The organism is Acinetobacter sp. AOR34_HL (assembly GCF_027854795.1).
Classification (GTDB): domain Bacteria; phylum Pseudomonadota; class Gammaproteobacteria; order Pseudomonadales; family Moraxellaceae; genus Acinetobacter; species Acinetobacter junii.
On the sequence record NZ_JAKTID010000057.1, the window covers coordinates 1 to 57,671 of the forward strand.

Here is a 57,671-nt window from a genome sequence, read left to right on the forward strand (position 1 = left end):
TTGACGGATCGGTGGTGTTTGCCTGACCAAAAATAGCTAACTAAGTCCATATGTTGACTATATGGTTTATCTAAAACAGTATCATCAATACTGACTATAAGTTTGTTATTATCAATATGTTGAATTGATTCTTGATATAGGTCGTGAGGTGTGTAATCTTCACGCTCTAGAAAGCGATTTACACTATCATGCGAGATATTATAAGTCTCGGCAAGTTGTGTGCAGCTAATAGAGTTCGGTTCTGTCATGAGAAAGCCCATATAAATGGGTAGAGTACAAGTTGCTGTAGAAGCATGTTTAATTCGTCTGATCACAGATACTTTATAAAGTATTTTAGTACTTTTTTGAATCCGTCAATGCGTAAGTCCTAATAATTTAAAAAAATGAAAAAAAATTATAGCAAAAAAAATTGACCAAACTGACAGAGCAGATTGGTCAATATGACTGAATTAATTTGGTTTATGCAAATTGACGAATCATTTTGCGAACATTTGTCTTAGCTTCAATCACTGTCATGAAGGTATAAGCACCAATGAACTTACGGCTAATAAACATAAATTCTTTAGGAGGTACTGAGAAATAACGAGAAGCCATAGACTGAGCAGCTTGTTGCATTACACGACTATGTAATTGGCTTTTTTTCCAATCATAACGATCTTGTTCATCCATCACACCAGCAGGCATATCAGGATTGTTGCTTGGGTTACTAAAAGCTTCGGTCGCAATTAAAAACACATCCGCCATACCTGGTTTTACACTTTCAGGCATCGAATCAAAAAATTCATAACCTGTCATCGCTTTAACCATAGCAGTTTTGTCATGATCATATCCTGCATGGATAAGATTACGTGCGACAGAAAGTAGATTGTCATCAAATTGGCGAATTGCACCAAAGTCGAGCAATACAATCTTATCCTTTACATCATCACCATTGCCTAAGCGGACAAGGTAATTACCAAAATTAGGATCAGTTTGCATCTCACCCCATTCGAACAGCTCACGTACTGCAATTTCTAGTGAAGCTTCACCAAGTTGATTACGGCGCTCTTGAGGTAAAGAAAGCATAACAGGGCTGTTGATAGGTACTCCACGCTCAAATGTCATACACAGAACTTTGTCAGCACAGAACTCATCAACAATTTGTGGAACAATATAACGCGGGTCATCTTTCAAGCGTTCTGCGAAACGTCGAGTTGTCGCTGCCTCAATGTCATAATTCACTTCACGGTGCATCATTTCACGAACTTCATCAAACCACTGGTCGAACTCACGTGTTTGAGGAACCATTCGTGTGAGTTTCAGCATGTTTTTGAAAAGATTCATGTCAGAATCAATCGCTTCTGCAACACCAGGGTATTGAATCTTCAATACAACTTCTAAACCATCAGATTTACGAATTGCACGGTGAACTTGTGCCAATGATGCAGTACCGATTGGCTCATGATCAATCGTTAGATCATTGAGTTTCGAACCTAGTTGCTCATGTAGGTGCGCTTTGATTGCAGGCCATGCTAAAGCAACAGTTTGATTATTCAGCGTATTGAGTGCTTGAGTGATTTCTTCTGGTAAGAAATGTTCACCATATAAGGCCATCATTTGTCCAATTTTAACAATTGAACCTTTTAATTTTCCAATTTCAGAGACCAAATAATGGGCTTGATCAGCCATCGCTTTTTTACGTTTCTTCTCTTTTTCTTCCTCACTAGAAAACATAGAGGTAGCACTTGCAGTTGCCCAACGAGTTCCAGCAAGTAAAGAAGCTTTTGCAATAGATAAGCGACGATCCACAGACGAGGTTTTTAGATTCTTGAGCTTATCGTTCTGATCTGACATGAAAGAAAAATCCTATGCTGAAATCGGAGGGGGAGGAAAGCCGAGAGTTAAATTGTAGTGGATATTACAGCGTTTGAACGTATTAAAATAGTTCAATCGCTTGAATTATCAGTCTAAATTTGTGATTTAAGTCAACAATATCTAAATAGCCTAAGCAAATTGGAGATCGCTTAAGTCAGCTATTTATACATATGTACTAAATTTTAAACTGAATTTTAAGGGCTGATTTACGCATTAGAGCTGCTCGGTTTGTATGTATATGCTTAATCAACATACGTTTGACAATACTATGATGAAAACCTAAAGCATGAGCTTTCACGATAATAATACTGGGTAATGTGAAGAAAAAGTACTTGGTGTCGTCTAAAGTCGCATTCTCGAAAATACCTTCTTCAACCAAAGTATCACGGAGAAATTGCTTTTCAGCTTGAACGGTAGAAGAAGATTCATCATCCCAGTAGCTTTGACGCATCGCCATCAGATTATTATGTTTATAACTCATGAAGTTTTTGCGCCTTTCTCAATTGCATTCAGTCTTTATATAAGGTTTGAAAAATAATTATCAAGAACACTATTCAAAATAGCCTAAGCAAATTGAAAATATTTTTTTAAAAATGCTACACTTGTCAAACTTAAGAATCATCGAAATAACCCAGATATCAAATGACACCAGCTTGTAAGTTATTGGAAAAAAATAAAATAGCATTCTCGATTCATGAATATGAACATGATGCTAACGCGAAGAGTTTTGGTTTAGAAGCTGCTGAAAAACTCAATTTACGTGTAGAAGAAGTCTTCAAAACATTAATGGTCACAGATGAAAAAAACTATTTTATTGCGATCTTACCTGTAAACCATCAACTCAATTTAAAAAAAGTTGCAGCAGCGGTGGGATGTAAGAAATTACAAATGGCAAATCCTAAAGATGCTGAACGTTTGACTGGTTATTTAGTTGGTGGAATTAGTCCATTAGGGCAGAAGAAACGTCTAAAAACCGTCATTGATGCGACGGCGCAGACATTTAATAAAATATATGTCAGTGGTGGGAAAAGAGGGCTGGATATTGGTTTAGATCCTAATGATCTAGCAAAGTTATTAAATGCAACTTTCTCTGATCTATTGGATAGTTAGGGACTTTATCTGACACCTATAGCTTATGCTTTAATACTTTAATCTACTAAAACAATAAAATTTCAGATTTTCATTAGAATATATAATAATGAGAATTATTATCTTTTGTATCCATAATCTTCTATTTCTTTATTTTATCTATATTAATCAATGTCTTGAATAATAAACTGCTAGGAAAATATTGTAATTGCTATTATAAATGATAATTATTATCATTAGTTTAATCTTATATGCAGTCGTTGCTGTATTTGAGAAGTGTTTTGAGCTCAAACATTCGAAAAAAAACTAACTCTCTCTTTATAGAGGATACCGACAGATGCAATCACTTGCCAATCGGTTGGCGATACAACATTTCGTCAACGCATATACGCAAGAAACTGGCAAAGGTCACTTGCTTAATAAAACACAGCAAAGTCCGAAACAACAAGCGTTTAGCCAAGGTTTGACGTTGTTATCTATTCCGATTAATTCAATTCATGCTCAATGTGATTTCCCATTATCTTATGTCAGCCGTGTTGGTAGACATCGGTTAGCTAATCTTCCTCAAATCGTAATTTCAGGTCAGCCAAAATCATTCAGTCCAGTTGCAATCGTTGGGTTATTACTTGAAGAACTAGTTTCTGAATCATCTTTACCTTTGGATGCTGCTTCTTTACTAGAAAAGTGGATTCAAAGCCGTGATGCATTGCAACAGTTTTTAATACAACGTGAAGCTGATTTTGATGACTTGGTTAAAGCTGGTCAAAGCTTTATTGAAACTGAACAGGCACTGATTTTGGGGCATAGCATGCACCCAGCGCCGAAAAGTAGAACAGGTTTTGTGCATGAGGATTGGCTAAAGTTTTCACCTGAACACAAAGGTAAGACACAACTTCACTACTGGCTAGTGCACCAAGATTACATTGCGGAAGGTAGTGCGACTGATGAACCTATTTCAGCGCAATTAAAAACAGCATTACAGTGGTATTTATCTGAAAATGATCTCAATCTAGTTAAAACCCATAGCGAATATAAATTACTCCCATTGCATCCTTGGCAAGCTCGTTATTTACAGGGTAAAGCTTGGTTTGAACGATTGAAGCAAACAGGGCAATTGATTGATTTAGGTTTACGTGGCTGGCAATTCTCTCCAACAACATCCATTCGTACATTGGCAAGCTTCAACGCTCCGTGGATGGTGAAGCCATCTCTTTCTGTGATGATTACCAATTCTATTCGAGTGAATTTAGCCAAAGAATGTCATCGTGGTGAATTAACACATCGTCTGTGGCACAGTGAGTTTGGTCAGAATATTCTAAAAAAATGTCCAAGTCTAAAGGCAGTCAATGACCCAGCTTGGATCGCCTTGAAAATTGATGATGAAGTGATTAATGAAAGTATCTGCATTTTTAGAGATCAGCCTTTCCATCCTCAACAGCAAGTCACTTGTATAGCATCCTTGTGTCAGGATCATCCAAGCAAATCTTTAAATCGTTTTAACGCATTATTTGCCAAGATTTCAAAAGCTCATCCTGAGATGGATTTTTCAGAGATTACTTTAGATTGGTTTACTCGTTTCCTCGAAGTCAGTTTGCAACCCTTGATGTATGTATACCATCGTTTCGGAATGGCATTTGAATCACATCAGCAAAATGTGTTGTTGGAACTGGAAAATCATTTCCCAAAAACTTTATGGCTGCGTGATAACCAAGGTTTTTATTATATTGAAGAGTTTGCGACTGAAATTCTACAAGCGCTACCTGAACTGAAAGAAAAAGCCTTTGCGGTAGGTCCGAAAGATTTTGTTGATGAGCGTTTTAGTTATTATTTCTTCGGCAATACTTTGTTCGGGATTATTAATGCCATCGGTGCGACGGGCTATATCACTGAAGATGAATTGTTAGCGCATTTAACTGAATTTTTAGAAGAACAATTACAACAATATCCTGATAGCACCTTATTGCAAGGATTACTGTTCAATTCAACTCTGCCTTATAAGGGTAACTTGCTGACACGTTTGCATGAGTTAGACGAATTGATCGCGCCTGTCGAAAATCAGTCTGTTTACGTGCAACTGCCAAATCCACTGCGTATTTCACAGAAGGATGTCAGTTATGCTTGATTTTATTGGCATTGGTCTAGGACCTTTTAATTTAAGTCTTGCTAGTTTGCTACAAAACAAAAGCTCACTCGATTACGTGTTTTTTGAGCAAAAGGCGCAATTCGATTGGCATGCAGGTATGCAACTACCTAATACGGTATTGCAAGTACCGTTTATGGCTGATTTGGTCTCGATGGTTGATCCAACCAGTCCATTTAGCTTTTTGAATTATCTACGTCATCAGCAACGCTTATATAAGTTTTATTTTCTAGAGCAGCCACATATTCCGCGTTGTGAATACAACCATTATTGCCAATGGGTTGCAGAACAACTTGATTGTATCGAATACCAATCTCGTGTCTTGAGGATTGAACCCCAAACGATAGGTTTTAAAGTAGTCGTTGAATCAAATGGTGTTCAGCAAAGTTATGTATGCCGTCATTTAGTGATTGGAAGTGGTAATGTGCCATATTTGCCTGAATGTTTGGCAAAGATTCAGAAAGTCCGTCCGCAACAATGTCTGCATTCAGCACAGTATATGACGCATGCAGATACAGATTTACATGGCGATGTTGTTGTACTAGGTTCGGGGCAATCCGCAGCTGAAGTGTTTATCGACTTGTTTGACGAACAGCAAGATACCGACAATCATCAGTTTGATTTGCATTGGTTTACCCGTTCTCAAGGTTTCTTCCCAATGGAGTATGCGCCATTAGGTTTGGAACATTTTAGTCCAGATTATGCTCAACATTTTTATGATTTGACTGCGCAGCAGAAGGAACAGCAGTTAAAACAACAAGCCTTGTTATACAAGGGGATTAGTGCAAAAACCATTCGGGAAATTTATCAAAGGCTTTATCACCGTAGCATTGCAGGTCAAAGCATACAGACACATTTGCATAGTCAATGTGATTTAAAAGATGCGGAAGTATTGGATACACAAAAAATCCGACTGCATTTCGAACATCGTGCTACAGCTCAGTCTTTTCATCTCGACTGTGATTTTCTTGTAGCCGCAACGGGTTATTTCACACCTGATTTTGGTTTTATGCAGTTGCTCAAGCCATACATCGAGTTTGATCATAAACAGCGTTGGCAGATTACAGAAGACTATCGAGTTGTACACAGGTTGAATGGTCATATCTTTGTTCAAAATCAAGAAATGCATAGTCATGGTGTCGGCACGCCTGATTTAGGTCTTGGTGCTTATCGTGCAGCAACGATCATTAATCAACTGCTTGCTGAGCCTCTTTATGAATTACGCAATCGAGCGCAGACATTCCAACACTTTAATCTCTCTCAAAATCCAAAAATTTGTATGTCAGACGACAAAGCACAATCAAAAGAGTGCGTTTGTGAAAATTCTGCCAATAAAAACAATTCAATTTTCAAGAAAACAGAACAGAACGTGATGACGGCGCATCCTAATCGTCGTGGTGCTAATACACGGACACAAACTGCTTCTGTACATTCAACTTATGAGAAACTGATATGAACTTTGCAACTTTAAAAATTAATCAGCAGCAATGGCGTGCCGCAGGGCAACGTCTTATTGAAATGGCGATTGCAGAGTTTCTATATGAAGAAATTATTGAAGTTAAAGCATTGTCAGCAGGGCATTATCGCTTAGATTTAGGCAATCGTCAGTATGAATTTCAAGGACATCAATATCTACTCGGACATTGGAATATTCAGGAAGCTTCTGTACGTGATGTGACTCATAGTCAGGAAAATGATCAGCCTGCTTGGAACTTACATGAGTTTATTGTCGCAATGTCTGACAGTTCTAATGTAAAGCCATTTACCAAAGCATATTTGATCAAAGAAATGAACAATACTTGGCTGGCAGAAGCACATTTGTTCAATGAAACGCGTTTGCCAAGCACAGCGGTTTTGACTGAGCCTCATTACAAAGTTGAAGGCATGCTACGAGGTCATCCTTGGCTCATCATGAGTAAGGGGCGTATGGGTTTTGGTTATGATGATTATCTTAGCTCAGCGCCAGAACTTTCTCCTGAAGTTAAAGTGTTGTGGTTAGCTGTACATCGTGATTTAGCAGAGTATCGAAGCACTGAAGATTGGAGTGCATGTGGTTTATATCAACATGAATTTGATGCCAATGAACTACAGCAATTCATCAATATTCTCCAAGAAAAAAATCTAGACCCACAAAATTATTTTTTGATTCCCGTACATGCATGGCAATGGCACCAATGGCTCGTGCCAACTTATGCCAATGAAATTGTTGATCAGAAAATTATTGAACTGAATATCAGTCAAGATAGTTATGTGCCAATGCAGTCCATTCGCACATTATGCAATACATCAAATCTACAACGTCATTACATTAAACTGCCAGTCAGTATTTTTAATACTGCTGTTTATCGTGGATTACCCTCAAAACGTAATCTTGCCGCTCCAGCAGTGACCGCATGGTTAAAACAGATTCATCAACAAGATCAAGACTTACAAAATACAGGTGTGATTTTTTTGGGTGAGGTTGCAACTTTAACCATTCACCAGCCATGTTTTGACCGCATTGACGGCGCACCATATCAATTTAAAGAACTATTCGGTTGTTTGTGGCGTGAAAGTGTTGATCGCTATGTTGATTCATCACAACAAGTTCTCTCTCAAGCAGCTCTATTACATCGTGATATTTCTGGTCAATCGATCCTGAGCGTGCTGATCAAAGCATCAGGATTAAGTCCTTTAGCTTGGTTAGCTCAATTTGCTCAAGTGTGCATGAGTCCATTGTTACTTTGCTTGTATCGCTATGGTTTGGCATTTTCACCACACGGCGAAAACACGATGTTGGTACATGAAAATGGTGTGCCGAAAGCCATGGTATTAAAAGACTTCATTGACGACATTAATTTAGTGGATGAGGATTTTCCTGAGTTAACCCAGTTACCATCTGAAGCAGACTTATTACTCCGTCACGAAGCGACCGATCTAAGCCATTTTATCTTCACTGGTCTGTTCATGGTGCATTACCGTTATATCTGTAATGTGTTCTTGCAAGACTATCCTGAATATTCTGAGCTTGATTTTTGGCAGACCATTTCCAACACGATTGTTGAGTTTAACCAAAAACATCCAGAACTGGCTGAACGTGCTGATAAATTCGCCATGCTGCGCCCAAGTTACACCAAAATTTGTTTAAACCGTGTACGTCTATTTACCACAAGTTATAACGATGAAGCAGAACGTCCTGTTCCTGTCTTCCTTGATCCTATTGCAAATCCAGTTAGCCCAGAAACATTGAAAACATGGGCAGAACAACCTCGCCAAGCAAAAGCGGGCTAATTTTATTCGTCATTTTATAGGTTCGATATGAAAACAATCTCTCAGCAATTACCAGATTATTTTGAATACTTTGAAGATGGTACACAGTACTACTTACGCCAAGTGCAATATCCTCAGGATATTCCTTTATTACATCAATGGATGCATGAGCCACATGTAATTCCTCAGTGGCAGTTAAATAAATCGGAACTAGAGTTACAAGTTTACTTCGACAAAATGTTAGCAGATGACCATCACCGCTTATTAATCGTCGGAATTGATGGCAAAGATGTGGGCTATACCGAAATTTATGAAGGTAAACGAGATCGTTTAGGCCGTTATTACGATGGTGATGACAATGATCTCGGTTGGCATCTCCTGTTTGGTGACAAATCTGTGTTTGGCAAAGGCTTCTTGCGACCAACCATTCGGTTACTCAGTTTTTACATTTTTGAACATTCGAAAGCTAAAAAAATTGTGGGTGAGCCAGATCATACCGTTAAACCATATGCAGCAGTAGTGGCAGAGCTTTGTTATGAAAGCCAACGTTTAATACCGATGCCTGAAAAAACAGCGATGTTGTACTACTGCTTCAGAGAAACTTTCTATAACAAGTTTGGGGATTATTACCAAACATCACAACAACAGCTAGCAGATCAGCCAGCCAAACTCCTGAGTGTTACATGAGCTTATATATCAATGAAATGCATATCTTAGACATGCGCTTTGCGGCGAATGTCTCTGTTGCAGAATTTGAACAATGGTTAGCACGGATTCAGCACTATTTCGAAAATAAGCAAAATTTCGTGTTGATCATGCAAACCGATGTAAATACTGAATTTCCTGAAGAATATAGAGCAATCCAAGGCAAATGGTATAAGCAATATAAACAAGATTTTTACCAATATTGCTTGGGTTTTGCTCGTATTGCTCAAGATGAAGAAGATCGTATTCGATTGGATACACCAGCTCTGCACAAAGCTTGGCATGTTCCATATTTTGTAAGCGTAGATAAAGCTGAAGTCACACAATGGGCTTTGCAGAGGTATTTATGAATCAAAATTCATTAAATATTCAGAAAGTCTCAGCCTTGAGCCTGAGTGTCGTGGTGGTTTTATATCTCGCACATGCCTTACCACTGTATTTTTATAATGTGGCCTTACCTGCGATTCTGCGTCATCAAGGCGTAGATTTACGTTGGATTGGCATGTTGTCGCTGCTCTATATTCCTTGGGCATTCAAGTTTTTTTGGGCACCACTAATTGATCGTTTTTATTTCAAAAAACTCGGTAAACGTAAAACTTGGCTTTTGTTTACGCAAATAGCTTTGGTGTTGGGGGTCGTTGCTTTGGCACTTACCCAATTCGATTACGGTCTTGGTGTATTTGTTATTGTCGGTTTATGGATTTCAACTTTTGCTGCAACTCAAGATATTGCCATTGATGGTTATACCGTTGAAACTTTTACTGAGTCTGAATACCGTCTTGGCAGTATGGCGCAAAGTATGGGGGTTGCGCTAGGTAGTATGGTTGGTGGAGCAGCAACTTTATGGCTGTATGAGCTTTATGGTTGGCAAACTGCACTGATTTCCTTAGCCGCTATGACAGCATTGACGATGTTGGCTATTTTCCAGATTAAAGAAAAATCAAATGTAGAGAAAATCTCAAAACAGCCGCCAAGTCTGATCCGTGCATTTAAACGTCCAGAAATGTTATGGGCATTAGCCTTGATTGTATGTTATCGAATTGTCGAAGCACCAGCTATGGCGATGCTGAATCCGATGCTGATTGATCAGAAATGGTCGTTGTCACAAATCGGCGTGCTGATGTCTGTAATAGGTGCAGGGATTGGATTATTAGCCGCTGTTTCAGCTGCATTTTTATTAAAAAAAATAGCCGCAACACAATTGCTGATCTGGGCTGGTTGGGCACGCAGTTTGGTTTACGCCTTGTTGGGTGTTGCAGTTTTACTCAGTTGGTTGAATCAATGGCATTTACTTCTTGGTGGCTTTGTCATTGTCATTCTTGCCATCCGCTATATCGCAATGACAGCCTTATATGCACATTTCATGCAGACCAGCTCCAAAGAACAAGCTGGTACTGATTTTACGATTTTAGTTTGCTTCGAACTATTGGTTTATTTCATTGGCGGTGCAGTCTCAGGTTTCTTAGCCAAAGCATTTGGTTATGGAAACTTCTATCTCATTCTCGCAGTTTCATCTGTTTTAAGCGTGTTGCTTAGTCAACTGCTTATTCGCAAAGCAAAACAAACGCAACAACTCATCTAGGGGTCATTTATGAAAGTTCGTTCACTTTCGACATCATTAACACTGCTCAGCTTGGCGATCAGTACGCAACTTTATGCTCAAAATGTCGAGCAGACTTCAACCGTAAATCAAAGTGCAACGGTTGAGGCTGAGAAGCCAACTCAACTGGCACCAATTGTTATGACAGCAACTCGCTCAGCTCAAAGTATCGCTGAGATTGCGGGAACTGTTTACAGTATTAGCCAAGAAGACATTGCAAAACAAGCTGCTGCTGGTAAAAGTACCGCCGATATTTTAGGACTGTTGGTTCCATCTTTAACACCAAGTTCAGGTACGACCAGTAACTATGGGATGACCATGCGTGGTCGTACAGTGCAATATATGATTGATGGTGTTCCGCAAACGGGATCACGCGATAGTTCACGCCAATTAAATAGCATTAGCCCAGACATGATCGAACGTGTTGAAGTCGTGTCAGGTGCAAGTAGTATTTATGGTGCAGGTGCTACAGGTGGTATCATCAATATCATCACCAAAAGAGGTTCGGGTGATGGTGTAAATTTTGAAACCAAACTCGGCGTTACTTCTGGTGATAATTTCAAAAGTGATGCTTTAGCTTATGAAGCGTTTCAGTCTGCATCATTTAACCAAGGGGATTGGAGTGGTTTCTTAGGTGCTAGCTATACACAACGCGGTGAAATTCAAGATAGTCGCGGTGATCGTGTAGGTCCAGAAGTTGCACAAACAGATCGTCAAGATACTGAAACTGTAGATGTGAATGGTCGTTTAAGCTGGCAGTTGGCAGATAAGCAAAAATTAAGTATCGGTGCGCAATACTATAATGATGAGCAGGACAGTGAATATGGCGCTGATTATGGTCCAGGCTTATCTGTTTTACTTCGAGGCGCAAAACCTAGTCAAAAAGCGGTGAAAGGTTTAGAGCTTGATACTCAACCACGTACTAAGCGTAGTGCAGTAAATGCACAATATGAAAATCAGGATTTTCTTGGTCAGACTTTAAATGCAGAGGCCTATTTTCGTACTGAAAAAGGGCGATTCTTCCCAAGTGCAAATGCTTTAGCACATGCATCCATTCCAGGTGGAAGAACATTTATTGTTACCCAATCAGAAACAGATATTGATGTTTTTGGTGCTCGTTTAGCACTTCAAAGTAAGCTCAATCTGGCAGAACGTGCATTAAATCTAACTTATGGTGTGGATTACGATAAGGAAAATGGCAAACAAACAGCACAACTTTATGATCTAAATACTTTTATGAGTAGTAATGGTCTTAAGTTTAAGCCTTTAAATAATTATGCTTTTGGTCCTGAGGTAGATACTGAAAAGCTTGGTTTCTTCTTACAAAGTCAATTTGAAGCAACTGATCGCTTAAATCTACAAGCAGGTATTCGTCATGAGCGCATCGATAGTGATGTTAAAGACTCAGTTCCATATTCTGAAGCAATGGTTGCCGATTTCGTTCCAACATACCAAGCTAAAACCTTAAAAGGTGGTTCAGTTAAGCATGATGCAACACTTTTCAATGTGGGCGCACTTTATCATTTAACTGATGCACAACAGGTGTTCGCAAATTTCTCGCAAGGTGCAAATTTACCTGATGTACAACGTATGCTAAGAGATGTCCCTGCAAACTTTGTCGTAAGTAACCAAACAATTGATCCAATCAAAGTAAATAGTTTTGAGCTGGGCTGGCGTCTACAAGATGATGCGTTAAGCACAGGGATCACTGCGTTTTATAACAAATCTGATAAATCATTGAAATTTGGTCCTCCAAGTTTTGCAATTGAAGTTATTGATACAGATGAACGTGTGTATGGTGTTGAAGGTAATATCAAATATACCGTTTCAGATGATTGGAATGTAGGTGGGACTTTAGCTTATACACGTGGTCAGTTCAAAAACTCAAATGGTAAATGGCAAGAGTTAGATGCAATTCGTGTAGCACCTTTGAAAGCAACGGTTTATTCAGACTGGCAATTCAATGATGGTTTAGGTTTACGAGTACAAGCTTTGGCTATTGATGGTACGGATGAAGCACGTAAAGATGCGATTGCGAATGGTAGTACTCGTCCACCAGCAGAAATCAAAGGTTTTGCAGTGATGGATGTGATTGCCAATGCAAAATCAGGTCCAGGAACTTTAGGTTTTGGTGTATATAACGTGTGGAATACGGACTATAAGTCTGTTTATAGCCAAGCAGTTTCAACGGTTTACGGCGATATTTCGAGCTTGGCTGCTCAAGGTCGTACCTATGGTTTGAGCTATACTCTCAAGTACTAATCTTATCCAAAAGGCATCTTTTAGATGCCTTTTCTTTTGATGAATTCCATGATGAACAATCATTTAAAATTTTTAGCTTTGGCTGCGTTAATCAATGGAACGTGTTTTTCCATGATTCTTCCTTTACTGGCACCTTTGACTCGACAGCTACATTTATCCGAATTCCAAGGTGGAGTGATCGTTTCAGCAGGAGCGATCTGTATGGCTATCGCGTCAATATGGGTTGCTAAGAATAAAAGTAATCAATCTCCAGAAAATCTAGTGAATTATGGCTTTATGGGAATGACCATAACATGGGCGCTTTTTACTTTAATACTGGCTTTAGGTTTAGAGGCATTTTTGCCTTCAGTGTTGATTTTCATTTTGTTGGTTTTAAGTCGTGCTTCGACTGGCATTTTTATGGCAATGCCACAAATCGGTCTACAAAGTTATGTCATGACAGAATCAGCTGAAACAACGACTCGTAGCAAGAATATGGCATTGTTTGGTGCGATGAACAGCTTTGGTATGATTGTCGGACCTTTGGCGACTTCGTTGTTATTGTATGGTGGACTATTATTTCCAATGTGGTTCGCGGTTGCTTTACTGGCATTAGTCAGTTTGGCACTCAGTATGTTTTTTAAGAAAAAGAGTGATATACGGTCAGATGCAGATAAGACATCAGAACAAAGTTCAAATACAGTTTTGAATCAGCAAAATATTATCAAGCAAAGTTTAATTTGGTTGGCTTTAGGTTTTTCTACTTATGTTGCAATCGTGACATTAAACATGACTGCTGGATTTTATATCCAAGATAAATTCTTTCTGAGTAGTCAGCAAAGCGCAGTCTATTTCTCTCAATGTATGGTTGTTGTTGGTATCTGTCTGGTGGTGACACAGTTGCTGATCGTAAAAGTGATTAAGCTGCAACTACATAGTCTTGTATTAATCGGCATTTTGACCATGTGCTTTGGGTTGCTACTATCTCTTTATGCACAAAGTATTGTGGTATTTCAAGCCAGTTATATTTTCTATGGTATTTCAGTCGCTTGCTTATTACCTGCATTTACAACAGGGGCAGCACAAGCAGTTACACAAGATTCACAAGTTAAAATGGCAGGATATTGCACTGCAACTCAAGCTTTTGGCTTGATTTTTGGTCCTCTAGTTAGCACTTATTTATATCAATTTGATCAAAATCTACCTTTCTATTTTTTATTCGCTTTAATGATATTGGTTGGGATATGTATAGGGTGGGTTTTAGTCAAAAAGGGAGAAGAAGTGAGTTCTTTTGTCGAAGATTAAACGCTTAGTGTGATTAAAAATCATTCATATATTCTTTTAAAAAGCAAGGAAACTTACATAACTACATCTTAGGACGTAAACATAGATGGTTGTTTGGTTGTTTATTAATCAAATTTATTTCATTTATTTAACGGTCGAAATTTAAGCTCATTTCTGAGTTAGCCTATTAGAAGTAAAACAATATAAGAGGAGTAAAGATGTTGATTTTTCATGATTTTCCTGTTCAAGGGGCACTTTTTGATATGGATGGAACATTGTTTGATACAGAGCGATTACGCTTCGAAACATTGAAACAAGCATCAGAAGAGCTTATTGGACAGGAATTTTCAGATGAATATTTAATGCAGTGCTTAGGTCTGAGCGCAAAAACTGCGGAGCAACTTGCAAAGAAATTTTATGGAGAAGATGTTCCATATCAAGCAATTAGAAAACGTGCTGATGAGCTTGAGTTGGAATCCGTGCGTCACAATGGTGTTCCAATCAAAAAAGGTTTAATTCAAGTTTTAGAGCGCTTACGCAAATCAGGTTTAAGAATGGCAGTTGCGACATCTAGTCGACGTGCGATAGCAGAAGAATACTTAATTAATGCCAACGTTTATAAATTTTTTGATCTGTTAGTGTGTGGGGATGAAGTTGAAAAGGGAAAACCTCATCCAGAAATCTTTATTACCGCTGCGCAAAAACTAAATTTACAACCAAGTCAGTGTTTGATGTTTGAAGATTCAGAAAATGGAATCTGTTCAGCTCATGATGCGGGCGGCATTACAATTTTATTTAAAGATATTAAAGAACCAAATGATCGAATGTTAGCGAAAGCAAATTTTTATTATCAGGATCTGTATGAATATTTAAATGCTTTAGATCAGTACATTCCTGAAATGGATATGCCACAACTACAAGAACCATTTCCGCAAAGTTTGAATCAATTAACCGTTGGGATTCATGGTTTTGGTGCAATTGGCGGTGGGTATATTGCTCAAATCCTTTCGCATTGGGATGGATATACGCGTCCAAAACGTATTTTGGCTTCCACTCGAAATAAATTGTATTTGAAATCAGTGAACAGTTTTGGTAGCTACAGTATTCGATATGGGCAATCATCTTTTGATGAACGAATTGATAACTTGACCGTTATTGATGCTGATAATGACAAACAGATGCTTGAAATGTACGCGCAATCTAGTCTTATAGCGTTATGTTTGCCTGAGCATGCGATAGCATCTGAATCAAAAATAATTGCCAAAGGTTTATTGGCTCGTTTCATGTCACAAGATTTGAATAATCATGAACCAATCACTTTCCTAATTATTTTAAACAAGGTCTGTGCAAAATATTTGGTGCTCAAACATATTCGTGAAGCTTTGCTTGAGATCACGGATGAAGATGTTGCTGAGCATATTCTAAGTGAGCATTATTTCTGTGATACGGTGGTCAATCGTATGGTCTCAAAATTGAGTGATCAGGCTTTGTATCGCCAACTCAATATTAAGCATCGTTTATTTAAACAGTATCAAGCTGATTTAAATGAAGAAACGATTGAGTTATCAGATGAAACTGCATTAACTGAAAAACAGGAACGTCAGCTCAGCCAATCATTAGTGGAAATGCGCGAACAGTTCCAAGCGGGGCAGTTTTTACAAAATATGGATTTAATTTTATTCCATAGCGAAACAGATATGCCGATCTATGTTGAAAATCGAAGTCCGCTATTAAATAAAATGCGTCAAATGATCTTGGTTGATCAAATCTCAGATATTCAAATCATTAAAAATCGTCTTTGGAATGGCTGTCATGCCATGATCGCTTGGCAGGCGAGTCTTATTGATCATGAAATGATTGGAATTGCTTTAGCTGATCAGAAGATCAAGAAATTTGCTGAGCAATTGGTGGGTGAAGTGAAATCAGGATTGGTAAATCTTGTTCCGAATCAAGCTAAACAACTTGATCGTATGGCTGAAAGTTTCATGAACTCATGCCGTTCTGCTTATAAAGATCCATGTGAGCGTGTTGCTCGTGATCCATTGAGAAAATTGGGTTACAACGAACGCGTACTCGGCAGTATTGAAAATCATATCGTGCAACAATTGCCATATAAGTACTTATTACAAGGTGCTGTTTCGGGTTATGTGTATGCGGTTAAGCTTTTAGAAATTCCTGTTGATGAAGTGATTACGCATTTACAAAACGCTATTGAGCAAATGGATATTACTGAGCATGAAAAGAAAGATTTGTTTGAGTTGATTTATACATCAATCTCAGCTGAATTAAAGATTTCAGAGCTAGGGCAATCTTTTCGTGTTAAAAATGCCGAGTTTGAAACAGCTTAAATGATTTTTAAAATTATTTAATCTTGCCAGTAAATTATGTTTGAATAACACAACTGTCAGAGCGTTATTGTCGTTGTGTTATTACAAACATCTATTCAACTCGTAAAAACTGAAATTCGCGACTATCCAGAATGGCATCATGGTCGTACAGATTATGCTTTGTGGTATATCGAAATTGATCAACCAGAGTTAGTTGAATATTTAGATGCGATCAAAACACATTTCTCAGATTTCCTTATTAGGTCGAATCAACGTCAGTATCACATTACGTTATTCGTGTGCGGTTTTCTAAATACCCATCTTTCTCCATACAATGATGATTTTTCACATGAACAATTCTTACAACATCTAAAATCTATCAATCAATTACAACTTGAACCCTTTGAATTAGAACTCACAACGATCGATAGTTTTAGTAGTGCTTTATTTATTCAAATCATCGATCGAGAAAAAATTTTAGAAAAAATCCGTTCTCAGCTTGCACTTGTCTCGAATGAAATAGCGGCACTGCAATATTGTCCACATATTACGATTGGACTTTATAGCGATGCGTGGAGTAGTGATCTTGTTTTAGAGAGAATAAAAAGCTTTGAAGCCAAAAGGATTAAAATTCAAGTGAATCAATTAACTTTCGGTTATTATAAGGCTCAGATTTTACAAGGATTACTGTATCCTTATCATCAAATGGTATTAGGTTAATATGTTGCAATTAATTTTGGGTGGTGCACGTTCGGGTAAGAGCCGATTGGCTGAAAATATAGCTCAGCAGCGTGGAATCCCTGTGATTTATGTCGCCACGGCGCAAGCTTTAGATGATGAAATGCAGCAAAGAATTCAACATCATCAACAACAAAGACCTAAGCAATGGCAACTTTGTGAAGAGCCTATTTTTCTGGCAGATCAATTATTAAAACTAGATCAAGAACATCAAATCATTTTGGTTGATTGCCTTACCTTATGGTTGACCAATCTATTGTTAGCTGAAGATCAAGATTTGCAGCAGCAACAGACAGAAAAGTTATTAGAAATATTACCCAAACTTAAATCTGAAATTATTTTAGTCAGTAATGAAACTGGGCTAGGTGTCGTGCCGATGGGTGAAATTAGCCGTCGATTTGTGGATGAAGCTGGTCGATTGCACCAAGCATTAGGGCAGCTTGCTCATAAAGTGATGTTTTGTGTTGCAGGCTTTCCAATGATTTTAAAAGATGAGAATTAACATGACTGAACAAAATGCTTGGTACACAGAATCGGCACAACAAATTGATTTGGAAGCAAAACATCTAGCCGAACAACGACAACAACAACTCACTAAACCAACAGGGGCTTTAGGAGAGTTAGAACAGCTTGCGATTCAGTTAGCAAGTTTACAGGGTACAGTTCATCCCCAAATTCAAAAACCTTGGATCACGATTTTCGCAGGTGACCATGGTGTAGTTGAAGAAAATATCTCAGCTTATCCTCAAGCCGTGACACGTCAAATGCTTCAAAATTTCGCGTCTGGCGGTGCAGCAATTAGTGTTATTGCAAGACATCATCAGGCACGGTTACAAGTGATTGACTGTGGAACGGTAGGCGATCCCTATGATTATGTCGGTGTAGAGCGACATTGTATTCGTGCAGGAACAGCCAATTTTGCTCAACATGTTGCAATGACTGAACAAGAATGTTTTGCTGCATTAGCATTAGGTAAAACTAGTGTGGAGCTAGCTCAGTCAGAACAGGCTGATATTTTTATCGCTGGTGAAATGGGGATTGGCAATACTTGTTCCGCTTCAGCTATCGCATGTTTGTTGTTGAATGAAGATGCAGCACAACTGACAGGTGTCGGAACAGGAATTAATAATCAACAATTACAACATAAAATTGTAGTCATCAATCAGGCAATTGAACTCCACCAATCTAGTGTTAAGAATGATGCTTTGAAAATTCTAGCTGCCGTGGGTGGTTTAGAGATTGCTGCCATGACAGGAGCATATTTACGTTGTGCTCAAATTGGTTTGCCTATTGTGGTGGATGGTTTTATTAGTTCCGTTGCAGCATTATGTGCTGTTCGCATACAGCCAAGTTGTCGTGACTGGATGCTATTTGGACATCAATCAGCAGAATATGGTCATGTTCGTATTCTTAAAGAATTAAAAGCGCAGCCAATTCTAAAAATGAATCTAAGATTGGGTGAAGGAAGTGGTGCAGGCGCAGCATTGTCAGTGCTGCAATTGGCATGTGTTTTACATAATCAAATGGCAACCTTTGCCGAAGCTGCAGTAACAGGAGATAAAGTTGCGCCTTGATCTACTGCGACATGGTGAAACAACTTTAAGCCATACTTTACGTGGGCATACTGATGATGAACTAACAGAAAATGGTTGGTTGCAGATGCAATCAACCATACAGCAATATGTCGCTGGAGGTACTAATTGGGATGTTATTTTTAGTTCACCTTTACAGCGTTGTCATGCCTTTGCAATCAATTTAGCAGAGCGACTCGAAACACCTCTGCAATTAAATATGCATATCAAAGAAATGTATTTTGGTGATTGGGAAGGTATTTCGACTCAAAGCATTTATGAAAATGAGCCCGAGTTATTGGCAAATTTTTGGCAATTTCCAACAAAATATCATGCACCAAATGGTGAGTCTTTAGAACAATTTTTACAGCGTGTTCAAGTTGGCTTTGATGAAATCCACACTCAAATGAAAATACATCAATGGAATAGAGCATTAGTTGTTACGCATGGTGGTGTGATTAAATTACTCACTTGTTTAGCACGACATAAACATCTCAATGATTTATTAAAAAAGTCTGCTGAGCTTGGGCAACTGTATTCAGTAAAAATGTATAAAAACGATAGTCTCAGTTTTGAGGAAATCAAAGAATGACACCATTTTGGATCGCTTTGCAATTCTTGACTGTTTTACCCATCGAACTAAAACAGATACCAACTGCAAAGCAAAATGGTCAATCTGTACTTTTTTATCCACTTGTAGGCTTGCTAATAGGATTAACCCTATTTGGACTTTCAATTCTTCTCGTAAAACTACCGATTATTCTTGCTGCAACCATTATTTTAGTGATTTGGATTTGGCTTACGGGTGGACTTCATTTAGATGGTCTAGCGGATACAGCAGATGCTTGGGTAGGTGGTTTTGGTGATCGGGAACGGACCTTAAAAATCATGAAAGACCCAAGTTGTGGTCCTATTGGTGTTCTAAGTTTAGTTATTGTTTGCTTACTTAAATTTTCCGCTTTATATGTCTTGCTTCAACAACAGCTCTCTGCTTTTTTAATCTTAATTCCCATGCTGGGTCGCATTGTTCCTTTATTTTTATTTCTCACAACACGATATGTTCGAGAAAATGGATTAGGGCGTTCAATGACTGATTCTATTCCTAAAACTGTAGGATGGATGGTCTTTGTCATTACATTGGCATTGCTTTGTGCATTTAAATTAATTGGATTAGTTGCTTTATTCAGCTTTTTCTTAATATTAGTTTACTTAAGAATTTTGTTTATTAAGCGAATCGGTGGTATCACGGGCGATACTGTGGGTGCGACAATTGAGTTAAGTGAGACGGGTTTAATATTAACTTTTGTGATTGCTTTCTTTTATATCTAAGTGAATTTTTATAGGATTGATCCTTCTCAGAAAAGAAGGATCAATTCCGTTTTAACGTTTTCGAATTGCCAATACACTTCCCAAGATAACTAATACTGTAATCAGTCCCGCAATTGTTGCCAACAGAATGTTTCTAAGCGTTTTATCGATCGGTAACCATGTCCACTTATGCAAATATGCAAAACTAAAGCCCTCTATAGCATCTTGCTGATTTACTTGCGCTGCAATGACACCACTACTTGGCTCTATATAAAGTCTAAGCTGGTCATTTAAGTTTGTTTCAACCTTAATCACAGGTAAACGTTTATTGATAAAACCATATTCACCGCCAAAACGAGTTACCCACGAACTTTGAGTAAAATGCTCTAAAGGGAAGTTTAAATAATACGCTGCCAAATATTTGCTCTGCTCAAGAGGATTCAATTTTCTAGCATGTTTTGCATCAATTAACTCAATCGCTGGTGCAGCATTTTTTGCATGATGATGATGATCATGTTCTTTCGCTGTGGTCATGCTCCCTTGTAACTGAGGTTTTCCAGTCAATTGAATCATCCAGCCTGCATGAGCTTGATTCTGATCAAAAGCGATCGGTACAAGATTGAGTCGCTGAATTGGGCGTTGAACTGCCAATTGCCATGCTTAAGGGTTTAAATCTTGCGTATGGAAGATGGGCTGAATATTTACAAGTTCAGGTTTTTTATGCCAAACATGATAAAAACCACTAAACACCCATAACAAGATAAAAACACTTAAACTGATGCCCAGATAACGATGAAAAAATCGAATAGGCTTTTTACCTAAACGATGATTTTTACGGATGATTTTTACGATTGTGAATTTTGAAGAACAACCCGATTCCTATTAAGGTCAAAGCAAGAATGCCAATTAAAGCAATTTGCATCAAGAAACTTTGTCCTGTCCCCGGTTGATCTCCCCAAGTCCATTTTGCTCAACCAAGTGACGAACAATCGATGGCTTTTGTAGGGTAATAAAAGGATTGGAAAACAATTGTTGCCACGAAATACGTGCTTTATCTGCTAAGGGATGATTTTTAGGAAGCAAGGCGAGAAAGTCTTCATCAAACAAAGGCACAAACTCTAAGCCTTCGGTCAGTTCTGGTTCAAAACAAATGCCTAACTCAAAGATACCATCTTGAACTTTTTCGATAATGGTTTCATTTGGAATATCATGAATCGAAAAATTAAGGTTTGGATGCTCAGATAAAAAAGAATGAATCACATCAGGCAAGATCGCATGGGTAAAAAAGGGCATTGAGGCGATACTGAGTGTGCCGCGATTTAATTTAAAGCGTTGTTTAACGTCATTTTCCATTTCATCCCAATTTGCCAATAGTTTTTTTGCGTAGGGAATGAGAGATTTGCCTTCTTGAGTCAGTTCAACACGACGTGTATTTCGATTAAACAACTTACCGCCGAGTTCATTTTCTAAACTTTTTATACTTAGACTTAAAGCAGATTGACTTAAGTGCAGTTCCAGCGAAGCATTGGCATAATTTAAAGTACGCGCAAGTGCTAAAAATGCCTTTAGCTGCTTAAGAGTCATCGCTTTTCCTAAGTAAATTATTGAATAGATCTAATTTATCGTAAAAATAAGCTGAATGTTATTTTAGAAATTAATTTTGAAAGAAAAGTTGATCTATACAGCAAATAAAAACTCCCACAATCAGAAATTATGGGAGTTAAGATTCAAATTAGAGAATACGAAATTTCTCTAAAACTTATACTTTTAGTTTTTTAAGTCCACGGCTCACACCATTTTGTAATGCCAATTTGATAATTGGCCCAATAAAAGGCACACGACCCTTAAAGCTAATCGTATAGTCCAAACGACTACGATTATTTCCCAAATCAGTAAACTTCATTACGCCGCGATGCGCTTTAATTGGTGCAATACCACTAGTAATCGCGTATTCAATCAATTCATTTTCTCTATAGACTAAATTTGTTTCAACAAATGAAGGTGTGAGTGGTATAGATAACTTACGCGCTGAACCAACCCCATTACGTGCATCTTGACCATCACTCAAACGAGTCACTTTTGCTGGAGCGAAGAGCTTATTCAAATTTTCATGTTCGCTGAGGATCGCAAATACCTTTTCGACAGGGGCATTGAATTCTTGAGTGATGTTGATTTGTTGCATTTTTAGCATAGCAATTCCTTTCTTTTTTAATTTGACATGATGAATTGTCATTTTCAAATACTAACACGGTTTGGCTGAACTGGTCATTTTGTTTGTCGGATTATCGGAGTAGCTAAAAATTCAGATATATGTAAGCAAAGGCGCTTGTTCAAGCATCAAAAATTGTGAATACTCAGCCTCGAAAATTCAGGTTATACCATTATCTTTTTTGGGGTTAGGCAACTACTGTGAAAACTTATCCATTTTCATTTTCTCGTTTACAAAAAGCGCTTCTAACCGTTGGTTCATTTTCGTGTATGGGACTAAGCTCAGTCGTCGCAAATGCAGAAGATGAAAACACTGTTTCGCAACTTCCAACTATCACTTTAGCAGCACAATCCATTCAAAGTGTGTACTACCAACCTCAAATCAATTTATCAGGTTTTAATCAACAAACCGTTGCTAAAATTCCTGCTTCAGTGAGCACGATTACTGCCGAACGCATTGCTGATCAGCATGCAAAAACACTGGCTGACGTTGTGAAAAATGATGCTTCTGTAGGGGATGGTTATGCGCCTATTGGCTATTACTCAAACTTTATTATGCGTGGTTTCGCGCTCAATCTAGGTTCAAGTTATCTACTCAATGGCAACTTACTTAGAGGCGAGCAAAATGTTGCGTTAGAAAATAAAGAGCAAGTCGAGATCTTAAAGGGTATCAGCGCAATCCAAAGTGGTATGTCTACGCCAGGTGGAATAGTTAACTACGTGACTAAACGTCCAAAGGATATTCGTTCAGTTACCTTAGAAACAGATAGTCAGGGTGGTTATCGTATCGCAACAGATATAGGCGATATCGTGGGTGAAAATCAACAATTTGGCTATCGAATCAATTTAGCTCACGAAGAGATTCATCCGTATGTAGAGCATACAAATGGGAAGCGACTTTTTGGTTCAGTTGCTTTGGACTGGAAGATTTCTGATGATTCAAAACTTGAGTTTGATATTGAATCACAACGCCAACGTCAGCGCTCGGTACCAGGCTATCAATTATTAGATGGAAAAATTGTACCGACTAATGTGGAATGGGATCGTTTACTGGGTTATCAAAGTTGGAGTAAACCCGTTACTAATGAAAGTCTGAATACGAGTTTAAAATATACGCATCGTCTCAATGATGATTGGACAGCAAGCTTATCCGCTTCGCAAAGCCGTGTAGTCGTTGATGACTATTCAGCATTCCCGTGGGGTTGTTATAGTGAGATTTGTGAATTTACAGGTTTAGGCAATACCTTTGATCAAAAAGGTAACTACGATATTTATGATTTCCGTAGTCCAGATGATAGTTATTTAACAAATCAATTTAAAACAGGATTAAACGGCAAGTTCGCAACAGGGACATGGCAGCATAGCTTAAATGTCGAGTTATCTCATACCTATAAACGACGTGCTCAATATGATGCAATCAATCAACTCGTTGGTACGGGCAACATCTATAACAATACTGTGGACTATAAGCCTACAGATGTAGCTCTAGGCAATCGCTATAAGTCCCTTGATAGTCAGCAAACCGCATTAAATCTACTAGACCAAATCCGTTTCAATGACGCATGGTCAGTTCATATAGGTGGAAAAATCCTTTCTTTAGATGAGAAAGCTTATGATGCGGCAGCGAATATGATTCGTGATACAGATTTAAACCGATTCTTGCCACAATTTGCAGTGATGTACCAACCTTGGGAAAATACGCAAGTTTACACATCATTTAGCAAAGGTCTAAGTGATGGCGGACAAGCGCCGTGGTATGCCTTCGGTAATGAAGAAAAAGGGATTGTCGGTAATGCATTTGAAACACTTGCTCCAATCAAATCCACCCAATATGAACTGGGATTGAAGCATCAATTACCATCTATGTTATTTACAGCAGCAATATTTGATCTAGAACAAGATCATCAATATACGAATGCTGATAACTATTACTTAACTGATGGTAAACAACATAACTTAGGTTTAGAACTTGGTTTGCAAGGACGTTTGACACAGAATTTAGATATGGTCTCGACTTTGGCGCTGACTCGTTCACGCTTAAAAGAGATCGATGTCGCTGAATATCAAGGCCATCAAACTCAGAATGTTCCTAAAGTACGCTTTGCAACTTACTTATCGTATCAATTGCCACAAGTAGAAGGCTTAAGATTACTGGCTGGTACACAATACAGTTCAAGTAAATATGCCAATAAAATAGGCAGCGTGAAAGTTCCAAGCTACACAGTTTTTAATGCTGGTGCAGCTTATAACTTTAAAGCTAATGGCTATGAAAACACGTTAAGATTTAATGTAGATAATCTATTTAATAAAAAATATTGGAGAGATGCGGGAAGCTTCTTTGGGGATGATTATTTGTTCCTAGGCGCTCCACGCACCGCACAATTTTCTTGGTCGGTGAATTTCTAAATCCAATTCACTGATATGAATAAAGACGATCTGACTTAAAAATTGGATCGTCTTTTTTATATGGGATTCTGTTATTCAATTAATAAAATTCAAGTTTTATATCGTTGTAAACGAAAAAATAGAAAAGAAAGATTGTATGTCATCATCTAAAGAATAACTCCAAATTACAAACACACCCTTATAGCAATAATTCAATCAATATCCTGATAGTTTTTCAGCTCATGATGAAGTTCATTCAGGTTAGAGCACTGAAACCCATAAAAACACACAACCATGAATTTTATTCATCTTTTGGTTAGATTAAATCATTTTTACTCATGTGAACATTCATGTATAAATTATTTCATACAGAAATTCAGGTTTTATCTTAGAGATTAGGGTAGTAGTACAATGAGTAAAAAATTTACATGTTCTATTAAAAGTATTCGTTTTGATGAAAATTATCATCCTTCAGAAAGCACACGTCTTACAACTAACTTTGCAAATTTAGCAAGAGGTGAGAGCCGTCAAGAAAATCTACGTAAAACCTTACAAATGATCAATAATCGTTTCAATGACTTAGCACATTGGGATAATCCAAAAGCGGATCGTTATTCAGTTGAAATCGATATTATTTCAGCAAATATGGATATCGAAGGTAATGGTCATGCATTTCCAGTTATTGAAATGCTAAAAACAACAATTGTTGATCATCAGACAAATAAGCGTATTGATGGCATGGTAGGTAATAGTTTTTCATCTTATGTGCGTGATTATGATTTTAGTGTCTTATTACTAGAACACAGTAAAAATCAAGCAAAATTTAGTGCGCCAGATAACTTTGGTGTATTACACGGCAAGCTTTTTAAACACCTAATCAACTCAGCTGCATACAAAGCGAATTTTGATAAAGCACCTGTGATATGCCTGAGTGTATCGAGCACAAAAACATATTATCAAACTGCAAATGTACATCCTGTATTGGGCGTTGAATATCAACAAGACGAATATTCTCTGACAGATGAATACTTCAAGAAAATGGGGTTAAAAGTACGTTATTTCATGCCTGCTAACAGTGTAGCGCCATTAGCTTTTTATTTTTCAGGTGATTTGCTAAGTGATTACAGCAACCTAGAACTGATTAGTGCAATCAGCACAATGGAAACATTCCAAAAGATTTACCGACCTGAAATTTACAATGCTAACTCTGTAGCTGGCAAATGCTATCAACCAAGTTTGAAATACCAAGATTACTCTTTAACGCAAATCGTATACGACCGTGAAGAGCGTAGTCAGTTAGCTGTAAAACAAGGCAAATTCACTGAAGAGCAATTTATCAAACCTTATCGAGAGATTCTCGAACAGTGGGCTGAGAACTACACCGAACAAAATTATGCTGCTGTGTAAACCGATATAGAAGATTACTGATTATGAAAAGATTATTACCGACATCAACTGCTGGCAGCTTACCAAAACCCTCTTGGTTAGCTGAACCTGAAAAGCTTTGGTCGCCATGGAAACTCCAAGATGAACAACTTTATGAAGCTAAGCAAGATGCTTTAAGACTGTCACTGCACGAGCAATTACACTCGGGCATCGATATCGTAAGTGATGGTGAGCAAACTCGCCAACATTTCGTCACAACATTTATTGAACACTTAGATGGCGTTGATTTCCAGAAGCGTGAAACGGTTCGAATTCGAAATCGTTACGATGCAAGTGTTCCATCCGTTGTGGGTGCTGTCAGTCGTCAAAAACCTGTATTCGTTGAAGATGCTAAATTTTTACGTCAACAAACCAATCAACCGATCAAATGGGCATTACCAGGTCCTATGACCATGATTGATACCTTATATGACGGACATTATAAAAGCCGCGAAAAACTAGCATGGGAATTCGCAAAAATTTTAAATCAGGAAGCGAGAGAACTCGAAGCAGCTGGTGTTGATATCATCCAGTTTGATGAACCTGCATTTAATGTATTTTTTGATGAGGTCAATGATTGGGGTGTTGCAACTTTAGAAAGAGCGCTAGAGGGTCTGAAATGTGAAACAGCCGTACATATTTGCTATGGCTACGGTATTAAAGCCAATACAGATTGGAAAAAGACATTAGGTTCAGAATGGCGTCAATATGAAGAAGCCTTTCCTAAGCTTCAACAATCTAAAATTGATATCGTTTCGCTAGAATGCCAAAACTCTCGTGTACCAATGGATCTAATTGAACTAATTCGCGGTAAAAAAGTGATGGTAGGTGCGATCGATGTTGCTACTAATAATATCGAAACACCTGAAGAAGTTGCCGATACATTAAGAAAAGCTTTGCAATTTGTTGATGCTGACAAACTTTATCCATCAACCAATTGTGGTATGGCGCCGTTGTCTCGCCATGTAGCGAGAGGCAAACTTAATGCTTTAAGCGCAGGTGCAGAAATCGTTCGAAAAGAACTATCTAACTAATATTTTGAGCTAAATAGAATTTATGGTTTGCAATCAAAATGATGATCAAGCCATGAGTCTCTTTTAGCGTCAATCTTGACCAAAGATCGCATCTATAAAACACATGCAGATGATGTGCCTAAGAAGTGGAATAGCATGATATTGCTAAATCTAAAAGGTACGGTTCAATTGAGGAACAATTTAATGATTGAAGCAATAGACTTTAGAAATGCAATGTCTTTATTAACAAGTGCAGTGAGTGTTGTAACAACGATTGGCTCTACAGGTCGATATGGATTTACGGCATCAGCTGTGTGCAGCGTGACAGATTCACCACCAACACTTTTGGTATGTATGAATATCGCTTCTAGTTCACATACACACTTTGTTGAAAATAAAATTCTCACTGTGAACGTCTTGGCGGCACATCATCAGCATATGTCTAAAGTGTTTTCATCAAAGATGAGTCCTGAAGAACGTTTTAAATATGGTAGTTGGACAGAGTTAGAAACTGGCTCACCTGTGTTAAAAGATGCTTTGGTTAGCTTTGATTGTCAAATTGAGCAGATTCAGGAAGTTGGAACACATACCATTTTTATTTGTCGTATCGTAGCTATCCAACAAAGTCAGCATGATCAGGGGTTAGTCTACTTTAATCGTGCTTATCATCAAGTTGGGCAGATTGCAGAAATTGCCTGAGCCAACTATCTATTCATCCCTTTATTTTAAGAAAATATCTCGTGGAATTAATCATTTTTTTAGCCATCGGGGCTTTAGCTGGTTTCGCTGCTGGACTCTTTGGTGTGGGTGGTGGGCTCATTATCGTTCCACTTTTATATATCGTATTCACTCAAATGGGATACCAACCAGATGTCATCATGCATATGGCTTTGGGAACCTCATTGGCAACAATCATTGTGACTTCTATTAGTTCATTGATCGCCCACAATAAAAACAGCGCCGTGATTTGGCCTGTATTTAAAAATCTAACACCAGGACTAATCCTTGGTTCATTTTTAGGAGCTGGTATTGCGGGATTACTTTCTGGTGCAAATTTACAATTGATCATCGGGATATTTGTGATCTGGGTTGCTTACAAAATGTTCTTTGGGGCGAAAAATGTAATCGATCAGGGTAAGGTATTACCATCAACAACTCGACAAATATTTGCAGGTACAGGCATCGGAGTTGCTTCAGCAATTTTTGGTATTGGGGGAGGGAGTTTAACCGTTCCTTATCTAAATCATTATGGTGTAGTCATGCAAAAAGCAGTCGGAACCTCGGCAGCATGTGGCTTACCAATTGCCATCGCAGGTGCTTTAGGATTTATTTTTTTTGGTATGAAACAGCATATCAATGTGCCTAACACTATTGGTTTTGTACATATCTATGCATTTTTAGGTATTAGCATTATGAGTTTTATGACGGCTAAGCTTGGAGCTAAAACAGCACATATTTTATCGCCAATCGTACTTAAAAAATGCTTTGCTTTAATGTTATTGATCGTTGGATGCTTCTTTCTTTACAAAGGCATGTGATAAAAATCTTCTCCGTATAGCTCACTTTTCTGTGAGCTTTTAAAATCTTTTTCTAGTCTTTAACAAATCAACAGCAATCTATATTCTCCATCTATCTCTATCGGTGCTCTATGCACACAAGGTAAAACTTGTTGTGTTGGATGGTCGACTGCCAAACGCCATAGATGACCTAAACCTAAATTAACAGGTTTACTCTCAGGTTTTGCTCGGTAGTGCAAATCAAAGAAATATTCTTCTAAAAAATTCTCAAATTCGGCTTCTGGTCCATCATGTAGATTTTTTAGTTTTTCTCTAATTTCAGGAACTAGGATCTTTTGCTCAACTTGATCGTTTGGCAGAATCTCACTTGCCGCACCGTGATAGGTACATAAAAAAGTATCTGTTGGAATAGGCGAGCGATCAACATGAAATGAATAAACATCTGTCGAAATATAATCTAACTCATCATCACGTTCGTAATTTTGAATTAAGTTAAGCGTAGGTGATGCACCTAGTTCTGTTAATTGTTGAATATCCGAAATTATGATTTCTCTTGCTAAACGACCATATTCAGAAAGTTGTAAAGCCAATAAATCATCAACTGAAATCTCAGTGATATTTTCCTTTAACTGAAGTTTTTTGACGATTTCTTGAAAATCTCCATTCAGGTTTCTATACCAACAAATCGCATTTCTATCTCCTTGAAAATTAGAACTGACAAGTTCGGAGAAACTAGAAACCACGCTAATTTGCTTGTGATTAGAAAATGTATTCTTCATAAAAAGAAGTTTATCAAAAAGAAAATATGTTTAATGATACACAGTTCGATCACGTTAACAACGATAGATCGAATAGTATTTTTCATACCTTATAACAATGAAATAAAGGGTTTTAAATAGACACTGAGAAATTTATTTTCCACAGATCATTATGAGCAAATTTATGCTCAAAAACTTACATAAAAAATAATTATGCGCAAATATATTCACAAAAATAAAAAAATAGAGTATTTTTGAGAAAATAATTGCTCATTTACATCAATGAAAAAACTAACAATACAGGCGTTACTTGATCAAAGTTGGTTTGATATTGCTGAACTAACATTATTAGAACCTAAACTAGGCTCAGCAAGTGCCAGTGAATTAGCTTACGATTTAGAATACGCAATCCACAATTTGGACAAGCGAGATGAGCATGCCTGTAGTTTGTCGCTACCTGTACAACTACTAATAAAACATGAATCTAGTTCATGGTTCGGTTTTTTAGATGATATTGTTCCATCAGGTGCTGCACGCCGTTATTGGGTGAATTTTCTAGGTCTACAAAGACTAACGCATGCTGAGCAAGATAGTATTTTATTAGAAAAAGGTGGCATCGCACCCGTAGGCAATTTGAGAATAAAAGAAGCTCTTCCACCAATCAATCCTGAATCAACTCTGCATTTACGTTATTTTAGTCAAAGTGATGTTGCTGACCGAAATGTAGATTTTCTTGAATATGCACAGCAAATGGGTGCAATTAGTGGTGGTGCAACAGGAGCGGGTGGTGAAGCTCCTAAATTATTGATTCGTGCTACAAAAGATCAAAATATTTGGATTGATACTTATCAACAAAACTTTGATCAACCTGATCAACACTATCTAGTTAAATTCCCTAGAAATAATCGTAGTGAGATCGACTGTAATATTCTCAGAGCAGAATACTATTACTATCAAGAGCTAAAAGAGTTGGGTTTCAATACCATTGAAACTACAGAAATGAAGCTCATCGAAGGTGAAAAATATCCATCATTATGGCTACCAAGATTTGATGTTGAATGGCATAACCAAAAATGGCATCGTCATGGGCTTGAATCTGTCTATTCCGTATTAAATAAAGCTTCGGGTAGCCATCTCAATCACTTTGAAGTGATTGAAAATCTATGCAATTTACTGATATCTATTGATTCAGAGTTTGATTCAGAACAATTCGTTTGTGAGTGGTTACAGCGAGATTTACTCAATATTATTTTTGGTAATTCTGATAATCATGGGCAAAATACTTCATTTCTAAAACAATCTGGAAAAATTTCGCTTGCTCCAATTTATGATTTTGCTCCAATGAAAGCTGATCCAGAAGTTGTCACAAGATCAACAACTTGGGGAAGTCCTTACGAGGAAGGAGGAGAATATCAATGGGAGCAAATTACACAAAAGCTTGCACATTTATGCGATCCGAATTTGTCTCTAACTACATTGAAATCTTTAGCAAGTCATCTTGTTGGGCTAAAACAAAGATTAATAGATAAAGGTGTACCAAAACAAATTATGGAGATTCCAGCGCTTTCATTTGACTATGTTGAAGCTAAATTAGAAAGATGGGAACTATTATGAATACAAAAAATCAGACTCAAGATCGTCAACAAGTTCTTATTGATCTATATATGCAGTACTTATTGAATGAAATCACATTAGGGCAATTATTGGCGTATTTGCGAAAAAATATTCTTGGTATGTCTCAGGAACAATATGCAAATTTAGTCGGTGTAAGTCGCAGGACGTTAACTGATATTGAACAGGACAAAGGAAAACTTACTCAATCTGTTTTAGACAAGGTATTTAAACCACTTGGATTGAAAGCAGGACTTGTACCGACTCATGAGCACATTGTGAGAAAGATCATTAAACCATCAGAATGAGATCAATGGCCATGGAACATATAGTTTCCTGATAAAAGATATTAAGAATCGGCTAATTAATAAGCTTTCTACTTTTAAGTTATTGAATTGTAGTTTAAGTAAGAAGGATATGAAGTTATGATTAGGTGTATCGGATTTAACATAATTTGAAGTTATGCGACATTCTCTATGCCTATACGCACGGATGAGGGAGGAGGAGCTTGCCGACCGACCGACCCGACATCCGTGCGTAAATCGTGAAAAAAGTCCACGTTCTCTAGTGTGGACTTAACTCCCGAAAATGGGAAAATTTTATTTTTTAAAAATCTTTTCTTGATCTTCTTTTATATGCTTACTTGATAATATAGCTTTATATAAAAACAAAGGTATCCCATCTTCTAAGTCATTGCTTTTTAGTTCTTTGTTACCATCTCTATATTCAAAAATTGCTATTGGGTAATTGTCTTTATCTGCTATGTAAAATCTTCTATTTTTTACTATCACATGTTCATTTAGAAATTCACGTTGCAATATCCTCATGAATTTTGCCTCATTCGGTGACAATAAATTTAATTCACGTATCCTATCTGCATCATTTTCATACATTACTTTAGCTTTTTGCCTTTCTATATATGTCATTCTTTTTATTATTTTATCTTTCTTAACTTCTTCTTTTTGTGATTTTTTATATAGAAATCCCAAAATAAATCCAATAATGATTCCTGTTATGAAACCCATGTTTTTTCCTTATTTTAGAATTACAACCTTTCCACTTTCTGTTACTTCGGCAAGTTCAATTGCTTGCTCTAAAATTATGTGTGCCAATTCTGTATCTTTAATTGGTTCGCATTTTTTACTGATCAATTTTTTATTAAGCTCGACTGCTTTATTTCTTAATAATTCTTTCTCTTTGCTGTTCAGTCGTAGCATATCTGCCATTTTCATTTACCTAAAAAAAACAATGATTACATTCTAAATAAACATGTATACATGCTTTACATGAAACATGTAAATATGTTAGCTTTCCAACAATAAGAAACATGTATACAAAGTTACAATCATGCTAGATAAAATCGTAATGCATATTCCTGTTGATGCTTCTCTGGTGGATATCACCAGTGATGGTCATCATTGCATTTTCGGTTTTGACATGCTTGATCTTGGTTTAAAAAGGGTTGGTTCTTGGAGTGTTTATAAAAATGAGGATGGTGATGTTAGACACGTTGCTTTAAATCATTCTTATGAAAAATTACCAACTTCTTATACAAGTATGGCTTTCAAGTTTTTCCACGAAGGTCGTTTTTTTCCCCATGTTGAACTTAAAGCAAGCCCTGCAAAAATTCTGCAAGGTCACAACGTTTATGGCACTGATTGGATAGAACAGGGCGCAATGGAAATGCTCGGCTATTTGGCTGAATCACACCCTATGCTTTATTCAATGTTGGCTATCTCTGAAACAGAGGTTTTACAGCTTGATGCAACATATTCCGCACGTTTAAGAGATGACAATCAAGTTGCTCAGGCTCTCGATTTTATGCGCAACATGTCATCACGCCATATTCGTAAATCACAAAAACAGATCGTTTATAAAAATACGGTTTACTTTGGTTCTGAGCGTGGCAAACGCTTTGCTCGTAAAGTTTACGGCAAGTCATGTGAGTTTCAGAATCAACTTGAAGAACAAACCAAACTTGCTAAAGCAAATGACAAATGCGCTCAACGTGTTGTCAAAGTCATGTCTGACCCTGCATTACAAGCATGGACGAAAGGCTTATTACGCTTTGAAACTGGCATCAAACGCTACGTTTTAAAAGAACTCGGTATACCTACAAATCTATTTCAACTCATACGTTATCAACGCGAAAATCCTACTTTTTTAAAAGACCTATGGGTCAAAGCAAACTCCGAACTATTTAAAGCCCTTGAGGGTAATGCCATGAAATGTACTGATCCTGATTCCGTTTTTAATCATTTGTGTTCCGTTTATGCAAAGCGTACAGCTTTAGGCCGTGTCTCACTTACTAAGGCACGTAATTTATTCACTTTCTACACAAATCTTGAAGCACATGGCTTTGATGTTTTAAAGACACGCTATTCAGATACTCGCTTCTACGCAAATATGGCTGACTTAATAGCAGCAGGCTATTCAAAAGCATTTCTTCAAAACCTACATATTGAATCCAAAAATAACGTTATCCCGTTTATCAAACTCGCTGAAATCAATTTCGAGAATCAAGTACCGCCTGACTTTAAAGAGCCAGTTTCTACATTTAATCAACGTCTACTCAAAATCGCATAGGTGAACAATATGTCTCAATTAATCTTTAAAGCAAAGTTGCTCAATGTTGAAACATCAGTAAATGAGAAGGGCGTCAATATCCGCCTTGTATTTGAATCTACACGTTACGACAAGGGCTTGGATCAGCATGTACCTTGCTCGCAAAACGTAAAAATTATTGAAGATCATCATCACATGGTTGAACTTTACAAGTCATTTAAAGGACGTGAAATTTATATCCCTGTAGAAGTAACTCCAGTAGAACGCAACATTTATTACAAAACAACTGGAGACGGCAAGCCGTTAATGCTCGAAGAAAAACAAGTTAAGGCTGCCTGAAATGTTTGACCCTAAATCAGATTTAATAAAGGAACGTGTAGAACGCTTTATTGATTCATATTCGTCATTTGTTGTTTGTTTAAATGATCAAGTGAATGACACGTTACATGATTTATGCCTTGAAGAACATGCGGAAATACTTCAAGCAAAACTTGTTAATGATGTTCTAGTTAGCTTGATCATCTCTGGCTTAGAAGAAAATAGGATTTAAAAGAATATGGCATACGTTTGTGAAACAGTCGAGATAATCAACAACGTACAAACGTGTGTTTCATATGTTCAATTTACTCCAAATTGGTTGGATGAATTGAACAACTTAGGAAGAGCCGAAACCAATCAGCTTTTGACCGAGATAATTGGCTTTTGGCTCTTATGCTCTGGGCTGCGAATGCTGCTCAAATTTATCGAAAGGTGATCATTATGACACAAGAACAAAACGTACAACGTAAACAAACTTTACGTGAAAAAGTAAATCATGCTTCAACTGTTGCTGCTGTAGCTGCTACTCCAGTGCTATTGGCATCAAATGCAATGGCAGCGGAGGGCGATATTGATGTATCAAGTTTAGCACTTGGCGGCTTGGGTGCTGCTGCTGCTGCGGTTTTCGTAATCAAAGCGGGTCCTTCATTGCTAATGTGGGGCTATCGCAAAATTCTCGGCTTCGTTGGTCGTTAATTATCTTGCCCAGTGTTTCGGCACTGGGTTTTACTTCTGTGAAGTAAGTCTATGAATACTTTATATATCATCGTTGCACTTGTCGGGTTCTTCATATTACTTAGCTAGTGCTAGGGGTTAAATATGGTTCACCGTTTTAATTTATTTGTCTTATCAATACTTCTTGTTGTTTCACAAGTCATGATGATGAATCAAGTCCTTGCTGCTGGTCTTGGTGGCTGGACAATTACAAGTCAGATTGCACAAGGTTCTTCTTTAGCCCTTGAAGCTACAAAAAACATTTTAATAAATGGTTCTAATGTAATACAAAACAGCTCTGCAAAAATAAAACCTACTGTCGGAGCTGTCTCAAAAGTCTTATCACGTGGTGCAGCTGGTTATGCTTTATCAGTAGCTGTTGAGCAATTACTCGGCTCAGTTGAATGGGTTCTTGACCCGGCAAACAATCAGATCAAATATTGGGAAACAGATACTACCTTGCCACCTAACACATGCTCTAACTATTATCTCCTGAATTATGAATCTGAAAATCTAACAACATCACAAGTCATTTCTAAAATCAAATCAAGTATCGAATACAGAACACCTTCAGCGTTTGCAAAAAACTACAATGGAATCATATCAATTTCATGTACTGCCACAACTGTCACAATTGTTGTTGATACAAGTTGGTGCCAATCAAATTGTGGACCTGCTCCTGTTTATACTTATGGTGGTACACCCGGCTCACAAACATATACAGCAACGATCGTCGGCAATGTCGAAAAAGATGAACCAAAAACACTTCCTTTAACTACTGTTGCTGCTCAAGTTATTTCAAACGCTGATTCTCATGCAGATCAAGAAAAAAAAGTAGGAGCACAAGCAGCAACAACACAAGCAGCTCAAGACATGCTTGCAAATGATGTAGCAACACAATCAGATGTAGAAAATCAACTCAATGCTAATGCAAGAACACAAACATCAGAAGAAGCAGCAGCCGAAGCAACACCAAAAGATCCAACTGCACCTCAATCAGGCACTGACATAAAAATTACTTTCCCAGTCTTCTGTTCTTGGGCACCTTCTGTATGTGTGGCTGCTCAAACTGTAATTTCATTTCCTCAAACACTTACAAACTGGTGGAATACAGGAAAAACTAAAGCAGAAACTTGGGCACAATCCATTTCTGAAGCATGGACAGCTACAAAAGAATGGATGAATGAAGAAGAAACTCCTGAGCAAATAACACAAGTAGAAATAGATCAAACAGTACCTGTTGTACCTAATAACCAATATTTCAACTGGGGTGCATATTGTCCTTTCACTCCAGGCTCACAAACAATTTCACTTGAAGATACAAATGCACCTATTGACTACGATCTAACGTCTTGGTGTGACATGGCAACAGACATAAGACCATTTGTACTTGCAGCAGGTGCATTGATGTCTTTTTTAATTGCATCGGGAATCATTATGGGGAGAGATGACTAATGATGAAGTTACTCATTGCATTCGGTGAATGGCTTTTAAAAGGTTCTGTTAGATCGGCACTACTTGGAGCAGGTTTGGGCTTAGGTACTGGAGCTGCTGTACTCACTGCATTAAATATTTACATTGACCGTTTAATTACACAATTCGGCACTCTGTCAAACGATGTCATGGGATTGCTTGCATTATCGGGTGTGCATGTTGCTTTATCTGCAATTATCAGTGCTGTTGTATTCAGACTAACAATGAATAGCGCTAAAGTTTCACTCATAAAGAGATCATCATAATGTCAAAAATTAGATTAATAACTGGCGGTATTGGTACTGGAAAATCTCTTTGGACGACAGAGCAGCTATTTCAAGAAAATGAAAAAACACCTGACCGTAAAATATATACAGATATAACGGGTATTAAACATACAGGCATTTTAAAAGCGCCTGATGATTGGCGAGACATACCGAATAATAGCTTGATTGTATATGATGAAGTTCAATATCGTGATCTATTTAGTCGACACAATTCTAAGAGAGACAAGCAAATACTTGATTTAACGACAATTCGCAAACGAGGTATAGAACTTTGGTTGATCACGCAAAGAGCTAGATTCTTGAATGCTGACGTTCTTGGTTTAGTCAACGAGCATGTTCATTTAGAACGAGTTGGTCAAAAAGTCAGTAATGTTTATATATGGCAAGAAGCTGAACTAAATATTACAAAAACTAAAAAGCTATTCGCATTTGACAAATATAGATGGTCATATCCCGAGCATTTATTTGGTTTCTATGAATCAATACAACCTGATGCAAAACATAATAAACGCTCATATTTAAATAAAGCGGTTGTTGGTGTTGTTATTACATTAATACTTGCATTAATTGCAGGGATTATATTTGTATACAATGCATCAAAAAAGGGAATATCAGCAACAGGTGTAGAAACTAAGAAACCTGAAAAACAGCAAACAGCACAACCATTGCAAAATACTAAATCAACGCAAAGCCCTCCAGTGGCTGCCGATCTGAGCGTTGAATGTCGAAAGGGCGTTAACGTAGAAAAACCTGAATGCGTAAAATGGTTCGATGAAATATCAAAAAACGGTTCTTCCTTTTCTACTGGAGACAATGGACAAACACTTGTTGTTTATAATCCAAGTCAGCCATATGATGATCAAATACAAAAGTCTGTTTCCTATCAAGTTACCACACAGCCTGTATTTAGTGGTTGCATGAAAACAGGTTCTAAATATCAGGCATATACGCAACAAGGAACAAAACTTGATGTTTCCCAAGCCGATTGTGAACGATTGATCAAAAATAATGATCGACCATTTAATTATTTCGCTTCGTCAAATCAGTCAGTAAATCAGTTTGACCAGGCTAATCAAAAAATACCTGAAAACAATCAGTTGTAAAGATTAGGCTCTTGTCAAAAATGTCAATTTCCTTTCTCTGATTACAAAATCCTCCCGTTAGATCCATAACGGGTTAAACCATAAAAGCCGTTCAGGGGAATTGGCGTGCCCGAGCAGTGCGCAGGGTCGACAAGGCGTAGTCTACGGTTTTTAACATGGTGATTTATGAACACTGATAAATTGATCGTAATGCTTGATTCGTATCTTGAATTGCTCCAAGAACAAAATGCAGATGATGGGCAGATCACAGATGTAAAATTGATGGTGTGGGCAATACAACAAGATATGAAGCTGCAACGGTTTCTAAATAATTTAACAGTGAGTAATTCATACTATAGGCGTTAGAATTTCCGCATAACTTAGGTTATGTTCATTAGGTTGCCGTTGACAGCGTTCCAGTTCAAGCTGTCAATGGTCGTCATTGCGATTTTAAGAGCGTTAGCGGTGTGTTGTGACGATTCACAAGCTATTTAACATAATATACATTATGCGAAATAAAATAGATTTGAAAAATCTACACTACATATCTATTCATACTTACTTCCTAAATGCTTTTGGCGTAACACCAGTCCAATTTTTAAAAGCTCTTGAGAAATGAGAAACGTCTGCATAAGCTAAAGACTCAGATATTTCTTGTATAGATAGTTCATTTTTAATCAGCATGGCTTCTGCATATTGTTTTTTAACTTCAGCAATCAAAGCTTTGAATGTTGTGTCTTCAATTTCCAAATAACGCTGTAACGTTCTTGAAGACATATTTAACTGCTTGGCAACCTCAGATAAGTTCAATTGACCAATATTCTTTTGGATTAGACTTATTTTTATCAGCTCAATGATCTGCGATCGTATAATTGACTTTGTTTGTCTGCTTTTTATGTGTTTATCTGTATCACGAATACACTGTTTCTTTGCAAGTTTAAAAACAATCTCATCAGCAGTCTCTAAATGTATATTTAGTAACTCTCTGTCAAAGCAAACAGTATCCGTTACTTGCTCAAATTTATAAGCAAAATTATTATCGATAAATAATTGTTTTTGCTTAAGAAAAAAAATATCTGATTCGGTTTTTATCAACTTACTTATGATATTCGCAAAACTTGCTACAAGAAATGCTATAAATTTATTTGTGCTCTCAGATTCACCTAGCATATGAGTAAGATATAAAAATGCTTTTTCACCTTCAATTTCCAATCTCAGCTTGAATACACTACAGTATAGACCAATAAATTCTTCTAAAACTCTCAATGCCTGCTCAAGGTTTTTTGAGGACATTGCAGCAATACCAACATTTCCATAATGAGATACTTTCATTTTGTTTGCCATAAGGATTGGAAAGGCAGCATTACCAGTTAAACGGACTGATTTTTCAAGTAATTGAATAAAAACGTCCGAATCAACATACCAATACTTTTTTTGTAAATCTTCAAATGTAATATGTGTTTCAGCAAGAACTTCCTCTGATGAAATCCCCCATTCTTCTATAGTTTCAATCAATAAATTTACATATGTACCTGGTAACCTTGAAATTAGCATTGACACTCCATTAATCATTTACATTGGCGTGAAATGGTAAATATTGTCGAGTCATGAACTATGACAGCTTTTTTATTTACGGCATAGTAAAAGATAAAATTCTTCATCAAGGCCAATATTAAATGAATATTTTGATTGTTCATGCACATCCTGAACCCAAGTCCTTCACATCATCTTTAAAAAATACTGCTAAAGAAAAACTTGAAAAACAAGGACATTATGTAGAAATCTCTGATTTATATGAGATGAATTTCAATCCAAACGCTTTTACAATCATGGCGGAATGACTGGAAAAAAAGCGATGCTGTGTCTGACTCTGGGCGGTCGTGAGCATATGTTTGGTGATAAATCAATTCACGGCTATATTGAGACTTACCTATCTTCAATCCAACGAGGAAGTTTGGCTTATGTAGGTTTTGAGGTACTTCCGCCATTTATTGCTTATCATGTTCCTTATATTAAAGATGAAGATAGAATGAACATCATTGAAAAGTTTGAATATTATTTAAACAATATAGATCAATTAACGCCTTTAGAGTTTCCAAAATTAGAAAACTTTGATGAGAAACTTTATCCGCTTTAACAAAATCAAAATTATAAAAAAACAGTCACACTTTTATAAAAATGTGACTGTTTCAATCATTAGAACTTAGTTTTTATGTTGAATCTTATAGCACTCATCCAAAGCTAACTCATAATAAGCCAAACCATCTTGAGCTGCCTGAAAAGTTTTTTTCTGTAAAACAGGATCTTTGTCACATAATCTTTTGATTAATTCCATCGCTTCATATGGATGTAAATCATCATAATGCGCATGAGCTCTCAACCAAGCCAATGATCTTTTATTGATATTGACTTCAGGATGTGAAGTATAAGTTTGAATCCCTTTGTAGACTTGGATTGTCCAATCACCTGTCGCCCACTCAATGGCTAAATTTGTTGCGGCAATACTTTCAGCCAAGCCACCTCTAAAATTTACATCCCACAAATAATGATTCACAGCATTCATCGCCGCAGGAGGCCTTACGTTATTTAACATCTCAACAGTCAAACCGAATCCACCTGCCCAATCTTGATACCAATTTAAATGTCTTTCTTCAACTTTGATATTTTGGATTAACCAGTCTCGGGTTTCGGTTACACCATCTAGAGCAAAGTTAGTCGCTTTAGCTAATGCACCTGCCATGTATGACGGAAAATGAGCAACCAATGGATAAAAATTTAATAATGCAGAACGAAAGCACTCAAGGCTTAAATCCCCATTTGCCATGTCCACAAATAATGGATGTTTACTCACTCTTTCTTTAGCAGGTACAAGCTCATCCCAGAACTTTTGCGCCCAATCAGAATGAGGAGTGATTTCTAATTTTGTGCTGTATTGATTCATAGCAGTCATTGCGATGCATCCTATTTCGTATGACTTAATTCAATCACTCTGTATGTGATTGATGCTTTTTTCTAAATTGTATCTTATTGCTCCAAATATACAATCATTCTTGGTAAATTTGTAACAGTTTTTAAGGGTTTGATATTTTATTCGTCTGAATCATTATATTATTTAATAGATTTTAATAAATTCGATCAATGGATGATGCGTGGGGACTAATTAAAGTTGAATTTTGCACTAATTATTTTTTTATTATCGAATAAAAATTTTTAATTTAATTCGATGCAACATAGTTTTTTAAATAATCCCTATTTTACATGTATAAAAATATTTGGGAGTGGTGAGAGATAAGATGAAGTTGAAGGCTTCCAATATTTTGGGACAAGAACAAATCGACTTGTTAATTTCTCGCGGGCTAAATTTAGTTTGGTTTCCTAAAGAATTAGAATCGATCTACAAAGATCAGTATAGAAATGAAGCAGCTTATGAGTTTCGTTATAGAGCTCCTATTATTTTAGGGTTATATGCATTTCTAAGCTTTGGTATCTATCAAGTTCTCCCTTCAGGCATGCGTTTTGAATGGTTTGCTTATTATGGCTGGGTCGGCATTATCATTATGTTTGCTTGGCTACTTTCTTTTGTGCCAAATCTTAATAAATGGTTTGATCATTACGTTTGTTTAGGTTCAATGGGTGCCGTTGCAATCACATTTACCCTCATTAACGTACTTGAGCAAGGTCAAAATAACGTTTTATTCCATGCATCAATGATGTATGCCGTTGTAATTATTTATGGCTTCGTTGGAATGCGTTTTTACACAGCCATTATTGCTGGTTGGGCTGGTGGATTGATTGGCGTAGCTGCAAGTACTTGGCTAAATGGTTCTATTGATTGGACTTATTTACATCGCACATATACTTTCAGTAGTTTTTTAGGCATGGCTTTAGCTTATGCAACTGATCGACAACATCGAGAAAACTATCTACAAAATTGCATGATTGAACTGAATCGTCTTGAGTTGATGCGTCAAGCACAGCAATTATCAATTTTATCTCAACAAGATGCTTTAACGGGCTTAGCAAATCGTCGCTATCTAGATGAAGTACTTGAGAACGAATGGAAAAGAGCCACTCGACATGAGATGCCACTTACCATCATGATGATTGATATTGATTTCTTCAAACTCTATAACGATACACTAGGTCATATTCAAGGTGATCAATGCCTTAGACGTATCGCAATTATGTTGGGTTCGATTGCATCAAGAAGTGGAGATTTAGCTGCTCGGTATGGCGGTGAAGAGTTTTTGCTATTGTTCTCTATGACTGATCGAGATCAAGCTATTATTCAAGTTCAGCGCTTAATGGAACTAATCAGAAATATTGGTATTGTGCATCCTCGAAGCAATATATCTAAGCACGTTACGATCAGTGTTGGTGTGGCAACAATTACACCAACATTAAATGACAGTCTTTCAGAGTTTGTATCTCAAGCAGATCACGCATTATATATTGCTAAAAGTAATGGTCGAAACCAATATCATATTGCAACATCTAATAATAAAGTTTCAGAGTTATTATAACCACTAAAATGTAATTTAAATTTATTTAAATAATTTTATATTATTTTAACCACTGATAAAAAGACACCTATTAATTTAATAATAGGTGTCTTTATATTTTATGGTTCTATAGGTTTAAATGGCGGAACTACATCTGCATTCTGAGCACGATGTCTTAAAAAATGATCCATCAATACTATTGCCAACATTGCTTCTGCAATAGGTGTAGCACGCACACCTACACACGGGTCATGTCGCCCTTTCGTTAATACATCTGTATTTTCACGATCAATCGTGATTGTTTTACCTGGTGTTGTAATACTAGCAGTCGGTTTTAGAGCGATTGCAACACGGATTGTTTGTCCACTTGAAATACCACCTAGAATTCCACCAGCATGATTTGCAAGAAAACCATCTGTAGTGAGTTCATCACGAGTTTCGTGACCAAATTGACCCGCAACAGCGAAACCATCCCCGATCTCAACGCCTTTTACAGCATTAATGCTCATCATCGCATGTGCAATATCAGCATCTAATCGATCAAAAACAGGTTCACCCCAACCCACAGGAACCTTCTCAGCAAGGATTTCCAGTTTAGCCCCACAACTTGTTCCTTGCTCACGTAATGAAGTCACAAGTTGTTCAAAACGAGGGACAGCATCAACATCACCACAAAAGAATGGATTATTTGGCACTTCATTCCAATCTAATTTCTCAGCAACCTCATTACCTATTTGAGTGACATGACCACGAATATCGATTCCAAATTTCTCAGCTAGGTATTTTTTTGCAATAGCACCTGCAGCAACACGCATAGCTGTTTCTCGAGCGCTTGAACGACCACCACCACGATAATCACGGAAACCGTATTTTTGCGTGTAAGTATAGTCAGCATGACCAGGGCGGAAAGTTTGAGCAATATTACCGTAATCTTTTGATTTTTGATCTGTATTACGAATTAGTAAACCGATCGAAGTTCCGGTTGTTTTTCCTTCGAAAACACCTGATATGATTTCAACTTCATCAGGCTCTTTACGTTGTGTTGCGAACTTAGAGGTACCTGGCTTACGGCGATCTAAATCACGTTGTAAATCTGCTTCGCACAGTTCAAGACCTGGTGGCACTCCATCGACAATTGCCATTAAGCCAGCACCATGCGATTCACCACAAGTTGTTACCTTAAAGAGTTGCCCAATACTATTCCCTGCCATGTTTTAGCCCCTTAACTTTGAACTGATTGCTGAAATATTTCTTTATAACGGCGGCATTGTTCAGCAGTTAATGCAAAAATACCAGAACCGCCTTTTTGGAAAGTGAGCCAATGGAAGTCAACTGTATTGAAGTTTTGGCGCATTGCCCATTCTGAGTTACCCACTTCGATGACGATTAGACCATCTTCAGTCAAATAATCAGCAGCTTGAGCTAACATTTTGCGCACTAAATCCAAACCATCCTGACCCGCAGCAAGTGCCAATTCAGGTTCATGCAAAAATTCTTCTGGTAAATCGGCCATATCTTCTGCATCCACATATGGTGGATTGCTGACAATAAGGTCATATTGATTTTCAGCTGGGATTTTTGCAAACAAATCAGATTCCAGTAATGCAACTTGATATTGTTTGTTGTGATGTTCTGTATTAATGGAAGCAACTTCTAAAGCTTCTTTAGAAATATCAGTAGCATCTACTTCAGAATCAGGAAATGCATAGGCTAATGCAACTGCAATACAACCAGAACCTGTACACATATCTAAAATACGTTGCGGTGTTTTTGGATTTGGATTAACAGGTAAGCTATTTAAAGCTTCAAGCATTTGTCCATTTTCATCTAAGCAGTATGGTGCAAAACGCTGTTCAATTAATTCAGCAATTGGTGAACGCGGAATCAAAACACGCTCATCGACATAGAATGGCTTATTAAAGAAATATGCCAAATTCAATAAGTATGAGGTTGGAACTCGTTCGTTGATTCGACGTTCTAACAAACTGAGGAATTCAGCCTTTTCACTCGGCAAAAGTTTCGCATCTAGAATTTCTGAATCTGCATTCCACTCTAGTGATAAAGTTTGTAAAACCAAAGCTGAACTTTCTGCAAAATAATCTTCAGTACCTTGTCCTAAGTGTGCGTCATATTGACGAAGTGCGGTTACACCAAAACGAATAAAATCTCGAATGCTTACTAAATTTTCAGCCGCTTCTTGTAAATGTTCAGGGCTGATTGTAGGTCGCTCCACTTAGGCGTCTCCAAAATGCAAATAGCAAAAACGCTTTATTCTAACGGGATTCAAGCCTATTTAACAGTAAAAAACCGCTTCTACAGACTAGAAACGGTTTATGAAATTTAAATCAAGGTAGAAAATTACAAACCCAACTTTTGAGCAACATAGTCTGAATCCTTATCTCCGCGACCAGAAAGATTCACGACGATCTTCGTATTTTTATCCATTTTAGGTGCTTCACGTAATGCCCAAGCCACCGCATGGGAGCTTTCTAGAGCAGGCACAATACCTTCGACACGCGAAAGCGTCATAAATGCATCTAAACACTCTTGATCTGTTGCTGTTTCATATTGAACACGTCCCAACTCTTTAAGAAAACTATGTTGTGGTCCTACACCAGGATAATCCAAACCTGATGCAATAGAATGTACAGGTAGGGGTTCTCCTTGATCATCCTCAAGCACATAACACGCCATACCATGAATTTGACCTGGTTTACCTAATGTGAGTGTAGCTGAGTGTCTATCCGTATCTAAGCCATGACCTGCTGGCTCAACCCCAACAAGTTTTACTTCAGGGGTATTTAAGAATGCAGTGAAAGCACCAATTGCATTTGACCCACCACCTACACATGCAACTACATAATCAGGGTTTTGTCCAAAACGTTCGTTTGCTTGAGTTTTAATTTCATTTCCAATAATCGACTGAAAGTCACGTACCATTTTTGGAAATGGATGCGGTCCAACTACAGAACCAATCGCGTAAATATAATTTTTAGGATCTTTTAAATATTCTTCAAAAGCACTATCAACTGCATCTTTTAAAGTTGCAGTCCCCTGAGTAACTGAAACCAACTTTGCACCCAAAATTTTCATCTTAACGACGTTTGGATGTTCTTTTTCGATATCTACTTGTCCCATATGAATTTCACACGGAATACCGACTAATGCACAAGCAGTTGCTAGAGCAACACCATGCTGTCCTGCACCAGTTTCAGCTATGACCTTGCTTTTGCCCATATATTTAGCAAGCAAAGCCTCTCCTAAACAGTGATTAATTTTATGAGCACCAGTATGGTTAAGATCTTCTCGTTTTAAATAAATCTGTGCTCCACCTAGTTGATCGGATAGACGTTTTGCATGAAATAAAGGGCTTGGGCGACCAACGTAATTTTTAAACAAATCATTAAGTTCATCTTGAAATTCAGCTGTATGACGAATTTCTTCATAAGCATTGTTAATTTCGTCCATTGCCTCTTTTAAATGAGGAGGAATAAATTGACCGCCAAAATTACCAAAAAAGCCTAATTCATTAGGCAAAGCAATGCCGTTAATTTGATGTTCCATGTCTTTTCCTGTTCTTATAAAGTATTAATGTCAATTTTTAGCGTGATAAATATCGTGTCATATCCTCAATCCCCTTGAGGGTCATCGGATACATATGATTTTCAAAAATCTCTTTAATCCAGCCAATAGTCTGTGTGTAATGCCAATAGCCTTCTACTTCAGGATTTAACCAAGCTGTTTTATCAAAATGTTGGCGTAATCGCCTTAACCAAACCTCACCAGCTTCATCATTCATATATTCAACTGAACCACCCGCTGACTTTAGCTCATAAGGTGCCATACTCGCGTCACCTACGATGATGACACGGTAGTCACGTCCATATGTATGGAATAAATCCCATGTATTCATACGCGTTGAACTACGACGATGATTATCTTTCCAAACATAGTCATAGAGACAGTTATGGAAATAGAAATACTCTAGTGTCTTAAATTCTGACTTGGCAGCGCTAAACAACTTCTCACATTCAGCAATATAAGCATCCATGGAGCCACCAACATCAAATAGCATCAAAACCTTAATACGGTTACGGCGCTCTGGAACCAGTTGTACGTCTAAGATACCCTGTTTTGCAGTCTCTCGGATCGTACCATCTACATCTAACTCTTCTGCTGCGCCTTGTCGCGCAAATTTACGTAAGCGACGTAAAGCAATTTGCATTTGTCGTGTACCTAAAACTTGATCATCATCAAGATTTTGGTATTTACGTTGCTCCCATACTTTTACAGCCGAACGTTTGCGTCCTGGCCCACCAATACGCACACCTTCTGGATGATCACCAAAGGCGCCAAAAGGTGAAGTTCCACCTGTACCAATCATGCGGTTGCCACCTTGATGCTTTTTATGTTGTTCGCGTAAACGCTCTTCCAACATTTTCATCAATTCTTCGAGGGAACCGGCCTTTTGTAGTTCTTCACGTTGCTCTGGTGTTAGATGTTTCTCTAAAAGCTCAAGATCAAACCAATCTTTAGGTAGTTTATGAACCTGTTTAAGCAATTCATCTAAATCGAAAGTTTCAATGCCATCAAAATAATCTTTCATAGCACGATCAAACTTATCAAAATATCGTTCATCTTTGACTAAAACAGTTTTAGCCAATTGATAGAACTCGTCTTGATCTGCGAAAACAAGACCTGAAGCCACAGCCTGATTAAGATCAATCAATTCACGGGTGGTAACAGGAACGCCATATTTACGTAAGGTGTAAAACAGTCTCACAAACATTGGTAGACACTCTTAACGGCGTGACATAAAAGCTAAACGCTCGAGTAACTGCACATCTTGTTCATTTTTAATCAAAGCACCATACAGTGGCGGAATTGCTTTTGATTTATCATGATTGCGCAACACATCTTCAGGCATATCATCAGCCATAAGTAAGCTTAACCAATCAATCAATTCAGATGTTGATGGTGGTTTTTTCAAGTTTGGGACTTGGCGTAACTTAAAGAATATTTGTAATGCTTCGCTCACCAACGTATTAGAAATACTTGGGAAATGAACAGCAATAATGTCGCGCATAGTTGATTCATCAGGAAATTCAATATAATGGAAGAAGCAACGACGTAAGAATGCATCTGGAAGTTCTTTTTCATTATTTGAAGTGATGATAACGATAGGTCGTTGAGTTGCGGTAATTGTTTCCCCTGTCTCATAAACATAGAACGACATTTTGTCGAGCTCATGCAACAAATCATTTGGGAACTCAATATCTGCCTTGTCAATTTCATCAATTAACAATACACAACGTTCTTCGCTGGTAAATGCTTCCCACAACTTACCTGGTTTAATATAGTTTTTAATGTCATATACACGATCATCACCTAACTGGCTATCACGTAAGCGAGATACAGCATCATACTCATACAGACCTTGTTGTGCTTTAGTCGTTGACTTGATATGCCAAGTAATCAATTTCAAACCTAAGCTTTCAGCAACCTGCTCAGCAAGTAAAGTTTTACCGGTCCCTGGCTCACCTTTAACTAATAAAGGCTTTTGTAAAGCTCGTGCAGCTTTGACTGCAAGTTTGAGGCTATCGGTTGCAATATATTGATCTGTACCAGTAAAGTGTTGTGTATCAGCAGACATTTTAAAACCTTATTTTTCTATATTTAACTGTGTGTAGATTTAAACCGTGTGTCCTGTTTTATTTGCAGTGTATTTAGACCAGCAAAACCCAACCAGTAATCCTAATCCAATTACAAATAAAATTAAGGATAAATTTGACCAAATAAGAACATGCTCTTTGGTAAGTACACCGAAGATCAGTCCAAAGATTGCTGGGGCTAATGCAGAATTAGGCCCCTCAGAGATGGTTGGTGTGACTAAAATTGCAAAAACAATAATCCAAAGTATTCCACCTACTGGATTCGGTAAACGCGACATCAAACGATACCAGCACCATAATGCAATCAATGTTCCAGTCACATAAACAATAATGGCTACATTTTCTTCTGGAAATTGATCAAAGACCGAAAGAATTTGTGACCATATTGCCGTTAGAGTCTCAAGCACCGCGTAATCCCTCAGGTTCTACAGCATTCGGGTTGATAAGACCTTCTGGTGGCATTTGAATAAAAAAGCCTTTGGTTTGCAAAGAGTCTAATACATGCAAGACATTTACACGTGCAAGCTTACGCTCAGCATGCAACTCTAAGTGCATTACAAATGTTGCTTTACCAAAAGCTTGCAAGACATTTTCAGGAACGACTTCTAGAGGATTCTCTTGGTCTTTATCCTCAGGATAGTTTGGACGAGCAATATAAATATACATTTCGTCTTTTTTACTCGATCTATAAATATCGCAGTGCATGTTTACTCACAACCATTATCAATCAAAAACAGCATACATGAAAAAAACTGTAGGTACATTAAGGAATGTTAACGCTACAGTCGTATTTTATACTGTTCTTATTTACCTAGAAATCTTCATTTGAGTTGTTAAAAACTCAATATCTTCTTTGAAAAGTGCAATTAACGGCTCTGTCAAAAGATCATAGCGCCAACCTAATAAATAGCTGGGTAAATCTTGCTCATCGAGATGAAAGACCACATGCTCATAAATCGCATTTAGCCACTTCTTACGTAACAACACTTCCTTTGGAATACCTGTTTTATTGACCACCATTTCGATCAATAGATCAACACGAGGTGCAATTTCTTTGGAGTTATTTTTGACAGGACGCGCCAAACGCAATGGCCATTCATCTTCAGGGGGTAAAAATTTCAGTAGATCTAAAATTGTTTTACCATGCTCACGAACAATATTTGGTCGCATGTCTTTAACTTGTGCCAACTGAAAAGTATTTCGCGGATTCTTTTCGACTAGATCAATCATTGTGGCATTTTTAAGTATGAAACTACGCGGTTGATTCATCGCTTTGGTAATTTGTTCACGCCAGATGCTTAATTGTTGTAATTGCATCAACTCACGCCTAGAGTGACGATAATTACCAATATCCGTATAAAGTTCAGATAATGGTGTCTCTAATGCGATTTCTTTAGTCAAATTTTGGCAATCCTCTAAAACATAGGAATATAAACCCTTTGTTTGAAGATCAAACTTCAGTCTTTCTGCCAGCTTATTTAAATATAGTACGTCATTTGCGGCGTAACTCATTTGCTCTTGACTAAGTGGACGTGCTAACCAGTCCGAACGTGTTTGGTCTTTATCGATATCAATATTCAAACAAGTTTTTAATGCATTTTGATAGCTGACCTGCAAACCATGACCAAGAAAAGCCATCGCGACTTGCGTATCAAATACATTTTTTAATGGCTTTTGATCTGCGTAATGATAAATCAGATCAATATCCTCACCGCATGCATGAAAGATATTCTGCTGAGCTTCAAAAACCTTACGCCAAAAATCAGATAAATCTAGGGCAGCGCCATCTAACAACGAAACCTGATCATTTACATTGATTTGGCAAACGCCTAATTTCGGATATAAGGTATCAACCTTAATAAACTCAGTATCAAGTGCGTATGTGGAACAATGTTCCATTTGATTGAGGAGAACAGCTAGATCTTTTTGCTGTTGGATAAACTGAAACATAATTGCTCAAGTAAAAAAATTAAAAACATAGCGATGCAACGATTTCATTGCAGTTATTGCTCAAGCGAGATCAGATGCAAAAATTTACTCAGTATTCCACATACAAAACATGAAATTACTCCCTATTCCATTTGTAAATCAGCGAAAGTCCATTTCGCCAGCCAATAGTGCCACAAATTTAAATAATTATAGCTATGATAATGTAAGACAAAATGTAAAATTTAATTATTTGTTTAAATTAACAGCATGAATTTAAAATAAATATATAAATTATATCGACCTTAGTCTTATTTCATACGCATTCGATTATGTACAGCCTGACTCAAAGTGTGACTGTCTACATATTCCAATTCACCACCCTGAGGTACGCCTTGTGCAATTCGAGTCATATGTATTGGCAAGTGTTTTGTCGCTTCTACCAAATAATGTGCCGTTGCTTGCCCCTCAACTGTTGCATTAGTTGCTAGGATCACTTCTTCAATTTGACCTTCACTTAAACGCTGCACTAAATATGGAATGCCTATTTCCTCAGGTCCAATACCATCAAGTGGTGAAAGATGCCCACCTAAAACATGATATTTACCTCTAAAGCTTCCACTTTGTTCAATTGCCATAACATCAGCGGGTGACTCAACCACACACAGTAAATTTGAATCACGCTCTGTCGACGCACAAATATCACAAATTTCATTTTCAGTGAGTGAATGACAAATTCTGCATTCGTGAATATGACTCGAGGCCTCATGCAATGCATACGAGAGTGCAAAAGCACCTTCACGGTTCTTCATCAATAAATGTAATGCCATACGCTGTGCAGACTTAGGACCTACGCTCGGCAAAATACGCAATGCTTGAACCAATTGTTCAAATCGTTCACTAAACACAAATTAACTCGAATATTTGTAGAAAGAATCCCCCTAAGCTTATTTTTCAAACTTAGGGAGTAATCAATTAGAACAAGCCAGATAAGCCCGGTGGTAAACCCATACCAGAGTTTGCACCTTGCAATTTCTCTTCTGAAATCGCTTCAGCTTGACGAGCAGCATCATTCATCGCAGCTGCGATCAAGTCTTCAATCATGTCCGCTTCATCTTGCAATAAATCAGGACTGATCTCGATACGTTTTACAACATGGCGACAAGTCATGGTTACTTTAACTAAGCCACCACCTGCTTCAGCATGAACTTCAGTTTTCGCAAGCTCTTCTTTGGCTTTTTTAAGATTTGTTTCCATGTCTTTTTGCATGCGCTGAGCTTGCTGCATGAGCATATTAATGTTCATAACTTTCTCTCGTTAAATTAAATCTAAACCACGTGACAGATCACGAATAATATCATTGATATCTTCTAAACCAACAGATACACGGATTAAACCTTCCTCAATACCTGCTGCTTGTTTGGCTTCAGCCGACATTCTACCATGTGAGGTCGTCGCAGGATGTGTAATTGTTGATTTGACATCACCAAGATTACTTGTAATGGATAAGAATCTTGTATTATCAATTACAGTCCAAGCACCTTGACGCTCTCCTTTCACAACAAATGAGACAACCCCACCAAAACCTTTTTGCTGTTTCTTAGCCAATTCATGGCCAGGGTGATCTGGCAATCCAGCATAATATACCTTTTCAACTTTATCATGCTGCTTGAGCCATTCAGCTAATACCTGAGCACTCGCACAATGTGCCTTCATACGTAAGCTCAATGTTTCTAAGCCTTTTAAGAATATCCACGCATTAAAAGGACTCATTGAATTGCCTAGTGTACGGATCACACCATTTACTTCTTCGAGTAAATCATTTTTACCAACAACGGCACCACCCAGTGCACGTCCCTGACCATCAATATATTTAGTTGCAGAATATAGAACTAAATCTGCCCCGAATTTGATGGGTTGCTGTAATGCTGGAGTACAGAAACAGTTATCTACAGCGAAAAGAGCACCATGTGCATGTGCAATATCTGCAATCGCCTGCATATCACCAACTTGTGCTAGAGGGTTGGATGGTGTTTCTATAAATAACAAACGTGTATTTGGCTGTAAGGCATTTTTCCAACCTTCAAGATCGTCTAAATCAACAAAAGTGACTTCAACCGCGAATTTAGCTACATATTTTTCAAATAAGGCAATAATTGAACCGAATACAGCACGTGAACAAATGACGTGGTCACCCGCTTTCAAATACGCCATACAAATTGCATGTACAGCAGCCATACCAGAACTTGTTGCAACTGCACGCTCAGCACCATCAAGCGTAGCCAATCGCTTCTCAAAAGCTTGTACTGTTGGATTGGTATATCGAGAATAAGTATTGCCTGCTACTTGACCTGAAAATTTCGCAGCAGCATCAGCAGCGTTTTCACATACAAACGATGAGGTTAAAAAAATAGGTTCACTATGCTCACCTTCAAAAGTACGGTTATGACCAGTACGAATTGCAAGCGTATCTAGTTGATATTCTAAATCATCATTTGGATTCATCGTTTTGTATGCCTTATGATTAATGGGTTCAGGAACACTCTATTCTATACTCTGGACAGTTTTGCAAATTGCAAAGAATGAACCTATAGGTTTCTGCCCATTTCAACTTTGACTAAAATTTTCTCACATTTGGATATAAAACCAAGCAATAAGATCACTATTGCTCTCTTCTAGAATCCTATCTGATTAATTTACGCACAAAAATTAAATTCATTTTACAAAGTGTTATTAAATTCCGCCTAAATGTGCCAACATTTTGAGCGCCTAAGGTATTTAAGGTCAAGGCGAAAGATACAATAATCGCTTAGACTTCGTGCAATCTTGACTCATGATGAGACTTAAAAAGATGAAATCGCTTGTGGAACAGCAAAAAATAAATTTTAAACATCTCGCTATGCGTGTATTTGAAGCAGACAAGTTAGTCTTATCCCAATCTACACCTTATCAAGTTATTGCCGAATTTAAACAAACACGTGTCAGATTCTATGCTTCTGAAAACAAGCGTTATAAGGAGCCTCTTGTCTTCGTAGCACCACTTGCGATTAATATGGATATATACGATTTATATCCATACCGTTCTTTAGTTAAACACTTTCAAGAAAGCGGTTTTGACGTTTACCTGATTGATTGGGGTAAATTAACTTATAAAAATTATCATATTGATTTCTTATCATTCATCGATAAGTTCATTCCACGTTGCATTGAAGCAATTCAAAAGCATTCGAAATCTAAAGAAATCTCGTTACATGGTTGGAGTATGGCTGGCATCTTTGTCACACTATATACAGCACGCCATCAACCAGATGCAGTAAAAAATTTAATCGTATTGGGTAGTCCAATTGATAGTTATGCATCAGGTTATATTGGTAAGCTATATAAAACGCTCGCCTATGCGACAACACGTAATGCGACGATTAAAGACTATATTTACAATCGTCTCCCTAAACTCATGATTCATTCACCAGGTTTTTTAAATTCTTTGGGCTTTAAGTTACTTGATCCTAAAGGTTGGATCGACGGCAATATCCAACTGCTTAAAAATCTGGATAATCTAAAACTGGTTCAGGAAGATGCAACTTTAAGTCATTTTCTTAACAATATGATTGATTATCCTGGTGGCATTAATCAAGACATGCTGTTTAATGTCTGGATGCAGAACCCATTAAAAAATGGTGCAATCACACTAAAAAACAAAACCATTGAATTAAAAGGTATCAACTGCTCTCTATTAGTTGGTGCTGGGAAAAGTGATCAACTGGTAACGACTGATGCCGCTTTTCCATTAACTCAGTTGACAAATAGCCAAGATGTCACGTTTACTCTTATACCTGGCGGACACTTAGGTTTAATGTCTAGTCAAAATAGCTCAATCGAGTTTTGGCCGACACTTACAAAATGGCTAGAAGAACGTTCAACACATTTAAAAAGGTAAACTATGACTCAATCTGTTGCATTTATCGGTTTAGGTGCCATGGGATATCGTATGGCTGCTCATTTACCAAAATATTTCGACACCGTTTATGTTTGGAACCGAAATTTCAGTAAAGCCGAACAACATGCAACAGAATTTGGAACAATCGCTGCTGAACTCGAACATGCAGCGCAAGCCGATGTGATTTTTTCTTGCTTACCGACCAGCCAAGATGTTGAAAACCTAATAAGCAGTATCAAAATCAAATCAGGTGCGATTTGGATTGACTGCACCAGTGGTGTCCCTGATGTAGCACGCCGTCTAGCTGAACAGCTCAAAGCTCAAGATGTAGCATTTTTGGATGCACCCGTCAGTGGTCAAACTATAGGTGCAGAAAATGCAACCTTAACATTTATGGTGGGTGGTGATATTGATGCATTTGAACGTGCCTATCCTGCTATGTCAGCTTTAGGAAAACTTATTCAACATGTAGGCGAGTCTGGCGCAGGCTTTGCAGTAAAAGCCATTAATAACATGCTGCTCGCTGTAAATTTATGGTCAGTAGCTGAAGGTTTTACAACATTAAAAGCACATGGCGTAAATCTAGATGCCGCCTTGAATTGTATTAATGCTTCTAGTGGTAAAAGCCTAGTCACTGAGAATATTTTCCCGCAACGTGTTTTAAGTCGAGAGTTTCCTGTTACTTTTGCCCTGCCTTTATTAGCAAAAGATACGGGAATTGCCCTAGATTTGGTACACGATGCAAAATTACCTGCACCTATACTATCTTTGGCACAAAGTCTCATTCAAGCTGCAAACTTAACTGCTGAATCCAATAGTGACTTCTCTGCTGCAGTTAAAATGTATGAAACTTGGACTAAAATTACGCTTAAATAAGACCCTCTATTTATGCAATATTCTATTCATCGGCACTTTTGATATCTGAAATTTATTAGATAGCACTGCATAAATATGTGGTGCTTTAAATATTACATTTATTTCAATGTTTATAACTTGAGATTATTAGATTACACTTAAAGCTAATTAACCCACCTTAAATCAATGAAAAATATATATTTTATTTTAGAATATGAATAAATCATTAAGTAAAAATTACACTCAAACAATACACATTGATTGAAATTTCATGAATAAGCCTTATATTGGTAAGTACGTAGGGATCAAATGCCATATGAATATCGTTTCATAAAGCCTTGATTTATACCTTTTTGAATAGAGGAACACCTCATGAATAAGTTTACGGTTGCAGTTATTGCAGGATTAATCTCTTTTACTGGTTTTAATCTCCAAGCTGCCACACCAGAACAAGAATGTAAAAAGTTGCAAGATGACTACAACCTCATCTATGCATCAAAAGGATTCTGTTTTAAAGACGCTGATGCGAAAGCTAAATATGGTAATGAAAACTGCCATACGACTAAGCCAAAATTTTCAGATAAAGAGCAACAACGTCTCGATCAAATCAAAGCTCGGCAAAAAGAGCTTAATTGCAAATAAAACGACTTAAATAGTTCATTTATAGCTCTCTTATTGAAATCAATAAGGGAGCAATTTTTTAACTTAGTACATCATATAAAGGATTAATCATGGCATACGATGACCAAAATATTTTCGCGAGAATTTTACGTGGCGAATTACCTGCGATTAAGGTCTATGAAGATGATCAAGTACTCGCATTTATGGATATTATGCCCCAAGCGGAAGGTCATACGCTTGTTATCCCAAAAACACCTGCAGTAACTCTACTCGATTTACCTGCGGATGCTGCTGCATACACCATTCAAATTGTGCAAAAAATTGCTCGAGCGATTGAAACTGCATTAGATGCAAAAGGTATTGTTTTAATGCAATTGTCTGGTGCTTCTGCTGGGCAAACTGTTCCTCATGTGCATTTTCACTTAATTCCAAGTTCAGTACATGAATTAGGGCGTCATGCTGCCAAGATGGGCGATCAAGAAAAAATTAAAGAATTAGCAGAAAAAATTAAAGCTGCGCTGTAATTTTTCACATAATAAAAAGCGAAGTTATAACTTCGTTTTTTATTATTACTATAAAAATCAATAATAAATATAATTATTACTAAATATAAATCGTCATCAAACTGTCATCTTTCTTTCACTTCTCTGTCACAAAGTTTTCCGATACTGCATACAAGTCAGTGAGCTGTGTAACTTTTTGTACACAAGCAAGCTTATAACAGTAACTAAGGCATTAGCCATTTACAAAAAAGTGTTTTGGAGAAATCTCAATGAAAAAATTGCTTCTTGCTGCTACTGTAGCAACTTTAGCCATGAATGCAGCGCAAGCAGCACCAACATTGTATGGTAAGTTAAACGTAACACTTGACAATGTTGATAACAAAAACTTTGATGGGGAAAGTGACGTTACTGAAGTTAACTCTAATGCTTCACGTATTGGCGTAAAGGGTGAAGAAAAATTAACTGACAAACTTTCTGCAATCTATTTAGCTGAATGGGCTATTTCAACTGATGGTTCTGGTTCAGACACAGATCTTAGCGCTCGTAACCGTTTCATCGGTCTTAAATCTGATGGTATCGGTGCACTTAAAGTTGGTAAATTTGACTCTTACTTTAAAACTGCTGCTGGCAACAACCAAGATATTTATAACGACCACACAATTCTTGATATTACAAATACAATGTATGGTGAAGACCGCCTTAACAACGTAATTGGTTTTGAATCTGACCCTAAATTACTTGCTGGTCTTACTTTCAATGTAATGTTCCAACAAGGTGAAAATACTTCTGACTCGAAAGAAGGTGCTTCTGGTTACGATGATAAGCGTGATAGCTTCGGTGATTCAGTTTCTGCTTCTGTTAACTACGAAAATAAAGATCTTGGTTTAGCTGTTGGTGTTGCAGGTAACTCGGGTGTTCAAGGTAAATACAATGCTTACAGCTTAAAAGATATTTATTCTGATGCTTACCGTGTAACAGGCTCTATGGACTTTGGCGTAATTGGTGCTAAAGGTTTAGTTCTAGGTGCTTTATGGCAACATGCTGAGCCTAAAGATGATTTAACAGCATTTAATACTGGTAAAAAAGACACTAACGGTAAAGATATTCTTGCGAACTACAAAGGTTTGGAAGAAGATGCTTGGGTAGCTGCTCTTACTTATAAGATTGGTGACACTCCATTTGCTGTAAAAGGTCAATACCAATCAGCTACTACTGCTCGTGATGGTTTTGAAGATCGTAAACTTGACCAATACGGCGTTGGCTTAGACTACCGTTTCAACAAACAAGCTCGTTTCTACGGTATTGTTGCTCAACAAAAACGTGATTGGCAAGATGAAGACAACAAACGTACTGTTGTAGGTGCAGGTATGGAATATAATTTCTAAATTGAGATTATCGTTCTACAAAAAAAGGGCATTCATTTGAATGCCCTTTTCTTTTTGATTACTTACTTCTTTAAGAATCCACTTACTAAATTTAAAACATTCTGAATATCTTGATTTGCTTCTTGAGGATTTGTACTAGAGCCTTGTGGTGTCAAAGAATCAATAACTTGTGGTAGAACTGATGCTATTGCACCATAAATTGCCTGTTTAGGCGCTTGTGTTTGTTGTGCAACTTGTTCAACATCTTGATCATCAAATAAATTTTGAATATTTTGAGTTGGAACATCTTGAGCATTTTGTTGCTGTGGATCGACCCAGCTTTGGACCTGATTTGCTAAACCTGCATTTTTTAGTTTGTCTAAAGCAGCTTGCAAACCGCCTTGTTTTTGAATCCATGCAAGAATTAAGGGTAAAACTGCTATCAATAACGTTTGTGCTGTACCACCGCGGTTACTATTGGTCTGTGTAGAATTATCACTATTCCCCGCACCTAACTGACCTAATACTGAACCAAGAATTCCGCCTAAACCGCCTTGTTGTTGGTTTTGATTATTTTGTTGTTGTCCACCAAGTTGACCTAAAACTGAACCTAAAATTCCGCCCAAACCACTTTGCTCAGTCGTTTGCTGTTGTCCACCTAAAGCTTGTTTCGCCAGTATTTCAACAATGTTTGCTAAATCCGTCATGACTTATCCTTTGGAATTATTTATTCCAAAAGAATACGCTGCTTTGAAAAAACAAAACAAAGATGATTTGTTAATTTTTGCAAGAACTTGCAATCAAAAGCAAGGATTTAGTTTGGCTAAAT

Annotated in this window: 56 protein-coding genes and 4 pseudogenes; 37 read left to right on the forward strand and 23 right to left on the reverse strand. The window is 37.4% G+C overall.

Annotation, left to right across the window (positions count from 1 at the left end):
• From MKL32_RS09905 to MKL32_RS09915, 3 genes and pseudogenes are all read right to left on the reverse strand, one after another.
• A pseudogene (locus MKL32_RS09905) lies at positions 1 to 314 on the reverse strand (IS701 family transposase); the annotation flags it as partial.
• 145 nt (positions 315 to 459) lie between these two features.
• The gene (locus MKL32_RS09910) at positions 460 to 1,833 is read right to left on the reverse strand and encodes an ABC1 kinase family protein (protein WP_004915684.1); all 1,374 of its coding nucleotides are present in this window, start codon (positions 1,831 to 1,833) and stop codon (positions 460 to 462) included.
• A 196-nt stretch (positions 1,834 to 2,029) separates the two neighbouring features.
• On the reverse strand, positions 2,030 to 2,335 hold the full coding sequence (locus MKL32_RS09915; protein WP_004915688.1) for a hypothetical protein: 306 nt from the start codon (positions 2,333 to 2,335) through the stop codon (positions 2,030 to 2,032).
• Between the two features lie 161 nt (positions 2,336 to 2,496).
• On the opposite strand from MKL32_RS09915, the gene ybaK reads away from it, so the two are divergent.
• From ybaK to MKL32_RS09990, 15 genes are all read left to right on the forward strand, one after another.
• Positions 2,497 to 2,964 carry a Cys-tRNA(Pro) deacylase gene (ybaK, locus tag MKL32_RS09920; RefSeq protein ID WP_004954520.1) on the forward strand — a complete coding sequence of 156 codons (468 nt, stop codon included), beginning with the start codon at positions 2,497 to 2,499 and terminating at the stop codon, positions 2,962 to 2,964.
• 316 nt (positions 2,965 to 3,280) lie between these two features.
• Positions 3,281 to 5,065, forward strand: a complete 1,785-nt coding sequence (locus MKL32_RS09925; RefSeq protein WP_125272443.1) for an IucA/IucC family protein — start codon at positions 3,281 to 3,283, stop codon at positions 5,063 to 5,065.
• A complete protein-coding gene (gene acbB / locus MKL32_RS09930; RefSeq protein WP_270900484.1) occupies positions 5,058 to 6,539 on the forward strand; it encodes an acinetoferrin biosynthesis monooxygenase AcbB in 1,482 nt (493 codons plus the stop codon). The genes MKL32_RS09925 and acbB overlap by 8 nt, the downstream gene beginning before the upstream one ends.
• Entirely contained in the window at positions 6,536 to 8,353 is a 1,818-nt protein-coding gene (acbC, locus tag MKL32_RS09935) for an IucA/IucC family protein (RefSeq protein ID WP_204378979.1), read from the forward strand. The genes acbB and acbC overlap by 4 nt, the downstream gene beginning before the upstream one ends.
• 27 nt (positions 8,354 to 8,380) lie before the next feature.
• On the forward strand, positions 8,381 to 9,019 hold the full coding sequence (gene acbD / locus MKL32_RS09940) for an acinetoferrin biosynthesis acetyltransferase AcbD (protein ID WP_004915699.1): 639 nt from the start codon (positions 8,381 to 8,383) through the stop codon (positions 9,017 to 9,019).
• Positions 9,016 to 9,387 carry a hypothetical protein gene (locus tag MKL32_RS09945; RefSeq protein ID WP_126131945.1) on the forward strand — a complete coding sequence of 124 codons (372 nt, stop codon included), beginning with the start codon at positions 9,016 to 9,018 and terminating at the stop codon, positions 9,385 to 9,387. The genes acbD and MKL32_RS09945 overlap by 4 nt, the downstream gene beginning before the upstream one ends.
• Entirely contained in the window at positions 9,384 to 10,619 is a 1,236-nt protein-coding gene (locus MKL32_RS09950; RefSeq protein WP_126131944.1) for an MFS transporter, read from the forward strand. The genes MKL32_RS09945 and MKL32_RS09950 overlap by 4 nt, the downstream gene beginning before the upstream one ends.
• Positions 10,620 to 10,628: 9 nt before the next feature.
• The gene (locus MKL32_RS09955; protein WP_270900485.1) at positions 10,629 to 12,899 is read left to right on the forward strand and encodes a TonB-dependent receptor; all 2,271 of its coding nucleotides are present in this window, start codon (positions 10,629 to 10,631) and stop codon (positions 12,897 to 12,899) included.
• Positions 12,900 to 12,923: 24 nt separating this feature from the next.
• On the forward strand, positions 12,924 to 14,183 hold the full coding sequence (locus MKL32_RS09960) for an MFS transporter (RefSeq protein ID WP_126131942.1): 1,260 nt from the start codon (positions 12,924 to 12,926) through the stop codon (positions 14,181 to 14,183).
• A gap of 197 nt (positions 14,184 to 14,380) precedes the next feature.
• Complete coding sequence (mtlD, locus tag MKL32_RS09965) at positions 14,381 to 16,510, forward strand: bifunctional mannitol-1-phosphate dehydrogenase/phosphatase (protein ID WP_126131941.1); 2,130 nt, start codon at positions 14,381 to 14,383, stop codon at positions 16,508 to 16,510.
• A gap of 75 nt (positions 16,511 to 16,585) precedes the next feature.
• Positions 16,586 to 17,209, forward strand: a complete 624-nt coding sequence (locus MKL32_RS09970) for a 2'-5' RNA ligase family protein (RefSeq protein WP_126131940.1) — start codon at positions 16,586 to 16,588, stop codon at positions 17,207 to 17,209.
• Position 17,210: 1 nt separating this feature from the next.
• Entirely contained in the window at positions 17,211 to 17,729 is a 519-nt protein-coding gene (cobU, locus tag MKL32_RS09975; RefSeq protein WP_270900486.1) for a bifunctional adenosylcobinamide kinase/adenosylcobinamide-phosphate guanylyltransferase, read from the forward strand.
• A 1-nt stretch (position 17,730) separates the two neighbouring features.
• On the forward strand, positions 17,731 to 18,801 hold the full coding sequence (gene cobT / locus MKL32_RS09980) for a nicotinate-nucleotide--dimethylbenzimidazole phosphoribosyltransferase (RefSeq protein WP_270900487.1): 1,071 nt from the start codon (positions 17,731 to 17,733) through the stop codon (positions 18,799 to 18,801).
• Entirely contained in the window at positions 18,791 to 19,390 is a 600-nt protein-coding gene (locus MKL32_RS09985) for a histidine phosphatase family protein (protein WP_262579301.1), read from the forward strand. The genes cobT and MKL32_RS09985 overlap by 11 nt, the downstream gene beginning before the upstream one ends.
• Positions 19,387 to 20,127, forward strand: coding sequence for an adenosylcobinamide-GDP ribazoletransferase (locus MKL32_RS09990; RefSeq protein ID WP_126131939.1), 741 nt, complete (start codon positions 19,387 to 19,389; stop codon positions 20,125 to 20,127). The genes MKL32_RS09985 and MKL32_RS09990 overlap by 4 nt, the downstream gene beginning before the upstream one ends.
• Positions 20,128 to 20,178: 51 nt before the next feature.
• Here MKL32_RS09990 and MKL32_RS09995 read toward each other — a convergent pair.
• The 3 genes and pseudogenes from MKL32_RS09995 to MKL32_RS10005 form a co-directional block, all read right to left on the reverse strand.
• Positions 20,179 to 21,070: pseudogene (locus tag MKL32_RS09995) on the reverse strand (hypothetical protein); the annotation flags it as partial.
• Positions 21,064 to 21,690: pseudogene (locus MKL32_RS10000) on the reverse strand (LysR family transcriptional regulator); the annotation flags it as partial. The pseudogenes MKL32_RS10000 and MKL32_RS09995, both read right to left, overlap by 7 nt.
• A gap of 175 nt (positions 21,691 to 21,865) precedes the next feature.
• The gene (locus tag MKL32_RS10005; RefSeq protein WP_004911109.1) at positions 21,866 to 22,297 is read right to left on the reverse strand and encodes an SRPBCC family protein; all 432 of its coding nucleotides are present in this window, start codon (positions 22,295 to 22,297) and stop codon (positions 21,866 to 21,868) included.
• Between the two features lie 218 nt (positions 22,298 to 22,515).
• Between MKL32_RS10005 and MKL32_RS10010 the strand changes: the two genes are divergently transcribed.
• The 5 genes from MKL32_RS10010 to MKL32_RS10030 all read left to right on the forward strand — a co-directional run bounded on the left by MKL32_RS10010 (position 22,516) and on the right by MKL32_RS10030 (position 28,675).
• Positions 22,516 to 24,720 (forward strand): TonB-dependent siderophore receptor, encoded by a 2,205-nt coding sequence (locus MKL32_RS10010; RefSeq protein ID WP_039047953.1) that lies wholly within the window; start codon positions 22,516 to 22,518, stop codon positions 24,718 to 24,720.
• Positions 24,721 to 25,110: 390 nt separating this feature from the next.
• Positions 25,111 to 26,106 carry a DUF1852 domain-containing protein gene (locus tag MKL32_RS10015; RefSeq protein WP_004954402.1) on the forward strand — a complete coding sequence of 332 codons (996 nt, stop codon included), beginning with the start codon at positions 25,111 to 25,113 and terminating at the stop codon, positions 26,104 to 26,106.
• A gap of 23 nt (positions 26,107 to 26,129) precedes the next feature.
• Complete coding sequence (locus tag MKL32_RS10020; protein WP_004911103.1) at positions 26,130 to 27,158, forward strand: methionine synthase; 1,029 nt, start codon at positions 26,130 to 26,132, stop codon at positions 27,156 to 27,158.
• A gap of 183 nt (positions 27,159 to 27,341) precedes the next feature.
• Positions 27,342 to 27,836: a flavin reductase gene (locus tag MKL32_RS10025; protein WP_125298720.1), complete on the forward strand. Its 495-nt coding sequence runs from the start codon at positions 27,342 to 27,344 to the stop codon at positions 27,834 to 27,836.
• 41 nt (positions 27,837 to 27,877) lie between these two features.
• Complete coding sequence (locus MKL32_RS10030; RefSeq protein ID WP_039907982.1) at positions 27,878 to 28,675, forward strand: sulfite exporter TauE/SafE family protein; 798 nt, start codon at positions 27,878 to 27,880, stop codon at positions 28,673 to 28,675.
• A 59-nt stretch (positions 28,676 to 28,734) separates the two neighbouring features.
• Here the strand turns inward: MKL32_RS10030 and MKL32_RS10035 are convergent, their stop codons facing one another.
• Positions 28,735 to 29,433 carry a DUF1826 domain-containing protein gene (locus tag MKL32_RS10035; RefSeq protein ID WP_212386623.1) on the reverse strand — a complete coding sequence of 233 codons (699 nt, stop codon included), beginning with the start codon at positions 29,431 to 29,433 and terminating at the stop codon, positions 28,735 to 28,737.
• Positions 29,434 to 29,694: 261 nt separating this feature from the next.
• On the opposite strand from MKL32_RS10035, the gene MKL32_RS10040 reads away from it, so the two are divergent.
• Positions 29,695 to 31,026: a type II toxin-antitoxin system HipA family toxin gene (locus MKL32_RS10040; RefSeq protein WP_005402646.1), complete on the forward strand. Its 1,332-nt coding sequence runs from the start codon at positions 29,695 to 29,697 to the stop codon at positions 31,024 to 31,026.
• Positions 31,023 to 31,331: a helix-turn-helix domain-containing protein gene (locus MKL32_RS10045; RefSeq protein WP_004954417.1), complete on the forward strand. Its 309-nt coding sequence runs from the start codon at positions 31,023 to 31,025 to the stop codon at positions 31,329 to 31,331. Before MKL32_RS10040 ends, MKL32_RS10045 begins: the two co-directional genes overlap by 4 nt.
• Before the next feature lie 291 nt (positions 31,332 to 31,622).
• Here MKL32_RS10045 and MKL32_RS10050 read toward each other — a convergent pair whose 3' ends face one another.
• Both MKL32_RS10050 and MKL32_RS10055 read right to left on the reverse strand, forming a co-directional pair.
• Positions 31,623 to 32,048: a hypothetical protein gene (locus tag MKL32_RS10050; RefSeq protein WP_270900488.1), complete on the reverse strand. Its 426-nt coding sequence runs from the start codon at positions 32,046 to 32,048 to the stop codon at positions 31,623 to 31,625.
• A 9-nt stretch (positions 32,049 to 32,057) separates the two neighbouring features.
• Positions 32,058 to 32,249, reverse strand: a complete 192-nt coding sequence (locus MKL32_RS10055) for a hypothetical protein (RefSeq protein ID WP_270900489.1) — start codon at positions 32,247 to 32,249, stop codon at positions 32,058 to 32,060.
• Positions 32,250 to 32,370: 121 nt separating this feature from the next.
• Here MKL32_RS10055 and MKL32_RS10060 point away from each other — a divergent pair, with 121 nt between their 5' ends.
• The 8 genes from MKL32_RS10060 (at position 32,371) to MKL32_RS10095 (ending at position 37,828) form a co-directional block, all read left to right on the forward strand.
• A complete protein-coding gene (locus MKL32_RS10060) occupies positions 32,371 to 33,609 on the forward strand; it encodes a phage/plasmid replication protein, II/X family (protein WP_270900490.1) in 1,239 nt (412 codons plus the stop codon).
• 9 nt (positions 33,610 to 33,618) lie between these two features.
• On the forward strand, positions 33,619 to 33,927 hold the full coding sequence (locus MKL32_RS10065; RefSeq protein WP_270900491.1) for a hypothetical protein: 309 nt from the start codon (positions 33,619 to 33,621) through the stop codon (positions 33,925 to 33,927).
• A gap of 1 nt (position 33,928) precedes the next feature.
• Positions 33,929 to 34,138: a hypothetical protein gene (locus MKL32_RS10070; protein ID WP_270900492.1), complete on the forward strand. Its 210-nt coding sequence runs from the start codon at positions 33,929 to 33,931 to the stop codon at positions 34,136 to 34,138.
• 209 nt (positions 34,139 to 34,347) lie between these two features.
• Entirely contained in the window at positions 34,348 to 34,602 is a 255-nt protein-coding gene (locus MKL32_RS10075; protein ID WP_270900493.1) for a hypothetical protein, read from the forward strand.
• Between the two features lie 123 nt (positions 34,603 to 34,725).
• Complete coding sequence (locus tag MKL32_RS10080; RefSeq protein ID WP_270900494.1) at positions 34,726 to 36,075, forward strand: virulence factor TspB C-terminal domain-related protein; 1,350 nt, start codon at positions 34,726 to 34,728, stop codon at positions 36,073 to 36,075.
• The gene (locus MKL32_RS10085) at positions 36,075 to 36,359 is read left to right on the forward strand and encodes a DUF2523 family protein (RefSeq protein ID WP_270900495.1); all 285 of its coding nucleotides are present in this window, start codon (positions 36,075 to 36,077) and stop codon (positions 36,357 to 36,359) included. Before MKL32_RS10080 ends, MKL32_RS10085 begins: the two co-directional genes overlap by 1 nt.
• Positions 36,359 to 37,483, forward strand: coding sequence for a zonular occludens toxin domain-containing protein (locus MKL32_RS10090; RefSeq protein WP_270900496.1), 1,125 nt, complete (start codon positions 36,359 to 36,361; stop codon positions 37,481 to 37,483). Before MKL32_RS10085 ends, MKL32_RS10090 begins: the two co-directional genes overlap by 1 nt.
• 165 nt (positions 37,484 to 37,648) lie before the next feature.
• Positions 37,649 to 37,828 carry a hypothetical protein gene (locus MKL32_RS10095; RefSeq protein ID WP_270900497.1) on the forward strand — a complete coding sequence of 60 codons (180 nt, stop codon included), beginning with the start codon at positions 37,649 to 37,651 and terminating at the stop codon, positions 37,826 to 37,828.
• A gap of 192 nt (positions 37,829 to 38,020) precedes the next feature.
• Here the strand turns inward: MKL32_RS10095 and MKL32_RS10100 are convergent, their stop codons facing one another.
• On the reverse strand, positions 38,021 to 39,016 hold the full coding sequence (locus MKL32_RS10100; RefSeq protein ID WP_126132558.1) for an AraC family transcriptional regulator: 996 nt from the start codon (positions 39,014 to 39,016) through the stop codon (positions 38,021 to 38,023).
• 122 nt (positions 39,017 to 39,138) lie between these two features.
• Between MKL32_RS10100 and MKL32_RS10105 the strand changes: the two are divergent.
• A pseudogene (locus MKL32_RS10105) lies at positions 39,139 to 39,599 on the forward strand (NAD(P)H-dependent oxidoreductase).
• Positions 39,600 to 39,665: 66 nt separating this feature from the next.
• Here MKL32_RS10105 and MKL32_RS10110 read toward each other — a convergent pair.
• Complete coding sequence (locus MKL32_RS10110; RefSeq protein WP_005402630.1) at positions 39,666 to 40,412, reverse strand: TenA family transcriptional regulator; 747 nt, start codon at positions 40,410 to 40,412, stop codon at positions 39,666 to 39,668.
• A 343-nt stretch (positions 40,413 to 40,755) separates the two neighbouring features.
• Here MKL32_RS10110 and MKL32_RS10115 point away from each other — a divergent pair, with 343 nt between their 5' ends.
• Entirely contained in the window at positions 40,756 to 41,985 is a 1,230-nt protein-coding gene (locus tag MKL32_RS10115; RefSeq protein ID WP_087539326.1) for a GGDEF domain-containing protein, read from the forward strand.
• Between the two features lie 98 nt (positions 41,986 to 42,083).
• Here the strand turns inward: MKL32_RS10115 and aroC are convergent, their stop codons facing one another.
• The 11 genes from aroC to MKL32_RS10170 all read right to left on the reverse strand — a co-directional run bounded on the left by aroC (position 42,084) and on the right by MKL32_RS10170 (position 52,067).
• On the reverse strand, positions 42,084 to 43,175 hold the full coding sequence (gene aroC, locus MKL32_RS10120; RefSeq protein WP_004954434.1) for a chorismate synthase: 1,092 nt from the start codon (positions 43,173 to 43,175) through the stop codon (positions 42,084 to 42,086).
• An 11-nt stretch (positions 43,176 to 43,186) separates the two neighbouring features.
• Complete coding sequence (gene prmB, locus MKL32_RS10125) at positions 43,187 to 44,197, reverse strand: 50S ribosomal protein L3 N(5)-glutamine methyltransferase (protein WP_004961811.1); 1,011 nt, start codon at positions 44,195 to 44,197, stop codon at positions 43,187 to 43,189.
• 125 nt (positions 44,198 to 44,322) lie between these two features.
• Positions 44,323 to 45,528, reverse strand: a complete 1,206-nt coding sequence (gene trpB / locus MKL32_RS10130) for a tryptophan synthase subunit beta (protein WP_270900498.1) — start codon at positions 45,526 to 45,528, stop codon at positions 44,323 to 44,325.
• A gap of 37 nt (positions 45,529 to 45,565) precedes the next feature.
• Positions 45,566 to 46,753: a vWA domain-containing protein gene (locus MKL32_RS10135; RefSeq protein ID WP_004915807.1), complete on the reverse strand. Its 1,188-nt coding sequence runs from the start codon at positions 46,751 to 46,753 to the stop codon at positions 45,566 to 45,568.
• A 12-nt stretch (positions 46,754 to 46,765) separates the two neighbouring features.
• Entirely contained in the window at positions 46,766 to 47,617 is an 852-nt protein-coding gene (locus MKL32_RS10140) for an AAA family ATPase (protein ID WP_087539323.1), read from the reverse strand.
• 39 nt (positions 47,618 to 47,656) lie between these two features.
• Positions 47,657 to 48,043 carry a hypothetical protein gene (locus MKL32_RS10145; protein ID WP_004915801.1) on the reverse strand — a complete coding sequence of 129 codons (387 nt, stop codon included), beginning with the start codon at positions 48,041 to 48,043 and terminating at the stop codon, positions 47,657 to 47,659.
• Positions 48,036 to 48,341, reverse strand: coding sequence for a YcgL domain-containing protein (locus MKL32_RS10150; protein ID WP_004961809.1), 306 nt, complete (start codon positions 48,339 to 48,341; stop codon positions 48,036 to 48,038). Before MKL32_RS10150 ends, MKL32_RS10145 begins: the two co-directional genes overlap by 8 nt.
• Positions 48,342 to 48,443: 102 nt before the next feature.
• Entirely contained in the window at positions 48,444 to 49,586 is a 1,143-nt protein-coding gene (locus MKL32_RS10155; protein ID WP_004915794.1) for a ribonuclease D, read from the reverse strand.
• 287 nt (positions 49,587 to 49,873) lie between these two features.
• Complete coding sequence (gene recR / locus MKL32_RS10160) at positions 49,874 to 50,470, reverse strand: recombination mediator RecR (protein WP_004915789.1); 597 nt, start codon at positions 50,468 to 50,470, stop codon at positions 49,874 to 49,876.
• A 67-nt stretch (positions 50,471 to 50,537) separates the two neighbouring features.
• Positions 50,538 to 50,867: a YbaB/EbfC family nucleoid-associated protein gene (locus MKL32_RS10165; RefSeq protein ID WP_004915785.1), complete on the reverse strand. Its 330-nt coding sequence runs from the start codon at positions 50,865 to 50,867 to the stop codon at positions 50,538 to 50,540.
• A 12-nt stretch (positions 50,868 to 50,879) separates the two neighbouring features.
• Positions 50,880 to 52,067 (reverse strand): O-succinylhomoserine sulfhydrylase, encoded by a 1,188-nt coding sequence (locus tag MKL32_RS10170; RefSeq protein ID WP_270900499.1) that lies wholly within the window; start codon positions 52,065 to 52,067, stop codon positions 50,880 to 50,882.
• 346 nt (positions 52,068 to 52,413) lie between these two features.
• Here MKL32_RS10170 and MKL32_RS10175 point away from each other — a divergent pair, with 346 nt between their 5' ends.
• From MKL32_RS10175 to MKL32_RS10195, 5 genes are all read left to right on the forward strand, one after another.
• A complete protein-coding gene (locus MKL32_RS10175) occupies positions 52,414 to 53,499 on the forward strand; it encodes an alpha/beta fold hydrolase (protein ID WP_126132554.1) in 1,086 nt (361 codons plus the stop codon).
• 3 nt (positions 53,500 to 53,502) lie between these two features.
• On the forward strand, positions 53,503 to 54,375 hold the full coding sequence (locus tag MKL32_RS10180) for an NAD(P)-dependent oxidoreductase (protein WP_126132553.1): 873 nt from the start codon (positions 53,503 to 53,505) through the stop codon (positions 54,373 to 54,375).
• Between the two features lie 351 nt (positions 54,376 to 54,726).
• Positions 54,727 to 54,996 (forward strand): YARHG domain-containing protein, encoded by a 270-nt coding sequence (locus tag MKL32_RS10185; protein WP_004954451.1) that lies wholly within the window; start codon positions 54,727 to 54,729, stop codon positions 54,994 to 54,996.
• An 89-nt stretch (positions 54,997 to 55,085) separates the two neighbouring features.
• On the forward strand, positions 55,086 to 55,499 hold the full coding sequence (locus tag MKL32_RS10190) for an HIT family protein (RefSeq protein WP_004954452.1): 414 nt from the start codon (positions 55,086 to 55,088) through the stop codon (positions 55,497 to 55,499).
• Positions 55,500 to 55,747: 248 nt separating this feature from the next.
• Positions 55,748 to 56,863 carry a porin gene (locus tag MKL32_RS10195; protein ID WP_039047923.1) on the forward strand — a complete coding sequence of 372 codons (1,116 nt, stop codon included), beginning with the start codon at positions 55,748 to 55,750 and terminating at the stop codon, positions 56,861 to 56,863.
• Between the two features lie 62 nt (positions 56,864 to 56,925).
• Here the strand turns inward: MKL32_RS10195 and MKL32_RS10200 are convergent, their stop codons facing one another.
• Entirely contained in the window at positions 56,926 to 57,549 is a 624-nt protein-coding gene (locus MKL32_RS10200) for a YidB family protein (protein WP_270900500.1), read from the reverse strand.
• Positions 57,550 to 57,671: the final 122 nt, after the last annotated feature.

What these genes read in the sequence shown, in the direction of transcription:
- aroC (WP_004954434.1), bottom strand. Translation starts at nt 43,175, where the DNA reads ATGGCAGGGAATAGTATTGGGCAACTCTTTAAGGTAACAACTTGTGGT.
- MKL32_RS10115 (WP_087539326.1), top strand. Translation starts at nt 40,756, where the DNA reads ATGAAGTTGAAGGCTTCCAATATTTTGGGACAAGAACAAATCGACTTG.
- cobT (WP_270900487.1), top strand. Translation starts at nt 17,731, where the DNA reads ATGACTGAACAAAATGCTTGGTACACAGAATCGGCACAACAAATTGAT.
- MKL32_RS10040 (WP_005402646.1), top strand. Translation starts at nt 29,695, where the DNA reads ATGAAAAAACTAACAATACAGGCGTTACTTGATCAAAGTTGGTTTGAT.
- MKL32_RS10095 (WP_270900497.1), top strand. Translation starts at nt 37,649, where the DNA reads ATGAACACTGATAAATTGATCGTAATGCTTGATTCGTATCTTGAATTG.
- MKL32_RS09915 (WP_004915688.1), bottom strand. Translation starts at nt 2,335, where the DNA reads ATGAGTTATAAACATAATAATCTGATGGCGATGCGTCAAAGCTACTGG.
- MKL32_RS09955 (WP_270900485.1), top strand. Translation starts at nt 10,629, where the DNA reads ATGAAAGTTCGTTCACTTTCGACATCATTAACACTGCTCAGCTTGGCG.
- MKL32_RS10100 (WP_126132558.1), bottom strand. Translation starts at nt 39,016, where the DNA reads ATGCTAATTTCAAGGTTACCAGGTACATATGTAAATTTATTGATTGAA.
- MKL32_RS10055 (WP_270900489.1), bottom strand. Translation starts at nt 32,249, where the DNA reads ATGGCAGATATGCTACGACTGAACAGCAAAGAGAAAGAATTATTAAGA.
- acbC (WP_204378979.1), top strand. Translation starts at nt 6,536, where the DNA reads ATGAACTTTGCAACTTTAAAAATTAATCAGCAGCAATGGCGTGCCGCA.
- MKL32_RS09910 (WP_004915684.1), bottom strand. Translation starts at nt 1,833, where the DNA reads ATGTCAGATCAGAACGATAAGCTCAAGAATCTAAAAACCTCGTCTGTG.
- MKL32_RS10080 (WP_270900494.1), top strand. Translation starts at nt 34,726, where the DNA reads ATGGTTCACCGTTTTAATTTATTTGTCTTATCAATACTTCTTGTTGTT.
- MKL32_RS10185 (WP_004954451.1), top strand. Translation starts at nt 54,727, where the DNA reads ATGAATAAGTTTACGGTTGCAGTTATTGCAGGATTAATCTCTTTTACT.
- MKL32_RS10150 (WP_004961809.1), bottom strand. Translation starts at nt 48,341, where the DNA reads ATGCACTGCGATATTTATAGATCGAGTAAAAAAGACGAAATGTATATT.
- MKL32_RS10180 (WP_126132553.1), top strand. Translation starts at nt 53,503, where the DNA reads ATGACTCAATCTGTTGCATTTATCGGTTTAGGTGCCATGGGATATCGT.
- MKL32_RS10090 (WP_270900496.1), top strand. Translation starts at nt 36,359, where the DNA reads ATGTCAAAAATTAGATTAATAACTGGCGGTATTGGTACTGGAAAATCT.
- MKL32_RS10025 (WP_125298720.1), top strand. Translation starts at nt 27,342, where the DNA reads ATGATTGAAGCAATAGACTTTAGAAATGCAATGTCTTTATTAACAAGT.
- MKL32_RS09960 (WP_126131942.1), top strand. Translation starts at nt 12,924, where the DNA reads ATGCCTTTTCTTTTGATGAATTCCATGATGAACAATCATTTAAAATTT.
- MKL32_RS10135 (WP_004915807.1), bottom strand. Translation starts at nt 46,753, where the DNA reads ATGTTTGTGAGACTGTTTTACACCTTACGTAAATATGGCGTTCCTGTT.
- MKL32_RS10070 (WP_270900492.1), top strand. Translation starts at nt 33,929, where the DNA reads ATGTTTGACCCTAAATCAGATTTAATAAAGGAACGTGTAGAACGCTTT.
- mtlD (WP_126131941.1), top strand. Translation starts at nt 14,381, where the DNA reads ATGTTGATTTTTCATGATTTTCCTGTTCAAGGGGCACTTTTTGATATG.
- MKL32_RS10075 (WP_270900493.1), top strand. Translation starts at nt 34,348, where the DNA reads ATGACACAAGAACAAAACGTACAACGTAAACAAACTTTACGTGAAAAA.
- MKL32_RS10020 (WP_004911103.1), top strand. Translation starts at nt 26,130, where the DNA reads ATGAAAAGATTATTACCGACATCAACTGCTGGCAGCTTACCAAAACCC.
- MKL32_RS09945 (WP_126131945.1), top strand. Translation starts at nt 9,016, where the DNA reads ATGAGCTTATATATCAATGAAATGCATATCTTAGACATGCGCTTTGCG.
- MKL32_RS10045 (WP_004954417.1), top strand. Translation starts at nt 31,023, where the DNA reads ATGAATACAAAAAATCAGACTCAAGATCGTCAACAAGTTCTTATTGAT.
- MKL32_RS10060 (WP_270900490.1), top strand. Translation starts at nt 32,371, where the DNA reads ATGCTAGATAAAATCGTAATGCATATTCCTGTTGATGCTTCTCTGGTG.
- MKL32_RS10005 (WP_004911109.1), bottom strand. Translation starts at nt 22,297, where the DNA reads ATGCTAAAAATGCAACAAATCAACATCACTCAAGAATTCAATGCCCCT.
- MKL32_RS10110 (WP_005402630.1), bottom strand. Translation starts at nt 40,412, where the DNA reads ATGACTGCTATGAATCAATACAGCACAAAATTAGAAATCACTCCTCAT.
- ybaK (WP_004954520.1), top strand. Translation starts at nt 2,497, where the DNA reads ATGACACCAGCTTGTAAGTTATTGGAAAAAAATAAAATAGCATTCTCG.
- MKL32_RS10050 (WP_270900488.1), bottom strand. Translation starts at nt 32,048, where the DNA reads ATGGGTTTCATAACAGGAATCATTATTGGATTTATTTTGGGATTTCTA.
- MKL32_RS10065 (WP_270900491.1), top strand. Translation starts at nt 33,619, where the DNA reads ATGTCTCAATTAATCTTTAAAGCAAAGTTGCTCAATGTTGAAACATCA.
- MKL32_RS09990 (WP_126131939.1), top strand. Translation starts at nt 19,387, where the DNA reads ATGACACCATTTTGGATCGCTTTGCAATTCTTGACTGTTTTACCCATC.
- MKL32_RS10165 (WP_004915785.1), bottom strand. Translation starts at nt 50,867, where the DNA reads ATGAACATTAATATGCTCATGCAGCAAGCTCAGCGCATGCAAAAAGAC.
- acbB (WP_270900484.1), top strand. Translation starts at nt 5,058, where the DNA reads ATGCTTGATTTTATTGGCATTGGTCTAGGACCTTTTAATTTAAGTCTT.
- MKL32_RS10175 (WP_126132554.1), top strand. Translation starts at nt 52,414, where the DNA reads ATGAAATCGCTTGTGGAACAGCAAAAAATAAATTTTAAACATCTCGCT.
- MKL32_RS10085 (WP_270900495.1), top strand. Translation starts at nt 36,075, where the DNA reads ATGATGAAGTTACTCATTGCATTCGGTGAATGGCTTTTAAAAGGTTCT.
- MKL32_RS10140 (WP_087539323.1), bottom strand. Translation starts at nt 47,617, where the DNA reads ATGTCTGCTGATACACAACACTTTACTGGTACAGATCAATATATTGCA.
- MKL32_RS10155 (WP_004915794.1), bottom strand. Translation starts at nt 49,586, where the DNA reads ATGTTTCAGTTTATCCAACAGCAAAAAGATCTAGCTGTTCTCCTCAAT.
- MKL32_RS10035 (WP_212386623.1), bottom strand. Translation starts at nt 29,433, where the DNA reads ATGAAGAATACATTTTCTAATCACAAGCAAATTAGCGTGGTTTCTAGT.
- MKL32_RS10170 (WP_270900499.1), bottom strand. Translation starts at nt 52,067, where the DNA reads ATGAATCCAAATGATGATTTAGAATATCAACTAGATACGCTTGCAATT.
- MKL32_RS10015 (WP_004954402.1), top strand. Translation starts at nt 25,111, where the DNA reads ATGAGTAAAAAATTTACATGTTCTATTAAAAGTATTCGTTTTGATGAA.
- MKL32_RS09925 (WP_125272443.1), top strand. Translation starts at nt 3,281, where the DNA reads ATGCAATCACTTGCCAATCGGTTGGCGATACAACATTTCGTCAACGCA.
- cobU (WP_270900486.1), top strand. Translation starts at nt 17,211, where the DNA reads ATGTTGCAATTAATTTTGGGTGGTGCACGTTCGGGTAAGAGCCGATTG.
- acbD (WP_004915699.1), top strand. Translation starts at nt 8,381, where the DNA reads ATGAAAACAATCTCTCAGCAATTACCAGATTATTTTGAATACTTTGAA.
- MKL32_RS10200 (WP_270900500.1), bottom strand. Translation starts at nt 57,549, where the DNA reads ATGACGGATTTAGCAAACATTGTTGAAATACTGGCGAAACAAGCTTTA.
- MKL32_RS10190 (WP_004954452.1), top strand. Translation starts at nt 55,086, where the DNA reads ATGGCATACGATGACCAAAATATTTTCGCGAGAATTTTACGTGGCGAA.
- MKL32_RS10195 (WP_039047923.1), top strand. Translation starts at nt 55,748, where the DNA reads ATGAAAAAATTGCTTCTTGCTGCTACTGTAGCAACTTTAGCCATGAAT.
- trpB (WP_270900498.1), bottom strand. Translation starts at nt 45,528, where the DNA reads ATGGAACATCAAATTAACGGCATTGCTTTGCCTAATGAATTAGGCTTT.
- MKL32_RS09950 (WP_126131944.1), top strand. Translation starts at nt 9,384, where the DNA reads ATGAATCAAAATTCATTAAATATTCAGAAAGTCTCAGCCTTGAGCCTG.